This is a genomic window from Patulibacter sp., assembly GCF_030655195.1.
Taxonomy (GTDB): domain Bacteria; phylum Actinomycetota; class Thermoleophilia; order Solirubrobacterales; family Solirubrobacteraceae; genus Patulibacter.
In genome coordinates, this window is sequence record NZ_JAURWA010000136.1 from 56,113 (window position 1) to 108,920 (window position 52,808).

54 protein-coding genes and 1 pseudogene (1 of these 55 running past the window's edge) are annotated in these 52,808 nt (G+C 75.1%); 40 read left to right on the plus strand and 15 right to left on the minus strand.

Translation table 11 applies throughout. From position 1 onward, the window contains the following. From Q7T67_RS15325 to Q7T67_RS15345, 5 genes are all read left to right on the plus strand, one after another. Positions 1-1,475, plus strand: the 3' portion of a protein-coding gene (locus tag Q7T67_RS15325) for a carboxylesterase/lipase family protein (protein WP_304791443.1). Its footprint begins 79 nt before the window's first position; the window shows 1,475 of its 1,554 coding nt (coding positions 80-1,554); its start codon lies off the left edge, out of view; it ends in the stop codon at positions 1,473-1,475. Between the two features lie 46 nt (positions 1,476-1,521). After that, complete coding sequence (locus Q7T67_RS15330; protein WP_304791446.1) at positions 1,522-2,316, plus strand: hypothetical protein; 795 nt, start codon at positions 1,522-1,524, stop codon at positions 2,314-2,316. A 125-nt stretch (positions 2,317-2,441) separates the two neighbouring features. Further along, on the plus strand, positions 2,442-3,056 hold the full coding sequence (locus Q7T67_RS15335) for a hypothetical protein (protein ID WP_304791449.1): 615 nt from the start codon (positions 2,442-2,444) through the stop codon (positions 3,054-3,056). Between the two features lie 104 nt (positions 3,057-3,160). Continuing rightward, positions 3,161-3,502 (plus strand): hypothetical protein, encoded by a 342-nt coding sequence (locus tag Q7T67_RS15340; RefSeq protein ID WP_304791452.1) that lies wholly within the window; start codon positions 3,161-3,163, stop codon positions 3,500-3,502. A 50-nt stretch (positions 3,503-3,552) separates the two neighbouring features. After that, the gene (locus Q7T67_RS15345; RefSeq protein WP_304791456.1) at positions 3,553-5,259 is read left to right on the plus strand and encodes a glycerate kinase; all 1,707 of its coding nucleotides are present in this window, start codon (positions 3,553-3,555) and stop codon (positions 5,257-5,259) included. 16 nt (positions 5,260-5,275) lie between these two features. Here Q7T67_RS15345 and Q7T67_RS15350 read toward each other — a convergent pair whose 3' ends face one another. Then, positions 5,276-6,982, minus strand: coding sequence for an FAD-binding dehydrogenase (locus Q7T67_RS15350; RefSeq protein ID WP_304791459.1), 1,707 nt, complete (start codon positions 6,980-6,982; stop codon positions 5,276-5,278). 153 nt (positions 6,983-7,135) lie between these two features. On the opposite strand from Q7T67_RS15350, the gene Q7T67_RS15355 reads away from it, so the two are divergent. Next, positions 7,136-7,654: a GNAT family N-acetyltransferase gene (locus Q7T67_RS15355; protein WP_304791462.1), complete on the plus strand. Its 519-nt coding sequence runs from the start codon at positions 7,136-7,138 to the stop codon at positions 7,652-7,654. Here the strand turns inward: Q7T67_RS15355 and ilvB are convergent. Both ilvB and Q7T67_RS15365 read right to left on the minus strand, forming a co-directional pair. Next, positions 7,651-9,474 carry a biosynthetic-type acetolactate synthase large subunit gene (ilvB, locus tag Q7T67_RS15360; protein ID WP_304791465.1) on the minus strand — a complete coding sequence of 608 codons (1,824 nt, stop codon included), beginning with the start codon at positions 9,472-9,474 and terminating at the stop codon, positions 7,651-7,653. The two genes, Q7T67_RS15355 and ilvB, sit on opposite strands and share 4 nt — an antisense overlap. Further along, positions 9,471-9,701, minus strand: a complete 231-nt coding sequence (locus Q7T67_RS15365; RefSeq protein WP_304791468.1) for a hypothetical protein — start codon at positions 9,699-9,701, stop codon at positions 9,471-9,473. Before Q7T67_RS15365 ends, ilvB begins: the two co-directional genes overlap by 4 nt. A gap of 384 nt (positions 9,702-10,085) precedes the next feature. On the opposite strand from Q7T67_RS15365, the gene Q7T67_RS15370 reads away from it, so the two are divergent. After that, complete coding sequence (locus Q7T67_RS15370) at positions 10,086-10,958, plus strand: alpha/beta fold hydrolase (RefSeq protein WP_304791470.1); 873 nt, start codon at positions 10,086-10,088, stop codon at positions 10,956-10,958. An 11-nt stretch (positions 10,959-10,969) separates the two neighbouring features. On the opposite strand, the gene Q7T67_RS15375 is transcribed toward Q7T67_RS15370, so the two are convergent. Continuing rightward, positions 10,970-11,284, minus strand: coding sequence for a putative quinol monooxygenase (locus Q7T67_RS15375; RefSeq protein ID WP_304791472.1), 315 nt, complete (start codon positions 11,282-11,284; stop codon positions 10,970-10,972). A 104-nt stretch (positions 11,285-11,388) separates the two neighbouring features. Between Q7T67_RS15375 and Q7T67_RS15380 the strand changes: the two genes are divergently transcribed. The 5 genes from Q7T67_RS15380 to Q7T67_RS15400 all read left to right on the plus strand — a co-directional run bounded on the left by Q7T67_RS15380 (position 11,389) and on the right by Q7T67_RS15400 (position 15,543). Further along, entirely contained in the window at positions 11,389-11,619 is a 231-nt protein-coding gene (locus Q7T67_RS15380) for a hypothetical protein (RefSeq protein WP_304791475.1), read from the plus strand. A gap of 2 nt (positions 11,620-11,621) precedes the next feature. Next, complete coding sequence (locus tag Q7T67_RS15385; protein ID WP_304791478.1) at positions 11,622-12,092, plus strand: aminoacyl-tRNA deacylase; 471 nt, start codon at positions 11,622-11,624, stop codon at positions 12,090-12,092. A 232-nt stretch (positions 12,093-12,324) separates the two neighbouring features. Continuing rightward, a complete protein-coding gene (locus Q7T67_RS15390) occupies positions 12,325-12,951 on the plus strand; it encodes a TetR/AcrR family transcriptional regulator (protein ID WP_304791481.1) in 627 nt (208 codons plus the stop codon). 74 nt (positions 12,952-13,025) lie between these two features. After that, positions 13,026-13,874: an aldo/keto reductase gene (locus Q7T67_RS15395; RefSeq protein ID WP_304791483.1), complete on the plus strand. Its 849-nt coding sequence runs from the start codon at positions 13,026-13,028 to the stop codon at positions 13,872-13,874. Positions 13,875-14,037: 163 nt separating this feature from the next. Further along, positions 14,038-15,543 carry a hypothetical protein gene (locus Q7T67_RS15400; RefSeq protein WP_304791484.1) on the plus strand — a complete coding sequence of 502 codons (1,506 nt, stop codon included), beginning with the start codon at positions 14,038-14,040 and terminating at the stop codon, positions 15,541-15,543. 13 nt (positions 15,544-15,556) lie between these two features. Here the strand turns inward: Q7T67_RS15400 and Q7T67_RS15405 are convergent, their stop codons facing one another. After that, positions 15,557-16,462 (minus strand): NAD-dependent epimerase/dehydratase family protein, encoded by a 906-nt coding sequence (locus tag Q7T67_RS15405; protein ID WP_304791487.1) that lies wholly within the window; start codon positions 16,460-16,462, stop codon positions 15,557-15,559. 94 nt (positions 16,463-16,556) lie between these two features. On the opposite strand from Q7T67_RS15405, the gene Q7T67_RS15410 reads away from it, so the two are divergent. The 3 genes from Q7T67_RS15410 (at position 16,557) to Q7T67_RS15420 (ending at position 19,043) form a co-directional block, all read left to right on the plus strand. Further along, positions 16,557-17,135 (plus strand): TetR/AcrR family transcriptional regulator, encoded by a 579-nt coding sequence (locus Q7T67_RS15410; RefSeq protein WP_304791490.1) that lies wholly within the window; start codon positions 16,557-16,559, stop codon positions 17,133-17,135. A 388-nt stretch (positions 17,136-17,523) separates the two neighbouring features. After that, the gene (locus Q7T67_RS15415) at positions 17,524-18,357 is read left to right on the plus strand and encodes an NmrA family NAD(P)-binding protein (RefSeq protein ID WP_304791493.1); all 834 of its coding nucleotides are present in this window, start codon (positions 17,524-17,526) and stop codon (positions 18,355-18,357) included. Continuing rightward, complete coding sequence (locus Q7T67_RS15420; RefSeq protein WP_304791495.1) at positions 18,357-19,043, plus strand: YoaK family protein; 687 nt, start codon at positions 18,357-18,359, stop codon at positions 19,041-19,043. The genes Q7T67_RS15415 and Q7T67_RS15420 overlap by 1 nt, the downstream gene beginning before the upstream one ends. A gap of 53 nt (positions 19,044-19,096) precedes the next feature. Here Q7T67_RS15420 and Q7T67_RS15425 read toward each other — a convergent pair whose 3' ends face one another. After that, the gene (locus Q7T67_RS15425) at positions 19,097-19,762 is read right to left on the minus strand and encodes a hypothetical protein (protein ID WP_304791498.1); all 666 of its coding nucleotides are present in this window, start codon (positions 19,760-19,762) and stop codon (positions 19,097-19,099) included. A gap of 158 nt (positions 19,763-19,920) precedes the next feature. Here Q7T67_RS15425 and Q7T67_RS15430 point away from each other — a divergent pair, with 158 nt between their 5' ends. Further along, complete coding sequence (locus Q7T67_RS15430) at positions 19,921-20,952, plus strand: hypothetical protein (RefSeq protein WP_304791501.1); 1,032 nt, start codon at positions 19,921-19,923, stop codon at positions 20,950-20,952. 168 nt (positions 20,953-21,120) lie between these two features. On the opposite strand, the gene Q7T67_RS15435 is transcribed toward Q7T67_RS15430, so the two are convergent. Beyond that, on the minus strand, positions 21,121-23,640 hold the full coding sequence (locus Q7T67_RS15435; RefSeq protein ID WP_304791504.1) for a P-loop ATPase, Sll1717 family: 2,520 nt from the start codon (positions 23,638-23,640) through the stop codon (positions 21,121-21,123). Then, a complete protein-coding gene (locus tag Q7T67_RS15440) occupies positions 23,637-24,047 on the minus strand; it encodes a hypothetical protein (protein ID WP_304791507.1) in 411 nt (136 codons plus the stop codon). The genes Q7T67_RS15435 and Q7T67_RS15440 overlap by 4 nt, the downstream gene beginning before the upstream one ends. Positions 24,048-24,199: 152 nt before the next feature. On the opposite strand from Q7T67_RS15440, the gene Q7T67_RS15445 reads away from it, so the two are divergent. Further along, positions 24,200-26,581, plus strand: a complete 2,382-nt coding sequence (locus Q7T67_RS15445) for a molybdopterin-dependent oxidoreductase (RefSeq protein WP_304791510.1) — start codon at positions 24,200-24,202, stop codon at positions 26,579-26,581. A 63-nt stretch (positions 26,582-26,644) separates the two neighbouring features. Then, complete coding sequence (locus Q7T67_RS15450) at positions 26,645-27,244, plus strand: hypothetical protein (RefSeq protein ID WP_304791514.1); 600 nt, start codon at positions 26,645-26,647, stop codon at positions 27,242-27,244. Positions 27,245-27,252: 8 nt separating this feature from the next. Here the strand turns inward: Q7T67_RS15450 and Q7T67_RS15455 are convergent, their stop codons facing one another. Then, a complete protein-coding gene (locus Q7T67_RS15455; protein ID WP_304791517.1) occupies positions 27,253-28,302 on the minus strand; it encodes an NADP-dependent oxidoreductase in 1,050 nt (349 codons plus the stop codon). 96 nt (positions 28,303-28,398) lie between these two features. Here Q7T67_RS15455 and Q7T67_RS15460 point away from each other — a divergent pair, with 96 nt between their 5' ends. From Q7T67_RS15460 to Q7T67_RS15485, 6 genes are all read left to right on the plus strand, one after another. After that, positions 28,399-28,770, plus strand: coding sequence for a DoxX family protein (locus tag Q7T67_RS15460; RefSeq protein ID WP_304791520.1), 372 nt, complete (start codon positions 28,399-28,401; stop codon positions 28,768-28,770). Between the two features lie 159 nt (positions 28,771-28,929). Continuing rightward, entirely contained in the window at positions 28,930-29,499 is a 570-nt protein-coding gene (locus Q7T67_RS15465) for a TetR/AcrR family transcriptional regulator (RefSeq protein WP_304791523.1), read from the plus strand. Between the two features lie 119 nt (positions 29,500-29,618). After that, the gene (locus Q7T67_RS15470) at positions 29,619-29,945 is read left to right on the plus strand and encodes a hypothetical protein (RefSeq protein WP_304791527.1); all 327 of its coding nucleotides are present in this window, start codon (positions 29,619-29,621) and stop codon (positions 29,943-29,945) included. A gap of 80 nt (positions 29,946-30,025) precedes the next feature. Beyond that, positions 30,026-31,273 (plus strand): MFS transporter, encoded by a 1,248-nt coding sequence (locus Q7T67_RS15475; protein WP_304791530.1) that lies wholly within the window; start codon positions 30,026-30,028, stop codon positions 31,271-31,273. Between the two features lie 142 nt (positions 31,274-31,415). Next, a complete protein-coding gene (gene cbiQ, locus Q7T67_RS15480; protein ID WP_304791533.1) occupies positions 31,416-32,192 on the plus strand; it encodes a cobalt ECF transporter T component CbiQ in 777 nt (258 codons plus the stop codon). Between the two features lie 66 nt (positions 32,193-32,258). Further along, positions 32,259-32,870: a GNAT family N-acetyltransferase gene (locus Q7T67_RS15485; protein ID WP_304791536.1), complete on the plus strand. Its 612-nt coding sequence runs from the start codon at positions 32,259-32,261 to the stop codon at positions 32,868-32,870. Positions 32,871-32,893: 23 nt separating this feature from the next. Here Q7T67_RS15485 and Q7T67_RS15490 read toward each other — a convergent pair whose 3' ends face one another. Then, entirely contained in the window at positions 32,894-33,274 is a 381-nt protein-coding gene (locus tag Q7T67_RS15490) for a hypothetical protein (RefSeq protein ID WP_304791538.1), read from the minus strand. A gap of 205 nt (positions 33,275-33,479) precedes the next feature. On the opposite strand from Q7T67_RS15490, the gene Q7T67_RS15495 reads away from it, so the two are divergent. Further along, positions 33,480-34,679: a lipid-transfer protein gene (locus tag Q7T67_RS15495; RefSeq protein WP_304791541.1), complete on the plus strand. Its 1,200-nt coding sequence runs from the start codon at positions 33,480-33,482 to the stop codon at positions 34,677-34,679. Positions 34,680-34,741: 62 nt separating this feature from the next. Further along, the gene (locus tag Q7T67_RS15500) at positions 34,742-35,353 is read left to right on the plus strand and encodes a TetR/AcrR family transcriptional regulator (RefSeq protein WP_304791544.1); all 612 of its coding nucleotides are present in this window, start codon (positions 34,742-34,744) and stop codon (positions 35,351-35,353) included. 108 nt (positions 35,354-35,461) lie between these two features. Here Q7T67_RS15500 and Q7T67_RS15505 read toward each other — a convergent pair whose 3' ends face one another. Then, positions 35,462-36,292 (minus strand): metallophosphoesterase, encoded by an 831-nt coding sequence (locus tag Q7T67_RS15505; RefSeq protein WP_304791548.1) that lies wholly within the window; start codon positions 36,290-36,292, stop codon positions 35,462-35,464. Between the two features lie 320 nt (positions 36,293-36,612). Between Q7T67_RS15505 and rpiA the strand changes: the two genes are divergently transcribed. The 3 genes from rpiA (at position 36,613) to fdhD (ending at position 38,850) form a co-directional block, all read left to right on the plus strand. After that, entirely contained in the window at positions 36,613-37,260 is a 648-nt protein-coding gene (rpiA, locus tag Q7T67_RS15510) for a ribose 5-phosphate isomerase A (protein ID WP_304791551.1), read from the plus strand. Positions 37,261-37,294: 34 nt separating this feature from the next. Beyond that, a complete protein-coding gene (locus Q7T67_RS15515) occupies positions 37,295-37,900 on the plus strand; it encodes a dihydrofolate reductase family protein (RefSeq protein WP_304791554.1) in 606 nt (201 codons plus the stop codon). 110 nt (positions 37,901-38,010) lie between these two features. Beyond that, complete coding sequence (gene fdhD / locus Q7T67_RS15520) at positions 38,011-38,850, plus strand: formate dehydrogenase accessory sulfurtransferase FdhD (RefSeq protein WP_304791557.1); 840 nt, start codon at positions 38,011-38,013, stop codon at positions 38,848-38,850. Positions 38,851-38,953: 103 nt separating this feature from the next. On the opposite strand, the gene Q7T67_RS15525 is transcribed toward fdhD, so the two are convergent. After that, the gene (locus tag Q7T67_RS15525; RefSeq protein WP_304791560.1) at positions 38,954-39,553 is read right to left on the minus strand and encodes a hypothetical protein; all 600 of its coding nucleotides are present in this window, start codon (positions 39,551-39,553) and stop codon (positions 38,954-38,956) included. 55 nt (positions 39,554-39,608) lie between these two features. Between Q7T67_RS15525 and Q7T67_RS21255 the strand changes: the two are divergent. From Q7T67_RS21255 to Q7T67_RS15545, 5 genes and pseudogenes are all read left to right on the plus strand, one after another. Beyond that, positions 39,609-40,490 (plus strand): annotated as a pseudogene (locus Q7T67_RS21255) (sirohydrochlorin chelatase); the annotation flags it as partial. A gap of 318 nt (positions 40,491-40,808) precedes the next feature. Beyond that, a complete protein-coding gene (locus Q7T67_RS21260; RefSeq protein ID WP_370695408.1) occupies positions 40,809-41,528 on the plus strand; it encodes an energy-coupling factor ABC transporter ATP-binding protein in 720 nt (239 codons plus the stop codon). A 139-nt stretch (positions 41,529-41,667) separates the two neighbouring features. Further along, entirely contained in the window at positions 41,668-41,844 is a 177-nt protein-coding gene (locus tag Q7T67_RS15535; protein ID WP_304791567.1) for a hypothetical protein, read from the plus strand. A gap of 100 nt (positions 41,845-41,944) precedes the next feature. Beyond that, on the plus strand, positions 41,945-43,060 hold the full coding sequence (locus tag Q7T67_RS15540) for a radical SAM protein (RefSeq protein ID WP_304791570.1): 1,116 nt from the start codon (positions 41,945-41,947) through the stop codon (positions 43,058-43,060). A gap of 115 nt (positions 43,061-43,175) precedes the next feature. Then, positions 43,176-44,294 carry an NADH:flavin oxidoreductase/NADH oxidase gene (locus Q7T67_RS15545; RefSeq protein WP_304791574.1) on the plus strand — a complete coding sequence of 373 codons (1,119 nt, stop codon included), beginning with the start codon at positions 43,176-43,178 and terminating at the stop codon, positions 44,292-44,294. A 126-nt stretch (positions 44,295-44,420) separates the two neighbouring features. Here Q7T67_RS15545 and Q7T67_RS15550 read toward each other — a convergent pair whose 3' ends face one another. The 3 genes from Q7T67_RS15550 to Q7T67_RS15560 all read right to left on the minus strand — a co-directional run bounded on the left by Q7T67_RS15550 (position 44,421) and on the right by Q7T67_RS15560 (position 47,630). Beyond that, entirely contained in the window at positions 44,421-44,978 is a 558-nt protein-coding gene (locus Q7T67_RS15550; RefSeq protein WP_304791577.1) for a hypothetical protein, read from the minus strand. Positions 44,979-45,154: 176 nt separating this feature from the next. Beyond that, the gene (gene cobJ / locus Q7T67_RS15555) at positions 45,155-45,889 is read right to left on the minus strand and encodes a precorrin-3B C(17)-methyltransferase (RefSeq protein WP_304791580.1); all 735 of its coding nucleotides are present in this window, start codon (positions 45,887-45,889) and stop codon (positions 45,155-45,157) included. A 10-nt stretch (positions 45,890-45,899) separates the two neighbouring features. Continuing rightward, complete coding sequence (locus tag Q7T67_RS15560) at positions 45,900-47,630, minus strand: hypothetical protein (protein WP_304791583.1); 1,731 nt, start codon at positions 47,628-47,630, stop codon at positions 45,900-45,902. Positions 47,631-47,902: 272 nt separating this feature from the next. On the opposite strand from Q7T67_RS15560, the gene cobA reads away from it, so the two are divergent. The 6 genes from cobA to Q7T67_RS15590 all read left to right on the plus strand — a co-directional run. Further along, positions 47,903-48,757: a uroporphyrinogen-III C-methyltransferase gene (gene cobA / locus Q7T67_RS15565; RefSeq protein WP_304791586.1), complete on the plus strand. Its 855-nt coding sequence runs from the start codon at positions 47,903-47,905 to the stop codon at positions 48,755-48,757. Next, complete coding sequence (locus Q7T67_RS15570) at positions 48,744-49,664, plus strand: energy-coupling factor ABC transporter permease (protein WP_304791589.1); 921 nt, start codon at positions 48,744-48,746, stop codon at positions 49,662-49,664. The genes cobA and Q7T67_RS15570 overlap by 14 nt, the downstream gene beginning before the upstream one ends. Then, positions 49,661-50,383: a cob(I)yrinic acid a,c-diamide adenosyltransferase gene (gene cobO / locus Q7T67_RS15575; protein ID WP_304791592.1), complete on the plus strand. Its 723-nt coding sequence runs from the start codon at positions 49,661-49,663 to the stop codon at positions 50,381-50,383. Before Q7T67_RS15570 ends, cobO begins: the two co-directional genes overlap by 4 nt. 14 nt (positions 50,384-50,397) lie before the next feature. After that, a complete protein-coding gene (locus Q7T67_RS15580) occupies positions 50,398-51,408 on the plus strand; it encodes a hypothetical protein (protein ID WP_304791594.1) in 1,011 nt (336 codons plus the stop codon). A 133-nt stretch (positions 51,409-51,541) separates the two neighbouring features. Further along, a complete protein-coding gene (locus Q7T67_RS15585; RefSeq protein ID WP_304791597.1) occupies positions 51,542-52,000 on the plus strand; it encodes a hypothetical protein in 459 nt (152 codons plus the stop codon). 27 nt (positions 52,001-52,027) lie between these two features. Next, on the plus strand, positions 52,028-52,808 hold a 781-nt coding region (locus Q7T67_RS15590), incomplete at its 3' end, for a cobyrinate a,c-diamide synthase (RefSeq protein WP_304791600.1).

Genomic DNA, 52,808 nt, shown 5'->3' on the forward strand with positions numbered 1-52,808 from the left:
CGTCGTTCAAGGGGATCCCCTACGCCGCACCGCCGACGGGGCCCCTGCGGTTCGCCGAGCCCGCGCCCGTGCCCGCGTGGGACGGGGTCCGCGACGCCTCCGCGTACGGGCCGACGCCGCCCAAGCCCCGCTACCTCCCGCCGTTCGACACGATGCTCAGCGACCCGATCATCCCGGGCGAGGGCGTGCTGAACCTGAACGTCTGGACGCCCGCCCCGCGGGTCGCCGGCGGGTCGGACGGGGCGGGCGACGGGCCGCTCCCCGTCCTCGTCTGGATCCACGGCGGCGCGTTCCGCGGCGGGACCGGGGCGGTCGGCGTCTACGACGGGAGCGCGTTCGCCCGCGACGGCGTCGTCTGTGTGACGATCAACTACCGGCTCGGGATGGACGGCTTCGGTCTGCTGCCCGACGCGCCGCACAACCGCGGGCTGCTCGACCAGATCGCCGCCCTGCGGTGGGTGCGGGACGAGATCGCCGCGTTCGGGGGCGACCCCGGTCGCGTGACGATCGCCGGGGAGTCGGCCGGCGCGATGAGCGCGGTGACGCTGCTGGCGTCGCCCGAGGCCAGCGGCCTGTTCCACGGCGTCATCGCGCAGAGCGGCGCCGGGCACCACGTCCAGTCCGTGCAGAGCGCGACCCGGGTGGCCGAGGAGCTCGGCCGTCGCCTCGGCGTCGAGCCCACCGCCGCGGGCTTCGCGACCGTCCCGATCGACGACTTCATCGCCGCGCAGCTGCAGCTGGGGACCGAGGTCTCGACGACCGACCGCCTCGGCTGGGGCGAGGTCGGCCTCGACGGCATGGCGTACGAGCCGGTGGTCGACGGCCGGGTCGTCCCGCGTCGCCCGATCGACGCGCTCGCCGACGCGTCCGGCGAGGACGCCGTCACGGACGACCGCGTCCCCGCGGTCCCCGTCCTGATCGGCGCGAACTCCCAGGAGTACCGCTTCTGGCTGGCGCCGCTGGGGATGCTCGACCAGGTCACCGCGGACGCGCTGCCGTTCGCCGGGGACGCCTACCGGCTGCCCGCCGAGAGCGCCGCGGTCTACGCCGACGCGCCGACCCCCGGCGACGGGCTCGAGGCGCTGATCTCCGACTGGTTCTTCCGGATCCCCGCGATCCGCGTGGCCGAGGCCCGCTGGGGCGGTCCGGCGGCGACGCACGTCTACGAGTTCCGCTGGGGCTCGCCGCAGCTCGACGGGACCCTCGGCGCCGCGCACGCCGTCGAGATCGCCTTCGCGTTCGACACGACGCGGGTGGAGAGCGGCTGGGGCATGATCGGCCCGGACGCCCCGGAGGCCCTGGCCGCGGAGATGCACGCGGCGTGGGTCGCCTTCGCCCGCGACGGCGATCCGGGCTGGCCGGCGTACGAGCCGCGACGCCGTGCGGTGCGGGTCTTCGGCGGCCCGGAGGGCGAGGGCGCCGTCGAGGACGACCCGCACGGCCCCCGACGCGAGGTCTGGGACGGGCTGCGCTGACGCGTACGGTGCCCCCCGACGCCGCGCACGTCTCTACGCTGCAGCGATGCGTGTGCCTGCCGTCGTCCCCGGTGCCGCGGCGGCCTGCGCCGTCGCGCTCGCGGGATGCGGCGCCGACGAGGACGTCCGGACGGTCACGGTGACCGCCCCGAACGCCGCCTCGAGGCCCTCGTCCGTCCCCGAACCACCGACGTCCACCGCCGCGTCACGGCCGACGGCCACCACGACCCGCACGCGGTCGACCGTCGCCACGACCACCGCGCCGCCGACCCGCACGGTCAGCGTCCCGACGACGGTGACCACGAGCGCGCCTCGGCCGACGCCCCGCCGGCCGACGCCGCCGGCCGAGGAGGACGCCGACCTGGTCGGCGGCACGATGGTCGCCTCCGGTCGGATGACCGGCACGGGCTACACGGTGCGGGTGCCGACCGGCTGGAACGACGGGGCCCGGCGCTACGAGGGCAGCGGCGTCGCGTTCGACCTGACCTACGTGAAGGGCCGCGGCAGCGGGGTGGCGTCGAACATCCTCATCGTCCGGACCCCCGACCGCCTCGCGAGGCGCCGTGACGCGGTGCAGCTGCGCGACGTCCTGCGCCGTCGGCTCGAGGCCGAGGCGGGCGGCGCCGAGGTCGACGTCGGTCCCCGGCTGACGGTCGACGGCGAGGCCGCCGTCAGCTTCGCGGCCCTGCGCCGGATCGGCCCGACCACGGTGCTGCAGCGCCGCGTCGCGGTGGTGCGCGACGGCGCGGTGTTCACGATCGCCCTGAACGCCAAGCGCGCGACAGCCGACGAGGACGTCCGGGTCTTCGCTGCGTTCCTGCGCTCCTGGCGCTGGCGGTAGCGCGGGCGCGGCGGTGTCCTGCCCGGGGGCGGGACGCGCGATGGCGGGTGCCCATCGGCCAGCCCGGGGGCGATCGGACGCCCGACCCCCTGGCGCCCCGCCGGGTGTGGCCGTACCCTGACGCGATGCGCGTGCACCCTCTCGTCCCCGGGCTGGCCGTCGGCCTCGTCCTCGCCCTCGGCGGCTGCGGCTCCGACGACGAGGAGACCACCACCTCCGCGTCGACCGGGACGACGGCGGCGCAGAGCGCCAGCACGACGGCCTCCGGCGCGACGTCCGGCACGGAGATCACCGGCACCGGGTACCGCACGACGGTCCCCCAGGGCTGGCAGGACGCCTCGGCGCGCACCGCCGGCACCGCGATCCGGATCGACAAGACCTACGCCGAGCCCGGCACGAGCGCGAGCGAGTTCGCGGCCAACGTCGTGATCATCCGCGAGAACCCGGCGAGCCTGAAGGGCGTGAAGATCGAGCAGCTCGAGAAGCAGCTCCGCGAGCAGGCCGCCACCTCGCTGTCGGCCCCCGTCCCCGACGCCGAGGATCCGCTGAAGCTCGACGGCGACGACGCGGTGCGGTGGACGCTACGGCGCACGCAGGGCGACCAGGAGCTCGTGCAGCGCCAGATCGCGTCGATCCACGACGACGCGCTCTACACCGTGACCGTCTCGACCGCCGCGGACGACGACGCCGACGGCGAGCAGCACGCGCAGACCATCATCGACGGGTGGAAGTGGGAGTAGGACCGGGCCGCGAATGACGGCCCGATCCACGGGGTAATCGAGGGACGCCTCGCCGCGCGACGTCGCGCGGCGAGGGCATCACCCCCTCCATCGAGGAGTGCCCCATGCCGCCCAACGGCGTCAAGCCCGGCTCCAAGCGCGCCCGGCAGTTCGAGAAGATCAAGCAGTCGGTGCAGGAGCAGGGCAGGAGCGAGTCGGTGGCCGAGGAGATCGCGGCCCGCACCGTCAACAAGGAGCGCGCCCGCGCCGGCGAGTCCGACGAGGCGTCGAAGACCTCGCTCGACGACAAGAGCTCGGGGGAGCGCGGAGGCGAGCGCTCCGGCACCGACCGGCCCAAGGGCCGGACCCGCAAGCAGCTCTACGCCGAGGCCAAGCGGCTGGGCGTCGACGGCCGGTCGACCATGAGCAAGGCGCAGCTGCAGAAGGCCGTCGACGGCCGGAAGTAGGCGGCGGCCCCCGCGTCGATCGCCACGGTGGGCCGTGGCAGGATGACGCGATGGCGCCGTCCTTCGAACCCCCGGTGCTCGAGGACGTCCTCCCCGACGGCGCGCGCGTCCTCTTCTGCGGGACCGCCGCGGGTGCCGTCAGCGCCCGGGTCGGCGCACCGTACGCCGGCCCCGGCAACGCGTTCTGGCCGACGCTGCACGCGACCGGTCTGCTCCCGGACCCGCTCGCACCGACCGCCTTCCGGTCCGCCGCGGCGTTCGGCGTCGCGCTGAGCGACCTCGACAAGCACGCGTCCGGCTCGGACGCGGAGGTCGGTGCCGCCGGATTCGACCCCGAGGCGGTCGCGGCGAAGGTGCGCGCCTGCCGTGCGCGCGTCGTCGCCTACACGAGCAAGACCACCGGGTCGACGGCCCTCGGTCGCCCCGTGTCCCTCGGCCCGCAGCCCGAGTGCGTCGGGGGCGCCGAGGTCTGGGTGCTGCCGTCGCCGTCCGGACGCGCGCGCCGGTCCTGGGACGTGGCGCCCTGGCACGCGCTGGCCGACCGCGTGCGCGAGCTGGCCCCCGTCGTCCTCTGCGCGCCGGACAAGCTCCGCGGGGCCACCGACGCGACCGAGACCGCCCGGGCGCTGGCGGCCGGGGTCCGCGACGCGGGCGGCTGGCCGCTGGAGCTCCCCGTCGCCGACGGCGGCGAGGGCACCCTGCAGGCGTTCGTCGACGGCGGCCACGCCGATCCCGTCGCGGTCCGCGTCCGGGACGCGCACGGCCGACCGACCGAGGCGCGGATCGGGGTGCTGGGTCGAGAGCCTCGGGGCGAGGACGACGGACCGACGGTCCTCGTCGAGGCGGCCGAGGCGATCGCGCTGGCCGCCGTCCCGGAGGACGCACGGGACGTGGGTCGCGCGTCGTCGGCGGGCGTCGGCGACCTCGTCCGGGCCGCCCTGGACCTCGGGGCCGGTCGGATCCTCGTGTCCGTGGGCGGGAGCGCGAGCGTCGACGGCGGTGCGGGGTTCCTGCGCGCCCTCGGCGTCCGGGCGCCGGCCGACGGCGCGGCGCTCATCGCGGACCCCACCGCCGTGGACGCCACGCTCGCCGGGCTCGACCCGCGCCTGACCGGCGTCCACCTCGAGCTGCTGCACGACGTCGACGCCCCGCTGCGGGGCCCCGACGGCGCGGCCCGCCGGTTCGGTCCCCAGAAGGGCGCGACCCCGGACGAGGTCGAGGCCTACGACGCCGCCCTGGCGGTGTGGGCGGCCACCCTGCGCGACGGTGGGGGCGCCGACGGGGCGGGCGACGGCGCCCGCGACCGGGCGGCGAGCCGCGATCCCGACACCCCGGGGAGCGGGGCGGCGGGCGGCCTCGGGTACGCGCTGCTCGTCCTCGGTGCGGTCCCGCGGCCCGGCGGCGAGGCGGTGCTCGACCTCGTCGGGTTCGACGGGCTCGCCCGCTTCGCCGACCTCGTGATCACGGCGGAGGGCAGCGTCGACGCCTCGACGCTGCAGGGCAAGACGGTCGACGCGGTGGTCCGGCGCGCCGTCGTGATCGACACGCCGGTGGCGGTCCTCGGCGGCCGCGTGGATCCGTCGGCGGCGGCCGAGCTGGGCCGCCGCGGCGCCCGGTCGGTCCACGCGATCGGCCCGGCCGACCGCCCCCTCGCGACGGCTCTCGCCGCGGCCCCGGGGGAGCTCCGGGCGGCCGCGCTGCGGGCGACCGAGGAGCCGCGGGTGACCGCGGCGTCGCAGGACGTGGCCGGCCCCTGACCGCGGGCCGCGCCCCCTACCCCAGCGCCTTGGCTGCTGCGCGGCCGGCCGTACGACCCGAGAACAGGCAGCCGCCGAGGAAGGTGCCCTCCAGCGCGCGGTAGCCGTGCATCCCGCCGCCGCCGAAACCGGCGACCTCGCCCGCCGCGTACAGGCCCGGGACCGGCTCGCGGGCGCCCGCGCCGGCCTCGCCGTGCGGCGTCGGGACGAGGCCGTCGACCTTCCGCAGCACGCGACCGTCGAGGTCGGTGTGCAGGCCGCCCAGCGTCTTGCGGGTGAGGATGTGGAGCTTCACGGCGATCAGCGGACCCGCCTCGGGATCGAGCAGGCGGTGCGGCTTGACGACGCGGGTGATGCGGTCGACGAGGTACTTGCGCGCGCCGTGGATGGCCGTCAGCTGCAGGTCCTTCGTGTACGGGTTCTCGACCTCGCGGTCGCGCTCGACGATCGTCTTCCGCAGGCTCTCGAGGTCGATCAGCGGCGTGTCCGTCCTGCTGTTCATCCCGCGGACCAGGGTCTCGAGGTCCTTCTCGACGACGAAGTCGACGCCCTTGTCCATGAACGCCTGAACGGGCCCGGGAGGCCCGGAGGAGAGGCGGGTCTTCAGGGTCTCGAGGACGCTCTTGCCCGTGATGTCGGGGTTCTGCTCCGACCCGGAGAGCGCGAACTCCTTCTCGATGATCCGCTCCGTCAGGACGAACCAGGTGTGCTCGTGGCCCGTCTGCATGATGTGGTCGAGCGTGCCGAGGGTGTCGAAGCCCGGGAACAGCGGCACCGGCAGGCGCTTGCCCGTCGCGTCGAGCCAGAGCGACGAGGGCCCGGGGATGATGCGGATGCCGTGTTGGGACCAGATCGGGTCCCAGTTCTGGACCCCCTCGACGTAGTGCCACATGCGGTCGGGGTTGATCGTCTCGCCGCCGGCGTCCTGCGTGATCCTGATCATCCGGCCGTCGACGTGGTCGGGCACGCCCGAGATCATGTGCTTCGGCGCGGCGCCCAGGCGGGCGGGCCAGTTCTCGCGGACGAGGTCGTGGTTGCCGCCGATGCCGCCGGAGGTGACGATGGTCGCCTCGGCGCGCAGCTCGAAGTCGCCGGTCTCCTCGCGCGAGCTCTTCGCGCCCCGGACGGCGTCGCTGGGGACGAGGGTCCGGCCGCGCACGCCGACGACGGCGCCGCCCTCGACGATCAGCTCGTCGACGCGGTGGCGGAACCGGAAGCGGACGAGCCCGGCGACGACCGCCGCGCGGACCCGCGCCTCGAACGGCGCCATGACGCCGGGGCCCGTCCCCCACGTGAGGTGGAACCGCGGCACCGAGTTGCCGTGGCCGCCGGCGTCGTAGCCGCCGCGCTCGGCCCAGCTGACCTGCGGCATGAGCTTGATGCCCTGCTCGGTGATCCACTCGTGCTTCTCGCCCGCCGCCCAGTCGACGTAGGCCTCGGCCCAACGACGCGGCCACTCGTCCTCCGGCCGGTCGAACGCGGCGGTCCCGAGCCAGTCCTGCCACGCCAGGTCGCGGGAGTCCTTGATCCGCATGCGGCGCTGCTCGGGCGAGTCGACGAGGAACAGCCCGCCGAGCGACCAGAACGCCTGGCCGCCGAGCGACTGCTCCGGCTCCTGGTCGACGAGCAGGACCGTCCGCCCCGCGTCGGCGAGCTCGGCCGTGGCGACCAGCCCGGCGAGCCCTCCGCCAACGACGATGACGTCCGCCTGCTCCGTGCTCATGTCTGCATCTTCGCGGGTGGCGGCCCGGACGGGGAGAAGACCTACCGCCGGTAGGCCGCGACGCCGGTCGGCCGTCCGGGCCGTCGCGGCCGATCACCGGTCCCGCGCCGTGCGCCGAGGGCGTCCGGTGACCCCGCGACCTACGATGGGGCGATGGCCCGAACGCCCCCGCCGCAGCCCGGCCCCGGCGTGGTCTTCCGCGTGGAGCGCGCCGACGCCGAGCCCGGGGCGACGCTGCTCCGGGAGTTCCTCGCCGAGCTCGAGGAGCGCTACGGCCCCGCGCCCGCGGACGCACCCGCGGGCCCGACGGCCACCCCGGACGAGCTGGCGCCGCCGCACGGCACGTTCCTCGTCGGCCGGCTGGGCGACGAGCCGGTGGCCTGCGGCGGGTGCAAGCGCCTCTTCGGCGAGGACCATCCGAACGGGCCCACGGCCGAGGTCAAGCGGATGTACGTGCGGCCGTCGGGCCGGGGCCGCGGGGTCGCCCGGGCCCTGCTCGCGGAGCTCGAGCGGGCCGCCGTGCGCGCCGGGCACCGGCGGGTCCGCCTCGACACGGGTGCCGCGCAACCCGACGCGCGACACGTCTACCTGACGTCCGGGTACCGCGAGATCCCCGACTACAACGGCAATCCCCGCGCGGCGTTCTGGTTCGAGAAGGAGCTCCGCCGCTAGTCCTGCCGGACCGCCGCAGCGCCGGCCGCGAACGTCGGGTCGCAGCCCTGGTCGACCGGGATCCCGACGCGCAGGAGCGCCGGGCCGTCGGCGGCCAGGAGCTCCTCCAGGGCGTCGTCGAGGTCGGCCGGATCCTCCACCGAGCGCGCGGCGACGCCGAACCCGCGGCCGAGCGACTCCCAGTCCAGACCCGGCAGCGCGGACGCCGCACGGCGCCCCGCGTAGTGGGTGTCCTGCTGCTGGCGGACCATGCCCAGCGAGGCGTTGTCGAAGAGCAGGACCTTGACCGGCGCACCGGCGTCCGCCGCGGTGGCGAGCTCCTGCAGGTGCATGACGAGCGACCCGTCGCCGGTGACGCAGACCACCGGCGTGTCGGCGTCGACCGCGGTGCCGTCGCCGAGCGTCCCGGTCCCGCGGACCGCCTCCTGGACGGCGAGGGACGCGCCGATCGCGGCGGGCAGGCCGAAGCCCATCGTCCCCAGGCCGCCCGAGGTGATCCACCGCCGCGCGCCGGCGAAGCGCAGGCGCTGCGCGGCCCACATCTGGTGCTGGCCGACGTCGGTGGTGACGATCGCGCGACCGGCGGTGAGGGCCTGCAGGCGGTCGAGGGTCGCCTCGGCCGAGACCACGCCGTCCTCGTGGGCGGGGCGGCGGGCGGGGTGCGCGGCGCGCCAGGCGGCGATCCGCTCCCACCACGGGCGCAGGGCGGACGCGTCGGGGGCGTCGGCGAGCGCGTCCAGCGCCTCGGCTATGCCGGCCAGCGCGGCCCGCGCGTCGCCGACGACGGGCACGTGGGCGGCGACGTTCTTGCCGACCTCGGACGCGTCGGCGTCGACGTGGACGACCCGGGCGCGGGGCGCGAACGACGGCAGGCTGCCGGTGACCCGGTCGTCGAACCGCGCGCCGACGGCGACGATCAGGTCGGCGTCGTGCAGCGCGCGGTTGGCGGTCTCCGTCCCGTACATGCCGGGCATCCCGAGCCAGCGCACGTCGCCCTGGGGGTAGGCGCCCAGCGCCATCAGCGTCGTCACCACCGGCAGGTCCCGGCGGCGGGCCAGCGCGGTCAGCTCGCGCTCGGCACCCGCGTGGACGACGCCGCCGCCGGCGTAGAGGACGGGCCGACGGGCGGCCGCGATCGCCTCCGCGGCGCGTCGCAGCTGCCGGCCGTTCGGGGTGCTGCGCGGCCGGTAGCCGGGCAGCGACGGCTCGCCCTGCGGTCCCCGGGCCGGCGCCTTCAGCAGGTCGGAGGGCACGTCGACGACGACCGGTCCCGGACGGCCGGTGGCGGCGATCACGAAGGCCTCGTGGACCGCGGTGCCCACGTCGTCAGCGCGCTCGACGGCGATCCCGTGCTTGACCACCGGGGCGGTCATCCCGATGACGTCGCACTCCTGGAACGCGTTGGAGCCGCGCAGCGTCGTCGGCACCTGGGCGGTGATGAAGACGGTCGGCAGCGAGTCCGCGTAGGCGTCGGCGATCGCGGTGACGAGGTTCGTCGCGCCCGGACCACTGGTGACGATCGCGACCCCGACCCGGCCCGACGCCTTCGCGTAGCCCTCCGCGGCGTGGCCTGCGGCGGCCTCGTGGCGGACGAGCACGTGGCGGATCGGCGAGGCGTCCAGCGCGTCGTGCAGCGCCAGCGACGCGCCGCCGGGCAGCCCGAAGACGAGCTCGACGCCCTCGGCGACCAGCGCCTCGACCAGGCGGTCGGCGCCGGTGACGGCCGACCGCGTGGCGGGCTCCGCGTCGCCGGCGGAGGAGGCCGACGGGGCGGCCGAGGAGGACGGGGCGGTGGCCCGCGTGCGGTCCGTGGCGCTCATCGGGCCGCCTCCCGCCGTGCGTGGCCGGTCTCCTGCCGGGTGGCGTCGGCCCAGCGGACGCGGTCCTGGGCCGTGAACGCCCCCTCGCCCATCCCGACGGCGACCGCGACCTCGACGACGACGTCGCGGTCCGCCACGAGGGCGAGCTGCGGGGCGACGACGACGATCGACCCGAGGCCGGTGGCCGGAATCGAGGTGCGGTGCGGGCGGTGCGGTGTGGGGAGCATGGTCTTCGTGGTTCCGGGGGAACGCACGACGACGCTCCCCGTGTTCGGGGTGGAGCGGCGGACTCGGGAGGCTCGAGACGCGGGGACCGGCGGGAGCCGGTGGCGGGTCTCGGTGCCTAGCGGAGGCCGGCCGTGAGGCCGGCTACTACGAGCACGCCGCGGCGGACGCCAAGGGCGCCCGCGGGAAGAAGCTGCGTGCTGTGACGGAGGGTCACGCGAGCCATTGTGCAGGATGCGGCCGGTCGGCGCCACCCCGACCCGCGCACCCGGCCCGCATCGGTGCCCGCGGGCCCCGCCGCACGGCCCCGCCCGGAGGGGCCGGCGGTCACCCGGACCGCGCCCCCCGACCGGCACCCGCGCCCGCGCTCCTGCGACGCTCCGGCCGTGAGCACCGCGCGCCCGTCGATCGACCGCCTCGTGGACGCGGGGGACGTCGAGCTGGCGCTGGTCGAGCGCGGCGAGGGTCCGCTCGTCGTCGTCCTCCACGGGTTCCCCGACAGCGTCTGGAGCATGGTGCCGTTGTGCGAGACGCTCGCCGCCGCCGGGTTCCGGGCGGTCGCCCCGGCCATGCGCGGCTACGGCCCGTCGTCCCTGCCGCCCGGCCGCAGCACCACGCTGCTCGAGCTCGCCGGCGACGTCCTGGCGATCGCCGACGCGCTGGGCGAGGAGGAGCTCATGGTCGTCGGGCACGACTGGGGTGCCGGCACCGCACACACCGTCGCGACCCTCGCGCCGCACCGGGTGCGCCGGATCGTCATGGCCGGCCTGCCGCACGCCCACACCGTGCTGACGAAGCCGTCGGCCAAGCAGCTGTGGCGCTCCCGCTACATGCTCCAGTTCCAGGTGCCGGGGCTGCCCGAGCGGATCATCCGCCGCGACGGGCTGCGCTGGATCGACGACCTCGTGCGCCGCTGGTCCCCGGGCTGGGACCCGACCCCGGACCAGCTGGCGACGATCAGGTCGGGCCTCGAGGGCCAGGGCCGCCTGTCGGCCGCCCTGGGCTACTACCGCGGCATCCCCCGCACGATCGCCGACGCCGAGGCCCGCCGGATCGCCCTGGGCCGGGTGCCCGTCCCCACGCTGGTGGTCCGCGGCCTGGCGGACGCGTGCATGGGCGCCGAGAAGTTCGACGACCTCGAGGACCGCTTCCCGGGCGGGCTGCGGGTCGCCTCGCTGCCGGGCGTCGGCCACCACATGCACGTCGAGGCACCCGGTCCGTTCGCGGAACTGGTCCTCGAGCACCTCACCGCGGCCTGAGGGGCTCTGGGCTAGAGCGCGCCCTTGTCCCCACCGACGGGGATCGCGGAGTACGTGCGGATGTCGGGCGCGCCGTCGAGCAGCTCCTCCGCCCGCGCGAGCACGGCCTTCAGGTGGTCCGTCTCGAAGTGCGCGCCGATCGCCTCGGGGCTCGCCCACTGCTCGACCGTCGAGAAGTCCCGCGGGTCCTCGACGTTGCGGTGCAGGGCGTAGGCGATGCAGCCCTCCTCGTCGTGGCTGGCGAGGACGAGGGCGGAGAGCGCCTCCTCCACCGCGGCCTCCTGGCCCTCCTTGGCACGGATGTGGGCGATGACGACGAGGCTCATGCACCGACGCTACCCGCGCGGCCCGGCCGGCGGGGACGAACGGGGACCCACGGCGGCGGACGGCCGACGGGTCGGCGACCCACGCCGGCTGCGACCATCGACCGATGAGCGCTCGCGACCTCGTCCACGTGACGACCGCCCTCGGCCGGCTCGCCGGAGGGCGGGCGGGCGTGGGCGTGACGGTCGGCGCGATCGACGGGGAGATCGGCCGCGGGCACGGCGACATGCGCACCCCGCTGAACCTCGCCGACCTCGCCGCGCGCGGGCACGCCGAGGCGCTCCCGGACGGCACCTGGGCGCTGACCCCCGCGGGGGTCGCGCGACTCGGGGCCTGACCGTGGCAGGACGCGAGACCCCCGCGACGACCGCCGCGCGCCGGGCGGGGGTCGCGTTCGAGCTGCACGAGTACGCGCACGACCCGGCGGCCGACTCGTACTCGCTGGAGGCGGTCGAGGCGCTGGGCCTGGACCCCGGGCGCGTGCTGAAGACCCTCGTCGTCCGACGCGACGGGGCGCTCGCCGTCTGCGCGATCCCGGCCGGCGACACGCTCGACCTGCGGGCGCTGGGCAAGCGGACGGCGATGGCCGACCCCGCCGAGGCCGAGCGGGCGACCGGGTACGTGACCGGCGGCATCAGTCCGCTCGGCCAGCGGCGCCGGCTGCCGACCCTCGTCGAGGAGCGCGCGACGGCCTTTCCCACGGTCTTCGTCAGCGCCGGGCGCCGCGGCCTGGAGATCGAGCTCTCCCCCGCGGACCTCGTCGCGCTGACCCGGGCCGAGGTGCGGCCGCTGACCCGCCCGGTCACCTGATCCGGGACGGCGTCGGACCCGCGGCCCCGCCGGTCCGACGCCGGGGGTCGAGGTGCCGGCGGGCGACGTGGCCCGGGTCCGGTCGCCCGGGAGGCCCAGGTGGTGCGGGCCCGGCGGGCGGCGTGCCCCTCGACCCCGTGCACGATCGTCAACCCCGGGGCCGCGCGACCGCCGTCCCGCTCTACTATGCGGTGATGGTCACACGCCGCCCCGCGCCCGCCGACACCCGGCCGTGAGCCCCGAGCGCGGAGGACCGGCACGGCGCTCCCCGGTGCGCGAGCGGGACGGCAGCACGATCGACGCGATCGTGGCCGCCGCGGGCGAGGTCTTCGCCCGCCACGGCTACGAGGCGGGAACGCCCGAGCGGATCGCCGACCGGGCCGGCGTGTCGGTGGGCACCGTCTACGAGCAGTTCCCGGACAAGGACGCGATCCTCGTCGCGCTGGTCGAGCGCCACCTCGACGACGCCTCCGCCGCGCTGACGCCGCTCCTGACGGACATGGTCACCCAGGCGCCGCCGATCGAGGACGGGGTCTGCCGGATGCTCCACGCGCTCGTCGCCCTGCACCGCACCCACCCCGCGCTGCACCGCGTGCTGTTCGAGGAGGCACCGCGGCCCGAGGCCCTGCGCCGCCGGCTCGAGCGCACCGTCGAGGCCGCCGTCGAGGCGGTCCACGGCTACCTGTCGGCGCGTCCCGAGGTCCGGGTCCCCGACCGCGCGATCGCGGCGCAGCTCGTCGTCCAGGTCGCGGAGTCGGTCACCCACGGGCTCGTCCTGAACCCGCAGGAGGGCATCGATCCCGACGCCTACGTGCGCGAGACGGAGCGGATGCTCGTGCGGTACCTGACCGGGCGGTGAGCGACCCGGACCCGGGGCGGACGAGGCCCCGGAACCCCCGTGCCGCCCCCGTCGCCCGTGGGTACGTGCCGATCGTGAGCACGACCGGCACGACCCCCGCCCCCACGATCCCGCTGCAGAACGGCGCGCAGATCCCCCGGCTCGGGCTCGGCACGTGGCCGCTGGACGACCGCGGGGCCGAGGAGGCCGTCGCGCAGGCCATCGGCATCGGCTACCGCCTGATCGACACGGCGTTCAACTACGGCAACGAGACGGGCGTGGGCCGCGGGATCGCCGCGGGCGGCGTCCCGCGCGAGGAGCTCTTCGTCACGACGAAGCTCAACAAGGAGGACCACGGGATCGACGAGGTGCAGCACGCGTTCGAGCGCAGCGCCACGAAGCTCGACGTCGACTACATCGACCTGCTGCTGATCCACTGGCCCAACCCGGCGCAGGACCGCTACGTCGACGCCTACCGCGGCCTGGTCCGCCTGCTCGAGGACGGCCGCGTCTCGGCGATCGGCCTGTCGAACTTCAAGCCGGCGCACGTGGACCGCGTCATCGAGGCCACCGGCGTGGTGCCGGACGTCGACCAGATCGAGCTCGACCCGACCAGGCCCCGCGGCGAGGAGCGCGCGTACCTGCGCGGCAAGGACGTCGTCTGCCAGTCGTGGAGCCCGCTCGGCGGGCGGCACGCCGGTCTGCGCGAGCACCCCGTCGTCGCGGCGATCGCCGAGAAGCGCGGGCGGACGCCGGGGCAGATCGTGCTGCGCTGGCACCTCGAGCTCGGCTGCGTGCCGATCCCCAAGTCCGCGGACCCGGAGCGCCAGCGCCAGAACCTCGACGTCTTCGACTTCGCGCTGACCCAGGACGACCTCGCCCGCCTCGCGACGCTGGACCGCGGCGGCGAGGGCATCACGGACTCGGACGAGTTCGGGCACTGAGGGGATCGGCCGGCCGGCCGCGCGGCCCGCGACCGACGGGCCCCGTCCGCCGACGTCCGGACCGCCGCCCACAACTTCGGCGCTCCGGCGGGGTTCCTCCCCGTGAGCCCCGGTGACCGCCGCGGCGGTCGTCGTCCCCCGTCCCGTCCGCAGGAGTCCGGTCGTGCCCCCAGCCCACCGGCTCCGCCGGACCATCAGGACCACCGCGGTGCTGCTCTGCGGTGCCGCGCCGCTGCTCGCCTCCGGCGTGGCCGCCGCTCCCGCCCAGGCGTCCCGCTCCGTCGTCACGACGATGGCCGACGACGCGGTCCTCAACGGCACCCACGGCGACCCCGCGCCGATCGTCGCGCAGTGGCGGGACGCCGGGGTCCGCAACGTCCGGCTGTTCGCGCAGTGGTCGCACCTGGCCCCGGAGGTCGGCGCGACCCGGCCGCCCGCGGGCTTCGGGGGCACCGGCGACGTCCCGTACGAGCTGGCGGCGCTGGACCGCAAGATCGACCTCGTGCGGCGCAACGGCATGACGGTGACGCTCGTGGTCACCGGTCCCGGCCCCGTGTGGGGGTCGCTGGACCCGTCGCGGCGCAACGGCCGCTGGCGGCCGAGCCCCGCACGGTTCGGGGCGTTCGCGCGCGCGGTCGCCCGGCACGTCACCGGGCGGGTCGACGACTGGATCGTCTGGAACGAGCCGAACGTCGCGACCTGGCTGCAGCCGCAGAACACGTGCGTCCGAGGACGCTGCGCCCCGGCGTCGCCGCACGCCTACCGCAAGCTCGCGGCGGCCGGGTACGACGCGATCCGGGCGTCGGACCCGACGAGCCCGATCGCGATCGGGGCGACCTCGCCGAAGGGCGACCCGGTCCCGCGGAAGATCAACGGGACGACCCCGCCGCTGACGTTCCTCCGCGAGCTGTCGTGCGTCGACGACCGCTACCGCCGGCGGAGCACCGGGGAGTGCCGCGGGTTCCGGGCGCCGCGCGGCAACGCGCTGGCCTATCACCCGCACTCCAACGGCTTCACGCCCGGCTACCGCTCGCCGCGGCCGGCCGACGCACGGATGGGCGACCTGAGCCGTCTGACGAGCGTCGTCGACCGGCTGACCCGCACGGGCCGGCTGAAGGTCGTCGGGGCGAAGCGGTTCCCGCTCTGGCTGACCGAGTACGCGTACGAGACGAATCCGCCCGAGCGGGGGCGCGGCGTGTCGCTCGCGGCACAGGCGCTCTGGTCGCAGTGGGGCTGGTGGATCGCCTGGAACCACCCGCGCGTCCAGATGCTCGCGCAGTACGAGTGGATGGACGAGGGCGACGTGCGCAGGCCCGTCGACCCGCCCGGCTGGCAGTCGGGGCTGCACTTCTTCGACGGCCGCCCCAAGCCGATCGCCGCCGCGTTCCCGAACCCGATCTTCGGCTACCGGACCGCCCGCGCCGGCACGATCTGGGGCCAGGTCCGCACCGCGACCGGAGCGACGACGGTGCAGCTGCAGCGTCGTTCCGGCACCGGCTGGGTGCCGGTGCGGACCGTCGGCACCGACGCCCGCGGCGCGTTCCTCGTCCGCGTCCCGCGCCGGTCGAGGCTGACCTACCGCTACACGTACCTCTCGCCGGTCGACGGGACGACGCGCGCGAGCACCGCGACGAAGCTGCGGACCGTGCCGGCGCCGACGGGGCGCTGAACCGACCCTCGCCTCAGCCGACGCGGACCTCGGCCTCGCCGGGCTGCAGCAGCTCGAGGTCCGCGAGCAGCCCCGGGTGCGTGGGCTCCCAGCCGAGCGCCTCCCGGGTGTGCGTGCTCGAGGCCGGCTGGTCCATCGCGAAGACCGGCCCGAACGGCCCGAACGCCTCCTCCGGCACGGACTCGACGGGCAGTCCGAGGCGGCGTCCCACGACGGTGGCGATGTCCAGGGCCCGATCGCCCTCGTCGGCGACCGCGTGCCAGGCCGTCCCGGCGGGCGCCGACTCGAGGACCAGGCGGAACAGGACCGCGGCGTCGCGCGCGTGCACGGCCGGCCACCGCTGCTCACCGTCCCCCGGGTATCCGGCGACGCCCGTCCGGCGGGCCGCGTCGGCCAGGAGGCCCGCGAACCCGCCCAGGCCGTCCTCGTGCACCGTTCGCGGCAGGCGGATCGCCGTGCTGCGGACGCCGCGGTCGGCCAGGCCCAGGTGGGCCGCGACGGTGCGGGCGCGGCCACCGACCGGACCGTCGGTCGGCAACGGGTCCGCCTCGGTCGAGACCCGGCCCGGGATCCAGGGGGTGCCGGACACCGCCACCAGCGGCCGGTCCGTGCCGACGAGGGCCTCCCCGAGCGCGGCGAGTGCGGCTCCTTCCTCGGCGATGCTCTGCGCCAGGGCCTCGGCGGTTCCGTAGTCCCGGCCGAACGCGAGCGAGACCACGCCGTCGGTCCGGGCCGCGCCCTCCCGCAGGACGTCGAGATCGGCGATCGAGCCGCGGAGGACCTCGGCTCCCGCGCGCTCCAGGGTCTCCGCGGAGGACGCGGAGCGGGCGATGGCGAGGACGGTGTGGCCGTGGGCCAGGAGCTCGGAGACGACCGGCGTGCCGATGGTGCCGGTGCCGCCGGTGACGAAGACGTGCATGGTGATCCTTCGAGTGATGGGACTCTTATCCCGTCGACCGTAGCACCTGACGGGACACATGTCCCATCACCGACCCCCGCCTATCATCGACCGCATGGCCCGCTGGCGACCCGGAGCACGTGAGCGACTCGTCGTCGCGGCCGTCGACCTCTTCGTGGAGCAGGGATACGACGCGACGACGGTGACCGAGATCGCGGAGCGCGCCGGCGTCACGAAGAGCACCTTCTTCCGGCACTTCCCGGACAAGCGCGAGCTGCTCGTCGCGGGCCAGGACACCCTGAGCCGCCTGCTCGCCGACGGGATCGCGGAGGCCCCGCCCGGGGCGAGACCGCTGGAGGCCGTCGCAGCGGGCCTGGAGCGGGCGTCGAGCACCATGGGGCCGGCCAACCGCGAGCTCGGCCCCCGGATCCGGGCCGCCGTCGCGGCCAGCACGGAGCTGCAGGAGCGCGACGCGCTGAAGAGCGTCGGCCTCGCCGCCGCGATGACGGAGGCCCTCGTCGCACGGGGCGTCCCCGACCCGACGGCGCACCTGGCGGCCGAGCTCGGGGTGCTGGCCTTCAAGCGGGGCTACGCCGCGTGGGCCGAGGGCGAGCGGGACGCGGACGACGACCTCGCGCCGCACGCGCTTCGTGCCCTGGAGGAGCTGCGGGCGGCGAGCGCCACGCTCGGCTGACCGGGGGCGCGCCGCTCGGCGGCCCGGGGGCGACGCAGGTTCGTGCCGTAGGGCGGCACGCTCCTGCGTCGGCCGACGGTGGGTCCCGAGTGACGCACGTTCGTGCCGTTGGGCGGCACGTCTCTGCGTCGGCAGACGGTGGGTCTCGAGTGACGCAGGTTCGTGCCGTAGGGCGGCACGTCTCCGCGTCGGTCGGCGGCCCGTGTCGAGCGACGCACGTTCGTGCCGCCAGGCGGCACGTTGCCGCTTCGGTCGATGCCGCATGCCCGCCGTTGTAGTTGCGCATGCAACCATCTCGGCGTATGGTGGGGACCCCGACCCGGAGCACCCCCATGCCGCTGCACCCGCACACCGTCCCCACCACCACCGACCGCCGCGCGGCGACGTCGTGAGCGCCGCGGGGACCGTGCTGGTCACCGGTGCCACCGGCACCCAGGGCGGCGCCGTCCTGCGGGGCGTCCTCGACCGCGGGGACCGGCCCGTGGCGGCGCTCGTCCGCGACCCCGCCGCGCCGAAGGCGACCGCGCTGGCCGAGCTCGGCGTCGAGCTGCGCCGCGGCGACCTGTCCGACCCCGCGTCGCTGGCCGCGGCCTTCGCCGGCGTCGACGCGGTCTACGCCGTGACCACGCCGTTCGGCGACGGCCCGGAGGCCGAGGTCGCCCAGGGCGAGGCGATCGTCGCCGCCGCCGAGCAGGCCGGCCTGCCGTGGCTCGTGCTCGCGTCCGTCGCCGCGGCGGACCGCGCGGACGTCCCGCACTTCGTCAGCAAGGCGAGGATCGAGCGACGGCTGGCCGCGTCGAGCGTGCCGTGGACCGTCGTCGCCCCGAGCTACTTCTACGAGAACGTCGCCGGGGCCGCGCGTGCCGCCGCGGAGTCCGGCCGGCTCGCGATGCCGCTGCCCGCCGACGTCCCGCTGCACCAGGTCGCGCTGGCGGACCTGGCCGCGGTCGTCGCGGCCGTCCTGGCCCGGCGCGACGAGCACCTCGGCGTCCGCGTCGAGGTCGCGGGCGACGCACCCACCCCGGCGCAGATGGCCGCCGCGCTGCACGCGTCCTACGAGGAGCAGCCGCTCGCCGAGGTGCGGGCCCGGAGCGCCGACCTCGGCGCGATGTACGCGTTCCTCGCCGGCGAGGGCTACGGCATCGACGTCGCCGCGGTCCGGGCGCGCTACCCCGAGGTGCCCTGGCGGACGTTCGCCTCCTGGGCCGCCGAGCGCGTCTGATGCGCAGGCCGCCCGGCGAGCCCCTGGTGCCGGTGCTCGTGGCCCTGACCGTCGCGACCGGCATGGTCGACGCGGTCAGCTTCCTCGGCCTCGGGCACGTCTTCACGGCGAACATGACCGGCAACGTCGTGTTCCTCGGCTTCGGGCTCTCCGGCGGCCAGGGACTCTCCGTGGCCGGCGCCGCGGTCGCGCTGGCCGCGTTCGCCGCCGGCGCCGTGCTCGGCGGCCGCCTCCACGTCCGGTCCGGGGACGATCCCCGTCGCCGCCTGCACGGCGCCATGTCCGTCGAGGCGGTGCTGATCGCCGTCGCGGCCGCCCTCGCGGTCGGCCTGTCGGTCGGGACGATCGACGGGCGGGGCTACGCGGTCGTCGCCGTCCTGTCGCTCGCGATGGGGGTGCGCAACGCCGTGGTGCGCAAGCTCGGCGTCGCCGACATGACGACGACCGTCCTGACGATGACGGTCACCGGGCTGGGCGCGGACTCCGCGGCGGCCGGCGGCCGTCCGGTCCGGACGGCGCGGCGGCTCCTGTCCGTCGCCGCGATGTTCGCCGGCGCGCTGCTGGGCGGGCTGCTCGTCCTGGGTCCGGGGATGGCCACGGCGCTCGCGGCGGCCGCGGTCCTGGTGACCGCGACGCTGGCGTGGTCCGTGCTGGACCGCCCCGCCCCCGCGCCGGCGGCGGCCTGACGTCGCGACCGACCGGGTCCGGGTTCCCGCGCGGGCCCACCCACCGGCGCCGGTCAGCCCCGCGGCACGTAGGCCGACCAGCCGCGGTCGCCGGGGTCCGGCTCCGGCACCGCGGGCAGGTGGTCCTCCGAGAAGACGACCTGGGCCCGCCGCGCGGCGTCGCGGAGCACGTCGCCGTCGACGTCCAGGCGGGTGACCGGAATGCCGTGCGCCGGCCACTCGCAGACGATCGTCAGCGGGCCCTCGTCGGGGACCGGCCAGACCCAGAGCTCCTGGGCGTAGCGCCCCTCGTTGCCGCCGCCGCCCGCCCCGCGCAGGACGATGCCCGAGGCGGGAGGATCGCCCGGGCCCCGCTCCGTCTCGAGGTTCGTCGCCCGTCGCCCGTCGGCGAACGCCACCCCGATCCGCAGCACCTCGTCGGGCACCGCACCGGGGACGTGCCGGTGGTGGAAGAGCATCGGATCGAGCCCGGAGTCGGGACGGTGCTCGGCCTGCGGACGTGCGAAGGCGACGATCTCGAACCGGAGCCCCTCGGGGTACACCTCCACGGACGGGACGGCGACGGCGACCTCGTCCGTGCGGGCGAGCACCCGCTCGACGGCGACGATCGCGGGGACCACCGCGGGCGGCGGGCCGTGCCACGGCTTCGACCGGTACCGGGGGTGCGGAGGAGGCGCCTGCTCGGGCTCGGCGGGCGGCAGGTCGAAGAACGAGCTCATGGCGGACCCTCGAACGGTCGATGACGGACGTGACGGACCGGTCGACGGTACCCCCACCCCGGTGGGGCGATCGGTCCTCGATCGCCACATGACGCGCGGCGACCCGCCAAGATGATCCGCGCCCGCCAGACCCGACGCCCGCCCGCAGGAGACCCTCGATGACCGACACCACGCCCCGCCGCCGATCACGCCGCCTGCTGCTCGCCGGCGCGACGGCCGCCCTGGCCACCGCCACGCTCGCCGCACCCGCCGGTGCGACGACGTGGGGCATCGCGGACCAGAAGCCCACGACGTTCACCAACCCCGCCTTCACGCAGCTGAAGGACGCCGGGATGAGGACCGCGCGGTACACGATGCGGTTCGACGCGCTCAAGTACCGGAACGACGCCTCGCGGAAGTTCTACGCCGAGCAGGTCGACGCGTGGATGACGGCCGCCCGGGCCGCCGGCGTCCGCCCGCTCGTCACGTTCTGGGTCACCGCCTCGAACTCCTCGGCGCTCAAGCGGTCGATCTCGTCGTCGGCCTACCGCACCGAGTTCAAGCGCTTCCGCGCGGCCTACCCGTTCGTCAAGGACTTCTCGCTCTTCAACGAGCCGAACCTCACCGGGCCGTTCAAGAGCAGGCCCGAGGCGCTCGGCAAGCTCTACAAGGCCGTGAAGAAGGACCTGCGGAGCTGCTCGGGCTGCAACCTGCTCGCCGGCGACCTGCACCTGGAGAACGGCGCGACGACCGCCGCCTACGCCGCGCGCGTGGCCAAGGGCGCGGGCACGAAGGTCGGCCTCTGGGGCATCAACAACTACCACGACGTCAACGACCGGACGACGACCGAGACGGCACGGTTCCTGCGCTCGCCGGCCGTCCGCGGCTCGAAGGTCTGGATCACGGAGTCCGGGGGCGTCTACAGCCGCAAGGCGTCGTCCGAGAAGGGCAGCCCGTTCCTCGCCCAGCGCAAGAAGGCGACGAGCGACGGCGCCCGCGAGAAGTACCAGTACGACGCCACCCGCTACCTGCGCACCATCGCCACGAAGTACCGGTCGCAGATCCAGCGCGGCTACGTCTACCAGCTGCAGTCCGAGCCGCACGCGAACTGGGTCCCCGGCACGCGCAACGGCTCGTGGGACTCCGGTCTGATCGACCCGCGCGGCGTGAAGCGGCGCAGCTTCGACTACGTCCTGAACACGTTCCTGTAAGGGCGGCCGCGTCCGAACCCCGGCACCTCGCGGGCCCAACCACCTTTCGGCCTCGAGTAATTAAAGAAGGATGGGACGTAGAAGGGGCGACCGGGGCCGCTCAAAGAGGAAGTTCCGGGACCGAACGGGGCAGAGCAGATGGAGGGGACGCCTTGACCTGCCCCTCGGCTAAGCAGGGCCTTTCCGACTGACCTTCAGGGCATAGCGGTATAGCTCCGGGACGACCAGCCTTTCCCGGTCTCGAGGATGTGCGGCAACCAACCCCATGAGCTGGGCGACTTCGAGCTGCCCAGGATCACCGTCGGCCGCCAGCCACTCGTCGCGGGTGAACGGCGATTGCTCAAGGGCCCGGAAGACCGGCATGACCTGGTCGACCTCGCTGGCGAACTCGTCACGTACCGCTGTAAGCGCTTCTTGCGAGACAACCTCGCTGAGCACGTCCGCGAAGTCCCGGGCACGCAACGGCGCGGCGTCGTCCGCCGGACGAGACCGAGCACGGTCCGCCAAGACCCGAAAGAGCTGAGCGAGATGCCTCGGCGAGTGATCACCATTGCCGTCCGCGAGCCTGGACCAGACCCACCGGTCAGTGAAGGCGGTCTGCTTACCGCGGACTCGGACACCTACGAGTGCATACCAGAGCACCAAAGTCGCGTCGCCCGACAGCGTGTCGACATCCTCAGGCTTAGTCCCCGTGCTCTTGGCGAAGACACTCGACGTCTGAAGAGCTTGCTTCAGGACGGTCTTGAGGTACTCGTCTTTCTCCCAACTGAGAGTGAGTCGACGCCCGAAGAGGTGCGACTGGTTGACGAAGGAGATCGACCTGACAATGTCGGTCCGAAGGAAAACCGTGAACGTTGCGCGCTGCAGACTGGCCTCGCGGTCCATGAGCAACGGTAGGAGCGAACCGATGGCACGATCGCGCAGCTTTCGATCGCTCGGCCCGTACCCGAACGCAGTGTCGAGGCCGTCGAAGATCAGACGCCGATCAACTGGAAGCGCGTCAAGCGTTTCCGCCATGATCGCCAATGCCCGTAGAGACGGTTCCGGCTCAGACGCGAAATGCCGAACGGCGTCTACGAAACCCGGGACACCGCCGGCCTGCACCTCGCGCAGCACGTTTTCCACGTCGCCGAAACCGACGCCGCCCTGATCGTTCTCGTGCTCCACCGCTCGGAGAGCGATCAACAACGGCCATGACACCTTGAAATCGGGGTCGAACTCGGCCAGGCTCGCCCAGGCCTCACGGGCCGGCCACCACGACTGAGTTCGCAAGCTCTCGGGGGCCGTCACCGCCACGGCGCCCCGCTCATCAAGTAGCCACCGGAAAAGCGTCGTCTTTCCCGTTCCTTTCCTTCCCTCCACGAGCAGCAACCGCGAATCGAGGACCTTCTCGGCATCGTCAGTGCGGACAAACAGGTTGCCGACGTCTTCCTCGACCACGTCGCTGTTGCCCGCCGTGAACCTCAACTTCTTCCGGATGGCGACGACGTCACCAACTGAGCCCGGGACTGAGTCGACTGGATCCAGCCAATCCGCAATGTCCACGTACGGCGCCAAGACCGCGGCGTCCTCGCTGATTTGGTCAGCTTGCGCCACGGCTTCCGAGTAGGAAACAGAACCGAAATCGATGTCAGAGACATCGCCCTCGTCCTGCGAGACCCACTCCGTCGCCCAGCTCTTTGCCCGTTCGACCAGGGCGGCGTTCTCGGTCACCCCAGGCCCGGAGGGCATCGGCGAAGCCACAAAGTGGAGTCTCATCGGTCCACCACGCCTCGCTGTCGCGGTCGCCAGCGTCTCTGAGACCAGCCGGGTCCCCGCGCGTGATTGATCTGAAGGGAAGAACACGATCACAACGTGATCGCTGGCCCCAAGGACAAACGGTGCGTTCGTGTCGGTGTAACCCGTCCTCGAATCAATTATCACCACGTCTGGATCCAGCTGCGATCCAAGAACGTGATCCACAACCATCCGGACCGGATTCCTGTCGCTCAGGGTCCAGCTGTGGACGTTCAGCTCATCGAGCTTGGATAGGTATTCTGCATCAGGCTCTCCGGCGGGTAGAACGTAGAGGTTCTCGAATTGCGGGACCGCCACGACGTAGTCCCGCACGTCCCTTTCGTTTAGCCCTCCCCCGCGCTGCACGTGAGCGAGCAGCTCGACCAGCGGCTTCGAACTTGTCTCGGTGGAGCCTGCAACGCCGAAGGCGTGGTGAATGCCCGGGGCTTCGAGATCGGCGTCCAAAACAACAACTCGGCGTCCCCGCGCCGCCAGAACAGCCGCCGTGTGGGCCAATGCGGTGCTCCGCCCCACTCCCCCTCGGAATGAGTAGAACGTGACGACAACTGGACCCCCCGCGTCGGTACCCGGTTCCTCGGCCACCTCGCGATGTGGACCATTCACCCGCGAAAGCCAGTCCGGGCGCGCCTGGATGGCGTCCCCAAGACGCGCGCCCCACCTTGCGGCGTCGGCAGGGTCGTCGAAGACCTGAACGCTGTCCAAATAGTCCTCGAGTTGCCCCGGAGACGAGGCCAGGACCTCGTCGAAGACTTCCGAGGCGTTCGGGGCCACGATCCAAACGTTCAGCTTTGTCCCGCGCCTCGACGGTGTGATCTCAATCTCCGCGTCACCGCCGAGCAGCTCGGACAGCCGCTTCTCAAATTCGCGAACAAGGAATACGTTGGGCTTCATGTCAAGCGGTATCCAATCTGCTTCGCAATTGACTCCGCCTGAGCGAGACGAAGCTCCGCAGTAGGCCTTGGAACTGGCCTGGTTGAGTACCGCAGCGAGACTTTCCACATCTTCGAGAAGTCCTTTATTTCATCAGCGAGCTGATCGGGATACGCCAGAGCGGCTGCGATCACTACAAGATCGTGAATCCACATGGCTTCGAACAAAGTGCTGTCGGTGTGTTTCTTCCAGCCGCCGATCGCGGCCAGTTCTTGGGCCAATTCGGCTTTCAACATGCATTCGATGCCGTACCCGGACAGATACACCGTCCCAGCCCAGCGCTTCTCGCTGCAGAGTTTCGCGGCATCCATCAAACGGTGTGTCGCGGCGACCTTGTATTGCCATTGCGACAGAACCTTTCTCCCCATCCAACGAATCTAGTGGCTGGCCCGCCTCTGATGGCTCGAACCACTGTCGTCTTCTGCCGCGCCGTCCACGGCCGTGGACGACCGCGGGACCCGGGAGTAGGCTGGCGCCCGCCGGGCGCCCGCCCTCCCTCCCGCGGCGCCCCGGCCCCCTCATGACCCAGCGCACCGCGTACCGGACCTGCCCGCTCTGCGAGGCCACCTGTGGCCTCGAGCTGACCGTCGAGGACGGGAGGGCGACGAAGGTCCGCGGCGACCGGCGCGACGTCTTCTCCCACGGGTTCCTCTGCCCGAAGGGCGTCGCGGTCACCGAGCTGCACGACGATCCCGACCGGCTGCGCCAGCCGTTGATCCGCCGCGGCGACCGGCTCGTGGAGTGCACCTGGGACGAGGCCTTCGCCGAGGTCGACCGGCTGCTCACGCCGCTGCTCGAGGAGCACGGCCGCGACGCCTGCGGCATCTACCTCGGCAACCCCGTCGCCCACGCGCCGGGCGCCACGATCTACGCCCCGGTGCTGGCCAAGGCGCTGCGCTCGAAGAACGTCTTCAGCGCCTCGACGCTGGACCAGATGCCCAAGCACGTCTCGGTCGGCGCCATGTTCGGGACGGCGCTCTCGATCCCGATCCCCGACCTGGACCGCACCGAGCACCTGCTGATCCTCGGGGCCAACCCGCTGGCGTCCAACGGCAGCCTGATGACCGCGCCCAACGCCCGCGGCCGGCTGCGGGCGATCCGGGCCCGCGGGGGACGGGTCGTCGTGGTGGACCCGCGGCGCACCCGCACCGCCGAGGAGGCCGACGAGCACGTCCGGATCCGCCCCGGGGGCGACGCGCTGCTCCTGATCGCGATGGTCCACGTGCTCTTCGACGAGGGGTTGACGCGCCCGGGTCGGCTGGCCGCCTTCACCGACGGGATCGCCGAGGTGGAGGACGCCGCACGCCCGTTCGCGCCCGAGCGCGTCGCCGAGCACTGCGGCGTGCCGGCCGCCGACATCCGGCGCCTGGCGCGCGACCTGGCCACCGCCCCGACGGCCGCGGTCTACGGGCGCATCGGCACCTGCACCGTCCCGTTCGGCACCGTCACCTCGTGGCTGGTCGACGTCCTGAACGTGCTGACCGGCAACCTCGACCGACCCGGCGGCGCGCTCCTGACCACGCCCGCCACCGGCGCGGCGCACACGCGCGGCGAGCCCGGCCGCGGGAGCGGCATGCGCACCGGACGCTGGCACAGCCGCGTCCGGTCGCTGCCCGAGGCGATGGGCGAGCTGCCGACCTCGACGATGACCGACGAGATCGAGACCCCGGGCGAGGGCCAGATCCGGGCGCTGATCACCGTCGCGGGCAACCCCGCGCGCTCGGCCCCGGACTCCGACCGGCTCGACGCCGCGCTGGCCGGGCTCGACGCGCTGATCTGCGTCGACATCTACCGCAACGAGACGACCCGCCACGCCCACGTCGTGCTGCCGCCCCCGTCGGTGCTGCAGCGCGCGCACTACGACGTCGTCTTCACGCGCCTGGCGGTCCGCAACGTCGCCAACTGGTCGCCGCCGGTGCTGCCGATGGACGACGGCGCGCTCGACGAGTGGGAGATCCTCCTGCGCCTCGTCGGCGTCGTCACGGGCCAGGGCCCGCGGGCGGACGTCGCCGCGGTCGACCGCTTCATCGCGCTGGAGGCCGCGCGCCGCGAGGCCTCCGTCGCCACCTCGCCCGTCGCCGGCCGCGAGCCCGAGGAGATCGTCGACGCGCTCGTGGACGCCGCCGGGACGCCCCGCGTCGGACCGGCCCGGCTGATCGACCTCATGCTCCGCACGGGGCCGTACGGGCACGGTCTGGCCGACGGCTACGTGCCGTCGCCCGAGCCGGCCGGGGTCGACCCCTCCCCGGAGGCCGTCCCGGCCGCCGCGGAGCGCCACGACGTCGACACGACGCTCGCGGCGATCCGCGATCACGGCCTGACCCTCGCCGCGCTGGAGGCCGCCCCGCACGGGGTCGACCTCGGCGCCCTGCGGCCGTCGCTGCCCGATGCGCTGCGCACGCCCAGCGGCTCGATCGAGCTGGCGCCCGAGGCGTTCCTCGACGACCTGCCGCGCCTCCTGGCGACCCTCGACGAGCCCGTCGACCACGACGCGCTCGTCCTCGTCGGCCGCCGTCACCTGCGCTCGAACAACTCGTGGATGCACAACCTGCCGCTGCTGACCGGCGGCCCCGAGCCGTGCACCCTGCAGCTGCACCCCGACGACGCGGCACGGCTGGGGATCGTCGACGGCGCGACGGTGACGATCGCCTCCCGGGCCGGCGAGGTGCAGGCGCCCGCCGAGCTGACCGACGCGATCCGCCCCGGCGTCGTCTCGCTCCCGCACGGCTGGGGTCACGACGCCGACGGCGCCCGGCTCGCCGTCGCGGGGCTGCGTCCCGGCACGAACTCCAACGTGCTGACGGACGACTCCCAGGTCGACCCGCTCTCGGGGACCGCGGTCCTCAACGGCATCCCGGTCACCGTCCGGGCGGCCACGCGCGAGCCGGTCCCGGCCGACTGACGCCGGCCACGCGCGATCGCCCGCTCCCATCCGGGCGACGCGCGGCGGTCGTACCCTCGGACGATGGGCTTCTTCCCGACCGAGCCGCCCGAGCCGCGCACCGAGGAGCACGACGAGGCGTGGCAGGCCTACGCGCGCTTCGAGGGCCACACGGTGCCCGGGGCCGTCCCCGAGCCGATCGTCGTCGCCGCCACGCCGCTGGTCACCGTGATCGCCACGCTGACCGTGAGCGAGGACGCGCTCGGGGTCACGTGGCACACGATCGCGCGCCGCGTCCCGACCGGTCCGGCGGCCGACCAGCTCGCGCTGCGCGAGGTCGCCCGCGACGGACCGCTGCCCGACGAGTTCCTGCGCCTGGGCGTCGCCTACGCGGACGGCCGCTCGGCCACGAACCTGCCGTGGGAGGACGACGACGAGGTCGACGACGACGAGCGGGACCCCGACCGCCTGAGCTGGCGGATGCGGGGCGGCAGCGGCACCCCGACCGTGTCGACGTCCGCCGTCGTCGTCTCCCCCGGTCCCGACGACGGACCGGTCACCCTCGTCTGCGAGTGGCCGGCCCTCGGCGTCGGGGAGCACCGCGCGACGGTCCCGCCCGACGTCCTCGACCGCGCCCGGCTGCTGGCGATCTCGGTCGAGCCGATCGAGGACGACGAGGGGTAGCTCGTCGCCTACGGGACGAGGACGATCTTGCCGCGGCGGCCGGGCTCCTCGACCGTGCGGTGGGCCTCCGCGGCGTCCGACAGCGGCAGCGTGTGGCTGACGCGCGTCAGCAGCCCACCGGTGGCGACGCCCTCGATCAGCCGCTCGAGGTTGGCGGTGTCCTCCTCGATCAGCATCGGCCGCTGGGCGATCTCGCGCCCCGGCTCGGCCTTGATCGGGCGGGTCGTGACGATCGTGCCGCCGTCGGCGACGGCCGGGAAGACCGCCTCGCCGAGCGGCACCAGGTCGAGCACCCAGGTGAACGTGCCCACGGACGCCAGGTCGGCGTCGCGCGGCAGGACGCGGGCGGCGCCGAGCTCGCGGACCCAGTCCTCGTCGTCCGTGCCGGCCTGGGCCACGACGCGCAGGCCCTGGGCGACGGCGAGCTGCACCGCGAAGGACCCGACCGCGCCCGACGCGCCGGTGATCAGGACCTCGGAGCCCTCCGGCGCACCGAGGTGACCGATGCACTGCTCGGCCGTCAGGGCGTTGAGCGGGACCGTCGACGCGTCGACCGCCGAGAGCGTCTCCGGGCGGCGCACGAGCCAGCGCGCCTCGAGCAGCACGAGCTCCTGGTAGGCGCCGTACTGCGCGCCGGCGGCGTACCACGGGATCATGCCGACGACCTCGTCACCGGGGCCGAACGCCGGCGTGCCCGGGTCGGCGTCGGCGGCCAGCGCGGCCGGCTCGGGGTCGCCGTCCGCCGGCGTGGTCGTCAGGTCCTCGTCGTCCTGGGCCAGGGGCGACGTGGCGCCGGTCGCGCCCGCGGCCGGCCCGTCGGCGACGCCCTCGCCCACCGCGACGACCGTGCCGGCCAGGTCCCAGCCCAGCACGTACGGCGGGCCCTCGATGCCGAAGCCGGGCGGGTAGAGCCCCTGCCGCGCACCCAGGTCGGTCGGGTTGACGTTCGCGGCGGCCAGCCGCACGACGACCTGGCCGGGTCCCGGCACGGGATCCGGGCGGTCCTCCGCCTTGAGCACCTCGGGGCCGCCGGGCTCGTGGACGACGATCGCCTTCATGGGGGGTTCCTCCTCGTGTGGTTCCCTCCGAACGTACCCGTCCCGCCGCGCGGCCCCGAAGGACACGGATCCCGGCGCACCCGTCACAGTGGACCGATGCGCTCCCTCGTCGTGCTCGCCCGGCCCCTCCTCGCCTACGGCTTCGTCACCGGCGGCGTGCAGGCCCTGAAGAGCCCGGCGGGCCTGGTCGGCATGTCCGAGCGGGTCGGGGTGCCCCAGGCCGGCCGGGTCGTCCCCGTCACCTCGGCGACGATGATCGCCGCCGGCACCGCGATGGCGGTCGGCGTCCGGCCGCGCACGAGCGCCCTGACGCTGGCCGGCTGTCTCGTCGGCTTCACCTACACGCTGCACGGCTTCTGGCGCGAGACCGAGGAGAAGCCGCGCCGCGCCAAGCGCCAGGCCTTCGTCACCAACGCCGGCACGCTGGGCGGGCTGCTCGCCGTCGCTGCGGCCTCGTCGCGGGACTGAACGACCTCGGGGACCGGCCCCCGGGCGCGCACCCCGCGGCCCGACCTCCGGCGGTGCGGCGGGCGGGCCGCCGCGGACGCCGGACCGGCCGTCGGGGGATATCCCCCGTATCCGCGCCCGCCTTCCCGGAGGCGCGCCGGTCTGTCGTAGGCTCTCCCCGTGTCCGCCGTCCTCAGCGACCGTCACGAGGAGCTCGCCGACCAGCTCGTCGCGCTGTTCCTGGCCGAGGGCTTCCGGCGCTTCACCCTCGGCGACCTGACCCAGCGGCTGCACTGCTCGAAGAGCACGCTCTACGCCCTGGGCGAGAGCAAGGAGCAGCTCGTCGGCAACGCCGTCGTCCGCTTCTTCCGCGCCGCGACGAGCGAGGTCGAGCGCGCGACCGCCGACGCCGAAGGCTCCGAGGCGAAGGTCGCCGCCTACCTGTCCGCCGTCGCCGACGCCCTGCGGCCCGCGTCGGCCGCCTTCATCGCCGACGTCGCCGCGCACCCCACCGCACGCCGGGCCTACGCCCGCAACACGAAGATCGCCGCCGGCCGGGTCCACGAGCTGATCGACGAGGGCGTCGCCTCGGGCGACTTCCGCGAGGTCCACGCCGCGTTCGTCGCCGACACCGTCGCGAACACCATGCAGCGGATCCAGTCCGGCGACGTGCAGCGCACGACCGGGCTGCGCGACGCGGAGGCCTACGAGGAGCTCGCGCGCCTCGTCCTCCGCGGCGTGCGCTCCTGACCCGCGGCCCGGTCGGCGCCCGACCTCGGGGCGGCCCGTCGAAGAACTTCCCGCAACGTGCGGGAACCGCGTCCGGCGACCCCTGGTTTCCGCCGCGACGCATGCGAACGTGTGTTCGCATGAGACCGGCCGGCAACCGCACCCCCGACCCCGGTCAGGATCGGCTGATGATGGCGCTGCGCGCCCGCAACCCCGACCGCGCGCTCGAGGCCGCGCGGATGATGGGCGACGTCCCGCTGAGCGCCGCGGCGCAGATCACGTCGCTGCTCGCCGAGCGCGACGACCCGCGCTACGACGTGGCCGCCGCCCGCCTCGCCGCCCGCCTGACGCTCGAGCGGCGCCTGGGCCTGGAGGACGCCGACACCGTGCTGACCAGCGTGGCGCGCCTGCCCGACGAGGAGGCGCTGTCGCAGCTCCTGGGCTACTGCCGGCGGGCGGTGCCGTAGGGGGGCGACGGGTCGACGGCTCCACGTGACGCACGCCGCCCGCCACGGAGCCCCCGCCAAAAAGGTTGTACGATCAAACAGTGTCGCCCGCCGTCCCTCCATCCGCCGACGAGGACCTGCGGCTGCGCCGGGGGACCGTCGGCTACCGGCGGCTGTCGATCGCGATGTTCGCGGCGGGCCTGGCGACGTTCGCGCTGCTCTACACGACGCAGCCGCTGCTGCCGCTGCTGTCGCGCGAGCTCGGCGTCAGCCCGGCCACGTCGAGCCTGACGCTCGCCGCGACCAGCCTGGGCATCGTGGTCGCGCTGCTCCCCGCCGGCTGGCTGTCGGACGTCTGGGGCCGGACCCGCGTGATGAAGCTGTCGCTCGTCGGGTCGGCGGGCCTGATCATCGTCGCGGCGGCGGCCCCGAGCTTCGAGACCCTCGTCGCGCTCCGCTTCCTGCAGGGCGTCGCGCTGGCGGGCCTGCCCGCGGTGGCGATGGCCTACCTCGTCGAGGAGGTCCACCCGCAGTCGCTCGGCGCCTCGATCGGGCTGTACATCGGCGGCAACGCGATCGGCGGGATGGCCGGACGTCTCGTCGGCGGGGCGTTCGCGGACGTCGGCGGTTGGCGCGTCTCGCTGCTCGGCGTCGGGCTGATCAGCCTGGCGTGCACCGCGGTCTTCCTGCGCCTGGTCCCCCGCTCCCGGCACTTCGCGCCGCACCCGTTCGCGATGCGGGCCACGCTCACGAGCCTCCGGGCGCACCTGCGCGACCGCGGTCAGCTGCGCCTCGACGCGATGGCCGCGCTGCTGATGGGCACGTTCGTCGCGGTCTTCAACGGCCTGAGCTTCCGCCTGGAGGACGCGCCCTACGGCCTGGGCGAGACCGCGATCGCCGCCGTCTTCCTCGTCTACCCGCTCGGCTCGCTGAGCTCCGCCGTCGCCGGGCGCCTCGCCGACCGGATCGGCCGCCGCGCGGTCCTGCCCGTCGGCGTGCTGATCGCCGGCGCCGGGCTGGCGATCACCCTGCTGCGCCCGCTGCCGCTGATCATCCTCGGCATCGCGATCCTGACCATCGGCTTCTTCGCCGCCCACTCCGTGGCGTCGAGCTGGGTCGGGCGCCGGGCGGCCCACGCACCTGCCCAGGCGTCGGCGCTCTACCTGCTGGCGTACTACCTGGGCGCGTCGATCGCGGGTCCGCTGGGCGGCAACGCCTGGGACGCCGGCGGCTGGAACGAGGTCGTCCTGGTGGGCGCGGTCCTGCTCGGCCTCGCCTTCGTCGTCTCGCTCCGCCTGCGGGGCACCCCGCCGCTGCGGCCGACGGTCGAGCACCCCGTCGTCGTCTGAGGACGGGTCGGCCCGTCCGACCGGCGGGCGGTCCGGCCCGACGCCGCGTCCCGCCGTCCGGCGACACGCCCCGCCCGACGAGCGGGTCCCACGGGGTGCTCCGCTACCGTCCTGCACCGATGCCCGTCGACCCCGACCAGCCGTGAGCGGCGCCGCGCACGGCGGCAACGAGGAGCTGCTCGGCCTCGACACGCCGCTGCACCGCCTGCCGCCGCAGACGAAGGTCGCCGCGCTCGGCGGCTTCGCCCTGGCGGTCGCGCTGACGCCGACCCACGCGGTCTGGGCGTTCGCGCTGCACCTCGCCCTGATCATGGCCGCGTCGACCGTCGCGCAGATCCCGCCGGGCGACCTGCTGCGGCGCCTGGTGATCGAGGTGCCGTTCGTGCTCTTCGTCGTGGTGCTGCCGTTCGTCGCGACCGGCGAGCAGGTCCACGTGCTCGGGGTGCCGCTGGCGATCGACGGCCTGTGGCTCGCGTTCGGGATCGTCGCGAAGGCCTCGCTCGTCCTGCTCGGCACGGCCGTCCTGGCCGCGTGCACCCCGCCGGCGGCGATCCTCGCCGGGGCCGAGCGCCTGCACGCCCCGCGGGTGATGACCGCCATCGCCGGCTTCGCGATCCGCTACGTCGAGGTGATCCTCGCCGAGCTGCAGCGCATGCGGACCGCCCGGATCGCCCGCGGCGACGACCCGCGGTTCATCTGGCAGGCCCGCGCCGTGATCCGCTCGGCCGGCACGCTGCTGGTGCGCTGCTTCGAGCGTGGCGAGCGCGTCCAGCTGGCGATGGTCAGCCGCGGCTGGGACGGCGGCATCCCCGCCGGCCTCCTGACCGCCCCCGCGACGCGCCTCCAGTGGGCCGGCGCACTGGCGCTCCCGGTGCTCGCGGCGACCACGGTGGTCGCCGCGCGGGTGCTCGTCGGCTGAAGGCCGTGGCCGCCGACGGCGTGCACGGGTGTGCACGCCGCGGGTCCTCGGGGCATGATGCAGGGCATGAGCCTCGTCGCCCGTCTCTCCGACCGGATCCGCTCGACCGTCGACGGACGCCGCGGCGCCGCGCTGCCGGTCCCGCCCGTGGGCTTCACCGACGGCACGATCGCGCTGCGGCAGTGGCGGCCGTCCGACGGCCTGCACCTGGCGACCCTCTGCGACGACGACGAGATCCGCCGGTGGACGTCGGTGCCCCACGACTACCGGACCCACCAGGCCGCGGGCCGGGCGGCGTTCGCCGAGGCCGAGCGGCTCGCGGGCCGGGGCGTCCACCTCGCCGTCACCGACGCCCACGACGCGGTCCTGCTCGGTGCCGTGGACCTCGTCGTCCCGGGCCAGGGGCGCGAGCGTGGCCGGGTGTCGTTCCTGCTCGGCCCCGCCTCCCGCGGCCAGGGCCACGCGACCCGCGCCGTGCGGCTGCTCGACGGCTGGGCGTTCGGCGCGGTCGGCACGTCCGTGCTCGAGATCCGTCCGCAGGCCGACAACGCCGCCGCCGTCGCGGTCGCCGAACGCGCGGGGTTCGCCGCCGAGACGAGCGCCGGCCCGGGGGCCGACGGCCGCCTCACGTTCGTCCGCCACGCCGGGGACCCGACCCCGGCGGCGCCCCAGGGCTGACCGGGCGGCGGCCGCGCCGCCCCTCAGGCCTGCAGCCCGGCGACCGCCGCCCCGACGGTCGCGATGCTCATCGCCGAGAACGACAGCACCGTGACCACGCGGTAGGCGAGGGTGTCGGCGATCGACTCGCGCCACGCCAGCGGGAGGAACAGGGCCGGGTTGACGATCGTGCCGACGATCAGCAGGACGCGGTTCCAGGTGGCCAGATCCGGCAGCGCCGTGCCGACGGCGATCAGGATGACGCCCATCACGATGAAGTCGATGTGGGCCTGCAGGAGCCGGCGTGGGCTCTGCACGCCGGCCCGGCGCAGGACGTCCGGGAAGGCGACCTTGAGCATCACGGCCCAGCCGGAGAGCGCCCCGACGGCGAGGAGCACGAGACCGACCTGGACGACGACGTTCATCGACGGATCATCACCCACCGCCGCGCTCGCCGCCCGCCCGGTCCGTCCCTCACCGGCAGCCCAGCACCTCCGCCCCGCCCTTGCAGCCCATCCCGCTCGCCCCGGCCGCACCCGGCGCTGGGAGGCCCGCCCCACCAGAATACAATCAGCACCGCAGATTGTTTAGTCGGTACGCTCGTCCCGCACCCGAGAGGAAGACCCCGCGATGAGCAGCGACCGCACGTACGTGATCGGCGTCGGCATGACGACGTTCGACAAGCCCGGGACCAAGGAGGGCGGCTACCCCGAGTGGGCGAAGGAGGCCGGCGAGAAGGCCCTCGCCGACGCCGGGGTCGCCTACGACGCGGTCCAGCAGGCGTTCGTCGGCTACGTCTACGGCGACTCGACCTCGGGGCAGCGCGCGATCTACACCCTCGGGCTGACCGGCATCCCGGTCGTCAACGTCAACAACAACTGCTCGACGGGCTCCTCAGCGCTGTTCCTCGCCCGTCAGGCGGTCAAGCACGGGGTGGTCGACTGCGCCATGGCGCTGGGCTTCGAGCAGATGGAGCGCGGTTCGCTCTCGATGAAGTTCCCCGACCACGCCAACCCGATGGCACCGCACATGGAGGCCATGGCGGCCCTCCGCGCGCCCGAGCAGTCCCCGTTCGCGCCGCAGATGTTCGGCAACGCCGGGCGCGACCACATGGAGCGCTACGGGTCGAAGGCCGAGCACTTCGCGTGGATCGGCTGGAAGAACCACAAGCACTCGGTGAACAACCCCTACGCGCAATTCCAGCAGGAGTACTCGCTGGAGCAGATCAAGGACGCGCGGATGATCCACGAGCCGCTGACGAAGCTCCAGTGCTCCCCGACCTCCGACGGCGCGGCCTGCGCGATCGTCGCCTCGGAGCGCTTCGTCGACGAGCACGACCTGTGGTCGCACGCGGTCGAGATCGCCGGGCAGTCGATGACCACCGACTACGCGTCGTCCTTCGGGGACGAGACGGACTGCATGCGGATCGTCGGCTTCGACATGAGTCAGGAGGCCGCGAGGCAGGCCTACGCCGAGGCCGGCGTCTCCGCCGCCGACGTCGACGTCTGCGAGCTGCACGACTGCTTCTCCGCCAACGAGCTCCTGACCTACGAGGCGCTCGGCTTCGCCGAGGTCGGCCACGGCCATGAGCTCGTCGACGCGCAGGCGACGACCTACGGCGGCTCCGGCCCGCTGGTCAACCCGTCGGGCGGCCTGATCTCGAAGGGCCACCCGCTCGGCGCCACCGGCCTGGCCCAGTGCTCCGAGCTCTGCTGGCAGATCCGCGGGCAGGCGGACGCCCGGCAGCTCGACGGCGCGAAGGTCGGCCTGCAGCACAACATCGGCCTCGGCGGCGCGGCCGTCGTGACCGTGTACCGGCCCGCGGCCTAGGGTTGGCCGCCGTCCGGGCGCCCGGGCCACCCGCGTCGGCGAGGACCGCCGGCGGTACCCCGATGACGACGGACGACCCCCACAAGCCCAAGCAGGAGCGGAGCCTCCGCACCCGCGCCGCACTGCTGGACGCCGCCGTCGAGGAGCTCCTGGCCCGCGGGTACGGGGCGCTCTCGACGGCGTCGGTCGCCCGGCGCGCCGGCGTCTCCCGCGGCGCGCAGCAGCACCACTTCGCCTCGAAGGACGAGCTGCTGATCGAGGCGGTCAGCGAGCTCGCCGCGCGCCGGATGACCGAGCTGCGCGAGGGGATCGCCGCCGACGCCCCGGTCGCCGAGCGGATCGCGCGGACCCTCGACCTGGCGCTCGAGCAGTACGCCGGGCCGCTCTACGCGGCCACGCTCGAGCTCGCCCTGGCCGCCCGGTCCAGCGACGCGCTGCGCGCCGCGATCGCCGACGGCGAGCGCACCGTCGGCCCGCAGATCCAGGCGATGGGCCGCGAGCTCCTGGGCGGCACGGCCCTGGACGACGCCACGATCGACGCCCGGTGGACGACGGCCGTCTCGACCGCCCGCGGATACGCGTCGCTGATCCTCCTGGGCCACCCCGCCGACCGCGTCCGGGCGCAGTGGCGCGCCTCCCGGGACGACGTCGTCGGTCTGCTGCTGCGCCGCTGAGGCGCCCCTCCACCGGGCCGCGGCCGCAGCGCGCCGCGTCGCGTCGCGCCCCGTTGGAGACCGGGGCCGTGGCACCCGGTGCCACGGCCGAGGCCGCGGCACCCGCCGTCAGCCGCGGTCGCCGGCCTCCAGGTCGTCCAGCCACCCGGTCCGCTGGGCGATCGGGTCGTCGTAGACCGCGGTCGGCGCCGAGGAGAGCGGGACGAGCGTCGCGACGACGTCGTCCGAGAAGAGGTCGATGCGCGTGAGCCCGCCGATGTCGTCCCAGGCGCGCATCCTGCCCTCCTCCGGGAGCGGGTCGCTCGTGACGCCCAGCGCCGGCGCCGACCACACCGGGATCCCGGCGAGCATGCCCGCGGCGACGGCGTGGGCGTGCCCGCAGACCATGATCCGCACGTCGGTCCCCTTCACGACGCGGGCGAGGCGGTCGGGATCGCGCAGCCCGATGCGCCCGAGGAGCGGGTGGGCCGTCGGCACCGGCGGGTGGTGGAGCGCCAGCACGGTGCCGTGCTCGGCGGGCTTCGCGAGGACGTCGTCGAGCCACTCGAGCTGCCCCGCCCCGAGCTCGCCGTGCGGCCGACCGGGGACGGTGGTGTCCAGCCCGACGATCCGGACCCCGTCGACCTCGACCGCGCGGTGCAGCGGCTCCCCGTCCAGGATCCCCTCGCGGAACGCGTCGCCCAGGTCGTGGTTGCCGGGGATCGCGATGACGGGCGCCCCGAGCCCCTCCGCGACCGGGTCCACGGCGGCGCGCAGGCGGGCGTAGGACGCCGGGCTGCCGTCGTCGCTGAGGTCGCCCGTCAGCAGCAGCGCGAGCGGGCGCACGCCCGAGATCCGGACGGTGTCCAGGGCCAACGCGAGCCGGACGTCGGCGCCGCTCTCCTCGGCGACCAGGTGGGGATCGGACAGCTGGATGACCGTGCGTTCCGGCGTGCGCATGCGGCGGACGGTAGAGGGCCGGGCGTCGCGACGACTCCCGGACGAACGTCCATCCCGGTGACGCTGTTCACCGCAGACGGATATCGTCGCCGGCGTGGGGTCCCAGATCGGGGGATTCGGCGGCTCCACGTGACGCGCGACCTCCGGCGTCGGTCCATGAGGCACCTTCGGGTGGGACCGACGACGAGAGGGCGCCGACGCCGGGTGAGGCCCGGTCGGAACAGTGCCGGTGGCTCTCCTGGGTCGCCGGCACCGCGTCGTTCCCGGGTCGACGGGGCCGTCCGCACCGGCCCGTGCCGCGCCGGTCTATCGTCCGCGCGATGAGCGACCAGCGGGACCGTCGGGAGAAGGAGGCCGTCGCCCGTTCGGCCGCGGGCCTCGTGACGGACGACCAGCTCGTCGCGCTGGGGTCCGGGTCGACCGTCGCACTCGTCGCGGCGGCGCTCGGGGAGCGCGGGTCGCGGGCCCGCTTCGCCGCGGCCTCCCCCGCCACGGCGCTCGCCGCGACCTCGGCCGGCCTGACGCTCGTCGACGACACCACCACGGCCCGCTACGACCTGGCGATCGACGGGGCCGACGAGGTCGCGGCCGACGGCTGGGCGGTCAAGGGCGGCGGCGGCGCCCACACCCGGGAGCGGATCCTGATCAGCGCGGCGGACCGCTTCGTGTGCGTGGTCGGCGCATCGAAGCTCGTCGACCGCCTGACGTGGCCCGTTCCGCTGGAGCTGCAGCCCTTCGCGCTGGCCTCGACCGTCGAGCGGCTCCCCGGAGTGGTCCTGCGCGACGCCCCGCCGACCGCGGACGGCGGGGTGCTCGCCGACCTCGCCGTCCCCCTCGACGACCCGGCCGCGGTCGCCGCCCGTCTCGACGCGACGCCCGGGATCGTCGACCACGGCCTGTTCGCGCCCGACGTCGTCCGGGAGCTGCTGATCGCCCACGGCGACCACGTGGAGCACCGCCGGCGGTAGCGTGCGCCCACCGACCACGCGCGAAGGGCCACCGATGACGGACACCACCTGCCACATGTCGATCTCGCTCGACGGCTTCGTCGCCGGGCCGGACCAGAGCGTCGAGGACCCGCTCGGCAGACGGGGCAAGGAGATCCACGGCTGGCACATGGGCGACCCGCGCGCCACCGAGGCGAACGAGACCGCGACCGCCCGGCTGATGCGGCCCCGCGGGGCCTACGTGATGGGCCGCAACATGTTCGGGCCGGTCCGCGGTCCGTGGGACGAGGACTGGCAGGGGTGGTGGGGACCGGAGCCGCCGTACCACGCACCGGTCTTCGTCCTGACCCACCACGCCCGCGAGCCGCTGGAGCTGGAGGGCGGGACGACCTTCCACTTCGTCACCGACGGCTTCGACGCCGCCTACGCCCTGGCGCGCGAGACCGCGGGCGACCGCGGCGTGGACATCGCGGGCGGTGCCGCCACGGTCCGCCAGGCGCTGATCGCGGGGGTCGTCGACGAGCTCACCCTCGACGTCGCCCCGGTCCTGCTGGGCGCGGGCGAGCGGATCTTCGACGGCGTCGGGAGCTTCGGGTTCGAGCCGGTCGAGGCGCTGCACTCGCCGTTGGCCACGCACATCACGTACCGCCGGGCGGGCTGAGGGGCCGGCCGGGTCCGCCGCCCCGCGGACCACGTGCGTCGGTCGGCACCGGGGACGGGCTCCCGCCCCGACCCGCGGGGGCGACCGCGTCTCCCGGGTAGCGTGACCGCATGGCCCCGTCGACCTCGACCCGCCGCCGGGTCGCCCGGACGTCCGCCGTGCGGCTGAGCGCGGCCGGTCGCCGGGAGGCGACGGAGCGGCTGATCGGCGAGGAGCCGCTCGAGATCCGCGTCGCCGGACCGGACGGCGTCGTCGGGGCGACCACCGCCACGATGCGGACGCCCGGCCACGACTTCGAGCTGGCCGCCGGCCTGCTGCGTGCCGAGGGCGTGATCGCCGGACCGGGCGACCTGGCCGAGATCCGGTACTGCACCGACGTCGACGTCCAGCAGTACAACGTCGTCACCGTCCACCTGCGCCGACCGCCGCGCCGCGAGCTGGCCGCGCGCAGCCTGATGGCGACCGCGAGCTGCGGCGTCTGCGGGACCGCCTCGATCGACGAGCTCTGCGACCGGGTCCCGGTCGTCGGCGGCACCACCTCGATCGACGCCGCGGTCCTCGCGGGCCTGCCCGACCTGCTGCGGGAGGAGCAGTCGCTCTTCGCGGAGACCGGGGGCAACCACGGGGCCGGGGTCTTCCGCGCCGACGGCTCCCCGCTCGTCGTCCGCGAGGACGTCGGGCGGCACAACGCGCTCGACAAGGCCCTCGGGGCGCGACTGCTCGCCGGGACCGACCCGGGCGAGGACGACGTCGTCGTGCTCTCGGGCCGCGTGTCGTTCGAGCTCGTCCAGAAGACCGCTGCGGCCGGCGTACCGATCCTCGTCGCGGTCTCGGCCCCGTCGAGCCTGGCGGTCGAGACGGCGCAGCGCCTCGGCGTCACGCTCGCGGCGTTCGTGCGCGAGGGCCGGGCGACGCTCTACGCCCACCCCGAGCGGGTCGTCGGGCGGTAGCGCGGAGACCCCCGGGGCGGGCCGGCGGGGCGGGCGGGGCGGGCCCACAGGGCGGGCGGACCCGCGGCGCGGACGACGCCCCGGAGGGGCGGGACCCGTCGCCTCAGGCCCCGCGCACCTCCCACGTCGCGCCGTGCTCCTCTAGGCCCTCCATGATCGCCCGGCGGATCGCGGCCAGCGACTTCATCGGCTTGAGGTTGAGGCTGGCGCTCGAGAAGTGCTCCTGCGACGGCCCGATCGCCGTGACGTCCCGGTCGGCCGCACGGGACTCGAGCTCCTGCAGGAACGTGGCCCGCGTGCCCTTCCCGATGATCGCCTGGTTTGTGGTCGGGTTGATCGACGCGCTCCCCCCGTCCCAGCGCAGGAGGACGTTGCCCATGCGGGTCTTCCGGATCGTCATGCCCTCGGCGGGGACCTCGACGACCGTGGCGCCGTCGCGGTCGAGGATCCGGACGACCCCCTCGTCGACGGTCATCGTCCGGACGCCGCCGAACGGCAGGTTGGGGTTCGCGCGGTAGCCGACGAGCGCGACGACCGCGGTGGGGGTCCACTCCGCGGCGTCCGCCGGGGCCGGGCGGGTCGTCGACGAGGGCTCGGTCGTCGCGGAGGAGCGGCCGTCGGGCGCGTCGACGGCGGCGGGGTCGTGGCGGATCGCGATGACGGCGGCGTCGGCGGTGGTGGAGGCGGTCGGTGTCTTCTTCATGGACCGCAATCTAGGTGCGCCCCGAGCCCGCACCCAGGACCCCAAGGGTGGGGCCATGACCCCCTCGACGCGACCGTGCCGCAGGTCGCCCCGGGACGACCGCACGCCCGCGGCGGGTTCGGCGAGCGCCGCGCCGCGCCCGGTCACGACGTCCGTCCGGTGCCGTGCCGTCTACCCTGGGGTGGTGGCCCTCCGACCGACCGACGCCCGCGCCGGCACGGCCGGGACGCCCTCCCCCGAGCGCCCGTCGCTCGTCCTCGTGGGCCACGGCTCCCGCGACGCCGACCACGTCGAGGAGTTCTGGGACCTCGTCGCCCACGTCGGCGAGATCGACCCGGGTCTGCACCACGCCGGCGGCTTCATCGAGCTGGCCGAGCCCTCCGCCGACCAGGCGATCGACAAGCTCGTCGCCGACGGCGCCACCGACATCGTCTCGGTGCCGATCGTCCTCCTCGCCGCCGGCCACCTGAAGAACGACGGGCCCGCGACGCTGGCCCGCGCGCGCATCCGGCACCCGCACGTCCGCTTCCGCTTCGGCCGCGACCTCTCGATCGACCCGCGGGTCCTCGAGGTCGCCGAGGAGCGCGTCTCCGCCACCCTCGCCGACGCGCCCGTCGAGAGCTCGGGCGTCGTCATCGTCGGCCGCGGCTCCAGCGACCCCGACGCCTCGGGCGACCTGGCCAAGCTCTGCCGGCTGCTGTCGGACCGTCGCGGCCTCCCGATCGTGGAGCCCGCGTGGATCTCGGTCGCCGAGCCCCGCGTGCCCGACGCACTGGAGCGCTGCCGCCGCCTCGGCGCGACGACGATCGCGGTCGTCCCGTTCTTCCTCTTCACGGGCGTCCTGCTCGGCCGGATCTACGAGCAGGCTGCGGCGTGGGCGCAGCAGCACCCCGAGATGACGGTCCGCGGCGGCCCGCACCTCGGCGCCGACCGCCGGCTGGCCCGCGTGGCCCTGGACCGCTACCGGGAGGGCTACGAGGGCGACGTCCGGATGAACTGCGACCTCTGCGTCTACCGCGTGACGCTGCCGGGCTACGAGGAGAAGGTCGGCCTGCCGATCTCGCTGACCCCGCACGGCGACGGACCGGCCGGCGGGAAGCGCCGCAACCGCCGGACGACGCGCGCCCCGCAGAAGGCGCCCGAGCTCGTCCTCGCCCAGGCCGACGAGGGCCGCGGCGGCACCCGCTCGCGCGTGCGGACCGGCGCGGTCGGCGGACCGGGCGGCGTCGCGGAGGACGCCCCGGTCGCCGTCGGGATCGACGACCTGCACTTCGCCTACCCCGACGGCTCCGAGGCGCTGGGCGGCGTCCACCTGACCATCCGCGAGGGCGAGCGCGTCGCGCTGCTGGGCCCCAACGGCGCGGGCAAGACGACGCTGCTGCTGCACCTCAACGGCGTGCTGCAGCCGCAGCAGGGCTCCGTGCGGATCGGCGGCGTCGAGCTGACGAAGAAGACCGCGCGCGACCTGCGCCGGCGGGTCGGCGTGGTCTTCCAGGACCCCGACGACCAGCTGTTCATGCCGTCGATCGGGACCGACGTCGCGTTCGGCCCGGCCAACCTGGGCCTCAAGGGCGACGAGCTCGAGGAGCGGGTGCTGGCGTCGCTGCGGACCTTCGGCCTGGAGGAGCTGCGCGACATCGCCCCGCACCAGCTGTCGCTGGGGCAGCGCCGACGCGCCGCGGTCGCGGGCGTCCTGGCGATGGAGCCCGAGCTCATGGTCCTCGACGAGCCGTCGTCGAACCTCGACCCCGCCGCCCGGCGCGAGCTCGCCGACGTCATCCGGCGCCTTCCGACGACCACGATCCTCGTCACCCACGACCTGCCCTACGCGCTCGAGCTCTGCCCGCGCGCCGTCGTCATCGACCAGGGCCAGGTCGTCGCGGACGGCCCGACGCGGCAGATCCTCGCCGACGAGGGCTTCATGCGCGCCCACCGGCTCGAGCTGCCGGCGGGGTTCAACCCGCTGGCGGCCTAGCCGGACCGGGGTCGCGTCCCCGGCCGGGGACGCGACGCCGCGGAGCGGGCGCCCCGGAATGGCCGCCGCGTCGTACTCCCCCGGTCCGGAGGGCCCGCCCCGGTCCCCCGTGGCGCACCCGGCCTGCGAAGGTCCTCCGATGGAGAGCTACACGTTCACCGTCACGGAGTACGAACCCGGCAAGCCGTGGATCTCCCGGGGGACGTCGACGAAGACGATCGACGCCGCCTCCCCCGCGGCGTTCTGGAAGGAGGCCGAGAAGCGGTTCCCGAAGGAGCGCTTCGAGGTCACGCCGATGATCGGGCAGGGGTTCTGAGCCCGGCGCGGGCGACGCCCGCACGAGAAGTGCCTGCGTAGGACCGCGACGCCTGGGCGGTGTCGTCGTCCGTCCCCTGGCCATGCGAACATCTGTTCGCATGCGGTGGGACCACCTGACCCGAGACCCGGACGCCGAGACGGCCAACCTCCCCGGCATGTCCGACCCGGCGGTGATCCGGCGCTTCAACGCCCCGGAGGCGCTCGAGACCCGGTTCTACGAGGTCGAGGCCAAGACGGTCCTCAACAAGGTCCCGGCCGGCACGGACCTGCCGTTCGGCTGGACGGTCAACCCGTACAGGGGTTGCTCGCATGCCTGCACATACTGCTTTGCTCGCCCCACCCACGAGTACCTGAACTTCAACCCCGGCCGCGACTTCGAGAAGGAGATCGTGGTCAAGGTCAACGCCCCCGAGCGCCTGCGGGTCGACCTCGCCAAGCGGGCGCGCACGCCGGCCTACGGCGACACCGTGGCGTTGGGGACGAACACCGACCCGTACCAGTGGGTCGAGTCGAAGTACCGCCTGATGCCGGGGATCTGGGAGGCCATCCGGGACGCGCGGGTCCCCGGGTCGGTGCTGACGAAGTCGCCGCTGCTGCTGCGCGACCAGGCGCTGATGCTCGAGATCCAGGCCAACGCCGGGTTCGAGGCCGCGCTCTCGGTGGCGAGCCTCGACACGAAGGCGTGGCGCACCACGGAGCCGCACACGCCCCACCCCCGCGCCCGACTGGCGGCGGTCGCCGAGCTCAACCGGATCGGTATCCCGACGGCGGTCCTCGCCGCGCCGATCATGCCCGGGATCAACGACTCGCCGGCGCAGATCGAGGCGCTGCTGACGGCGTGCTCCGAGGCCGGCGCGATCGGCGTGCGCGGCATGGGGCTGCACCTGCGCGGCAGCACCCGCGAGGTGTTCCTCGAGTGGCTCGCCGACGCGCGCCCGGACCTCGTCGAGCTGTACGCCGAGCTCTACCGCCACGGCCCGCACCTGCCGCGCGCCGAGGCCGAGCGGCTGGCACAGCTCGTCCAGGTCGGTGAGCGCTGGGGCGACCGCGTCGTCCGCACCGAGCGCCCGGCCCGGCCGAGTCGCTTCGCCCCGGGCTCCCGGGCGCTGTCGGGCGGCCCGGCCGAGTCGCCGATCCGTGCTGCCGACCGCCGGCCCGGCACCCGCGCCGGCGCGGCGAAGCTGCCCCCGGAGGACCAGCTCTCGCTGTTCTGAGCGGCGGTGGGTGGCGGGCGGCGACGCGGGCCGCCCGCCGTTCCCGCAGCACCACGGGGTGCGGCGACGGCTCCCCTAGCGTCGGTGGCCCGCCCCTCCGACCCGGAAGCCCCGCATGCCCGACCGCCCCGCCGCCGACACCACCGACCCGCCGCACCTCTTCAGCCCGCTGACGATCCGCGGCCTGACGCTGCGCAACCGGATCGCCGTCTCGCCGATGTGCCAGTACTCCGCCGACGACGGGGTCGCGGACGACTGGCACCTCGTCCACCTCGGCGCCCGGGCGGTCGGCGGCGCCGGACTCGTCATCACCGAGGCCGCAGCCGTCAGCCCCGAGGGCCGGATCTCGCCGCAGGACCTGGGCCTGTGGGACGACGGGCAGATGGCGCCGCTGCGCCGGATCACCGACTTCCTGCACGCGCACGGGGCGGCCGCGGGGATCCAGCTGGCGCACGCCGGCCGCAAGGGGTCGACGCTGCGGCCGTGGGAGCAGCAGGTCGAGGGCGAGCACGCCCGGCCCGCCGCGGTGGCCGAGGCGGACGGCGGCTGGACCCCGGTGTCGCCGACGGCACGGCCGTTCGCGGACGACTTCCCCACGCCCACGGTCCTCGACGCCGACGGCATCGCGCAGGTCGTCGCCGACTTCGTGGCCGCCACGCGACGCACGATCGAGGCGGGCTTCGACTGGATCGAGGTGCACGCCGCGCACGGCTACCTGCTCCACGAGTTCCTCTCGCCGCTGTCCAACGACCGCACGGACGGGTACGGCGGCGACCTGGCCGGCCGCGCCCGCCTGCTCCTGGAGATCGTCGACGCGGTCCGCGAGGTCTGGGGTCCGGACCGACCGCTGACGGTCCGCGTCTCCGCCACGGACTGGACCGACGGCGGCCTGACGATCGACGACACCGTGCAGGTCGCCCGGTGGCTGAAGGAGCACGACGTCGACCTGGTCGACGTCAGCTCGGGCGGCAACGTCCCGTCGGCGCCGATCCCCGTCGGCGCCGGGTACCAGACGCCGTTGGCCGCGGCGATCCGTGCGGGTGCGGACGTCGCGACCGGCGCGGTCGGCCTGATCACCGCGCCGGAGCAGGCGGACACGATCGTCCGGACGGGTCAGGCGGACCTCGTCCTGCTGGCCCGCGAGCTGCTGCGCGATCCGCACTGGCCGCTGCACGCGGCCAAGGCGCTGCACCGTCCGGCGCCGGTGCCGGACCAGTACGCGCGGGCGTTCTGAGGGGCGGACGCCCGCATTCCCGGGCGGGCGTCCACCCGCCCGGCAATGCGGGGCGCGCCGGCGGCCGACCGCCGGCGATGAGCGGCCGGAACCGGCCGGGCCGGGCCGAGGCCCGGCCCTCGGCCGCTACGCCGTCGGGTCGGTGGGGGTCGGCGCGGGGTCGACCGGGCCGTCGTCGGCGAACGCCTCGCCGATCGCGGTGATGACCTTGCCGATCGCCTTGTCGAGCACGAGCTTGGCCGACACGACCTTCGTCACGACCGACTTGGAGACCTTGCGCTTCTTCACCGCGGAGACGAGCTGCGTGTCGAGCTTCTTCGCGGCCAGCGCCATCGACGTCAGCTCGGGCAGGACGGCGTCCCGGGCCTGCACGCCCTTGTCCGTCGACCCGTCGTCGTCGCGGATCTCGTTGCGGAACGCCTCGGTCGTGCGGAAGATCGCGCCGGAGTCCTTCTGCGCCGCCTTCGCCCGCGACAGGCTGGGCGAGCGCTGGAGCGTCTTCAACGTCTTCGCCAGCGCCTTCTCGCGCTTGTCGAGCTGCTGCGCGCGCTCGGTGATCGTCTTGGCGAGGCTCGCATCGTTCGCGGCGGCCAGGCCCGCGGAGGGTCCGAGGAGCAGCGCGGTCGCGCACGCGCCCGTCACGACGAGCCGCCCGAGTGGTGTCCGGTTCTTGGGGGAGAACATCGGCGACACCATACGCGCGACCCGAACGCCGATGCGCCAGACCGGTGGCGGATCGAGGGCGGCGAGGCCGGGGCTCCCTTCGACCCGCGGGTGGCCGGCGGCGGCAGGCGATCGCGGCTGCGGGCGCGGCCGCGGCGGGCGGTCAGCGACCGTGGGCGGCCGGCCGCGGCGGGCGGTCAACGACCGCGGGCGGCCACGAGCCAGGGGCCGACGAGCTCGGCCGTCGGCCCCGCGACGAGGACGACGGTGCGCATCGCGACCGCCTCGGCGTCGAACGTCGCCAGCGTCGAGAGCACGACCTGCTGGTCGGGCCGGCCGACGTCGGTGGCCAGGGCGACCGGGGTGGCCGGGTCGCGGTGGGCCAGCAGCAGCTCGCGGACCCGGTCCAGCTGCCACGTCCGGGTGCGTGATCGCGGGTTGTAGAGCGTCAGCGCCAGATCGGTGGCGGCGAGCGCGGACAGCCGGCCCTCGACCTGCTCCCACGGGACCAGGACGTCCGACAGCGAGACGGTCGCGAAGTCCCCGAGCGGCGCGCCCAGGAGCGCCGCCGCCGCCGTCCCGGCCGTGACGCCGGGCACGACCTCGACCTGGGGGCGGTCGGCCTCGGGGACGGCCGCCGCCGCACGGAGCGCCAGCGCGGCCATGCCGAAGATCCCGGTGTCGCCCGACGAGACGAGCGCGACGCGGCGGCCCTCCAGCGCGAGCGCGACCGCGCGATCGGCGCGATCCTCCTCGCGGCCCATCGTGCCGCGCTCGACGAGCTGGGCGTCCGAGAGCAGGTCGGCGCACTGGTCGACGTAGGGGCCGTAGCCGACGACGGCGTCGGCCTCGCGGACGGCGGTCGTCGCACGACCGGTCCGCCCGTCCGCTCCCCCGGGACCGAGACCGACGATCCACAGGGCTCCGGGCACCCGGCGGATCCTAGGGCGCGTCCGGCGCCGGCGCGTCCGCGGTGGACGGGGTCGCGTCGTCCGGTCGCGTCGCGTCGGACGGCGTCGTCGTGTCGGACGGCGGTGTGGTGTCGGACGGCGTCGTCGCGTCGGACGGCCGTGTCATGTCGGACGGCGGTGTCGTGTCGGACGGCGTCGTCGCCCCGTCCGGCGTCGTGTCGGACGGCGAAGTCGTGTCGGAGGGCGGCGTCGCATCCGACCCCGACGCGTCGGGGTCGGCCGGGACCGGGTCCGCCACCGGCGGCGGGACGACGGCCAGGTCCTCGGGGAGACCGCCGATCGGCTCGTCCGCGGCGGGCAGGTGGACGACGACGGCGGCGTCGGCGGTGGTCGGGGCGTCCGGGTCGGTCGGCGTCGACGGGTCGGCGGGGATCGGCAGGCCGACGCTCGCGCCGTCGTCCGGGGTCGTCGACGCGTCGCCCGTCGGGAGCGCCACGAGGACCTCGACCGGGTCGGCAGGCACCTCCGCCGTCGGCTCGGCGGTGCCGGGGACGGTGGGATCGCCCGTCGTCGGGGCCCCGGGTCCCGTCGATCCGCCGTCGCCGGGGGTGGTCGACGCGTCGCCGGGGTCGCCGGGGGTGGTCGGTCCGTCACCCGGGACCGGTCCCCCGTCGGAGCCGGGAGTCCCGGTGTCGGGCGCCCCGGTGCCGGGCGCCCCGGCGCCGTCACCCTCGGGCGCCGTGGGACCGATCGGTGCCGTGACGGAGACGACGTTGCTCGCGCCGTCGACGGTCCGGTCCCCGTCCGTGACCACCGCCCGGGTCTTCTCGGCCGGCGTCAGCTGCATGCGGACGCGCACGGAGAACGCCCCGGCCGACCCGTCCCGCGGCCCGACGAGGTCGACGAGCGCCCGCAGCGCCTTCGGACCCGTCGACCCCTTCACCGTCGCCGCGAGCGCCGCGATCGACTCGTCGTCCAGGCGGATCCGCACGTCGAGGCGGTCGGGCAGCGGGGCGGTGCCGCCGGGGTCCGCGGCGGCCCGGGCCGTGTCGCCGGCCTCTGCGGCCGTGGCCGTGGCCGACGTGGAGGCCGCGGTCGACGACTGCTTCGCGACGGCGCGGGGCGTGGCCGCGCGGGGCGTGGCGGCGGACGAGGTGATCGTCTCGCGCTCCGTGCTCATCCGGACGCGGACCTCGCTGCCCGACCGCAGGGTGCCGGAGTCCGTGCCCGTGACGCTGAGGTCGGTGACGCGCAGGCGGACCGCCGCGGTGATCAGGCGGCCGTCGTCGCCGACGTCCCCGGGATCGGCGGGGACGGACGGGACGGTGGGGTCGACGCCGCCGGGTGCGGGCGTCGACGGGTCGGTCGAGCCACCGCCGGAGGGTGCACCGGGCGCCGGGACGGCCGCGCCGGAGCGCTCGCCGTCGCCGCGGAAGTCGTCGGAGCGTCCGCCGCCGGCCCCCTCGCGACCGGACCGGCCGGGGCGGTCCGTCGCCCCGGCGGACGACGCCGTCCCGCCCGGGTCACCGGCGGGCGCCGTGGGGCCGGACCGCGCCCGCAGGCCGTCGAGCGACGGCGCCGATCGCGAGCGCGCGCGGTCCCCGGCCAGGCGGATCGCCGCGCCGTCGCCGCCGCCGACCCCGCCGCCCATCGCCTCGCCGCCGCCCGGACCGAACACGTGGCCGACCGCGAGCGTCGCGACGACGAGCGCCCCGCCGATCGCGGAGGCCACCCCCATGTCGCGTCGCGTGCTGCGGTCCATGTGCGTGCGATCGGCGGCCCACCCCGATTCCTTGACCGTCGGACGCCCGCGTTGCACCAATCGGCCCGATCCGTGAGCTTCTGCCCCCGATCCCTGGCCGGACGTACGAGGGACGAGCCCATCGTCGCCCGGAACGGCCGTGCCGGATCGGTCGACCGTCCACCGGGCAGCGCGCCGCGCACCGCCGGACCGACGCGTCTTCCTCGGCCGGGCGGTCCGGGGCCGTGCCCGCGGGCCTCGTCGGCCGGGGGCTCTCCGGTACCGTGGCGCCGGTGACGGTCCACCTCATCGGGGCGGGACCGGGCGACCCGGACCTCCTCACCGTCCGTGCCGCCGAGCTCCTGCGCACCGCGGACGTCGTGGTGAGCGACCGCCCGTCCTCCGACCCCGTGGTCGCCCTGGCGCCCGAGCGCGCCGAGCGGGTGCTCGTCGGCAAGGTGCCCGCCGACGGCGACGTGCCCGCCCGCCGGGCCCTGCCCCAGGACGACGTCTGCCGCCTGCTGGTCGAGCTCGGCGGGACCGGCCGCGAGATCGTCCGCCTGAAGAGCGGCGACCCCTTCGTCGCCGCCCGCGGCGGCGAGGAGGCCCTCGCGCTGCAGGCCGCGGGCGTGCCCTTCACCGTCGTCCCGGGGATCAGCGCCGGGTTCGCGGCTCCGGCCTTCGCCGGCATCCCGGTCCACGTCCGGCAGCTCTCCCGCGTGGTCACGGTGCTCGCCGGCAACAGCGACCCCGAGTACCCGGGCGAGATCGACTTCGACGCGCTCGCGCGCCTCGACGGCACGATCGTCGTGCTGACCGGCCGGTCGCGGATCCGTCGCATCGCCGGCTCGCTGATCGCCGCGGGCATGGCGGAGGACACGCCCGTCGCCGCCATCAGCGCGGCCGGTCGCGCGGGCGCCCAGGCCACGATCCGCGGGACGCTCGCCGCCCTGCCGCCGCGCCTGCCCGCCCCCGTGACCTTCGTGATCGGCGCCGTCGCCGCCCTCGACCTGGCGTGGTTCGTCGGCGGGACGGCTTCGACGGTCTCGCCCGACGACGCGCTGACCCCGGTGCCGCCCGCCGGCACCACGCCGTCCGCGGACCACCCGACGCCCACCGCCGAAGGAGCCAGGCGTGCACATCCCTGAGGGGTTCCTGACCGGACCGGCCACGGCCGTCGGCGCGGTCGTCGCCGGCGCCGGCCTCGCGGTGGCCATCCGCAAGGCCGACATGCACGCGGACAACGGCAAGCTGCCGCTGGCCGGTCTGGCGGGCGCGTTCTTCCTCGTCGGCGACACGCCGTTCATCCCGGTCGGCATCGGCACGCAGGGCCACCTGCTGGGCGGGACGCTCGCGATCGCGCTGCTCGGCCCGTGGCTGGGGATGATCACGATCGCGGTGGTCACCGTCGTGCAGGCGCTCGTCCAGGGCGACGGCGGCATCACCGTGCTGGGCCTGAACATCGTCAACGCGGCCCTGGTGCCGGCGTTCATCGGCTGGCCGGTGCTGCGCGGGGTGCAGGCGGTGATCCGCAGATGGCAGGGCCGCAGCACCGCGGGAGGCCTGGCGCTGGCGTGCGCGGTGGCGGCCTACGTCAACGTGCTGCTCGCGGCCGTGCTCTTCGTCGTGGAGTTCCACCTCGGCCACAAGGGGTCGGTGCGGATCGAGCCGGTGATCGGCGGCACCGTCGGCACGTACGCGCTGATCGGGATCCTCGAGGCGCTCGTCACCGCGGGCATCGTCAAGGCGCTGCTGGCCCGCCGCCCGGACCTCGTGCTGATCGCCCCGCCGGAGCTGCAGCGCAGCCTGCGCCGCCCCGCCCGCCGGCGCCCCGCGCCCGCGGGCCCGTACGTCCCGCCGCCGGCCGGCACGGAGCCGCAGCGCGGGCCGACCGTCGGCGATCCGCCGGCGGGGACCGAGCCGCGGCGTGGGATCGAACGAGCGGGCGGGCCCGCCGCTCCCCCGCCCCCCGGCACCGAGCCGCAGCCGAGACCGACCGCCGAGCCGTCGCACACCCCGACCGTCCCCCGTCCCCCCGAGGAAGACCCCGCATGACCGACGAGACGCCCACGCCGCAGACGCCGACCCCCGGCAACGCGAGCCCCGACGACGGCGCGACCGCCGCCTCCCCGGACGTCGCCCCGGGCCTCGAGGCCGCCGCCCGCCACAAGGACGCCGACCTGCCGCACACGCCGGAGGACAAGGGCTCGGAGGAGACCGTCCGCCGCAAGAAGCGCGACCTGCCGTTGGTGGCCGTCGTGACGGGCACCGGCAAGGGCAAGTCCACGTCCTCGTTCGGGATGCTCCAGCGGTCGTGGGCCCGCGGCTACCGCTGCGGCGTCTTCCAGTTCGTCAAGGGCGGCAAGTGGAAGGTCGGCGAGCGCAAGGCCGCCGAGGCGCTCTCCGCGTCGGGCGCGGGCGGCACGATCGAGTGGGAGATCCAGGGCAAGGGCTGGACCTGGATCCAGAAGGACATGACGGAGTCCGAGGACATCGCGAAGGCCGGTTGGGACGAGGTCAAGCGCCGCATCGCGGAGGAGCGCTACGAGTTCCTCCTGCTGGACGAGATCACCTATCCGATCTCCTGGGGCTGGATCGACGTCGAGGACGTCGTCGCGACCCTCGCCGCCCGCCCCGGCTTCCAGCACGTGGTCCTCACGGGCCGCAACGCGCACGAGCGCCTGATCGAGACCGCGGACCTCGTGTCGGAGGTCGTCAACGTGAAGCACCCGATGGCGGCCGGCATCCGGGCGCAGCAGGGGATCGACTGGTAGATAGCCTCCGCCGGGTGCAGCGCATCCTCGTCATCCCCGACGGCCTGGCCGAGACGCCCGGCGGCGCCGGCACCACGCTGTCGTCGTTCACCCCGATGGCGCTGAACGCGATCGCGCGTCGCGGGGCGGTCCGGCGGGTCGCCACCACGCCCCCGGGCCTGCTGCCGGGCAGCGAGACGGGCCTGCCCCTGCTCCTGGGCTGGACGCCGACCGGTCCCGTCTCGCGCGGAAGGATCGACGCCGCCGCGCACGGGCTGACCGAGCCCGCCGGGGCCGTCGTCCACCGGGTCGACGTCCGGCACGACGACGGTCGCCCGTGGCCCGAGCTGGCCGAGACCGCGCTGTCCCTGCTGCACGGTCTGGACGAGGCGCTCCACGTGCAGCACCTCTCGGGGCACCGCCTGCTGATCTGGGGGCACCGCGACCCCACCCTGCCGCGGCGCCTGGACCTCGACGACCTGGGGGCCGCCAACGGCGTCGAGGGCACGCACGACCCCGACGACCTGCCGCGGTTCCAGCTCTGGCCCGACGGCGAGGTGCCCGGGCCGATCCTGGACGAGGACACCGTCGTCGTCTGCGCGCCCCGGTCGACCATGGCCGGCGTCGCGCGGCTCATGGGTGCCGCCGTCGTCCACCCGACGGGGGCGACCGGTCGGCCCGGCACCGACGTCGCCGCGAAGGCCCGGGCCGCGACGAGCCTGCTGCGCGACGGGATCCACACCGTCGTCGTCCACGTCGGCAGCCCCGACGAGGCCTCGCACGCCCGCGACCCGCAGGCCAAGCGCCTCGAGGCCCAGAAGATCGACCGCGACCTGCTCGCCCCGCTCGCCGCCCTGGTCCTCGACCTCGGCGCCACGCTCGCGGTCTGCCCCGACCACGGCACCGACCCGCGGACCGGCGAGCACCTCGGTGACCCGGTCCCCGCCGTCGTCTGGGGTCCGGGCGTCCGCGGGGGCGGCCCGAACGTGATGACGGAGGAGTCCGTCGCCCACGAGCCGGTCGTGCACTCGCCCTGGGAGGCGTAGGCACCCCTCCGGGGCCCGGCTCCGGCGCCGGATCGGGCGGGTCCCCGCTCGCCCGGTATCGGGACTCCGACGGGTCCGTATCGGCCCGGTCTCAACGTCCGGGGACGCATCCGCAGCGCGCTACGGTGCGTTCATGGCCGCGACCGTCCTGCCCTCCGGCTCCGAGCGCTCGATCACCGCGATCCGCGCGTCCCGCCTGGCCCGCGACGTCCACGAGGGCCAGACCGACCGCTACGACGAGCCGGTCATCGAGCACGTCGCCCGGGTCGCCTCCCGCGTCAGCACCGACGCCCGGCCGCTCGCCCTGGTCCACGACGTCTGCGAGCGCTCCGCCCTCTCCCCCGTCGACGTCGCCTTCCGCGTCGGCCTGAGCGACGCCGAGCGCGTCGCCCTCGCGCTGATGACCCGCCTGCCGGGCGAGGACGTCGTCGCCCACACCCGCCGGGTGCTCGACGCCGCCCCGGGCCGCGGCCGCGAGCTGGCGATCGAGGTCAAGCGCGCCGACGTCTGCGACCACACGGACCGCACGCCGTTCTGGACCTCGTCGCCGCACGCGCGTGCCGCCCTCGCGCTGGACGCCGCCGACGCCTGAGCCCGGGCGCCGGGTACCGTCCGCCCGGTGACCGCCCGCATCGTCATCGCCGGCACGACCTCCGGGGCGGGCAAGACCACCGTCGCCTCCGGGCTGATGGCCGCGTTCTCCGCCCGCGGGCTGACCGTGCAGGGGGCCAAGGTCGGGCCGGACTTCATCGATCCCAGCTACCACGCGCTGGCGACCGGGCGCCCCGCGCGCAACCTCGACGCGTTCCTCTCCGGTCCCGAGCTGATCGCGCCGCTGCTGGCGCACGCGACCGCCCGCGCGTCGGGGACCGGCCCGGCGTCCAGACCCGCCGACCTCGCCGTGATCGAGGGCGTCATGGGCCTCTACGACGGCGCCACCGGCCGGGGCGAGCTCGCCTCGACCGCCCACGTCGCCAAGCTCACGCGCTCCCCGGTGATCCTCGTCGTCGACGCCGCGTCGATGGCCCGGTCGGTCGCCGCGCTCGTCCTGGGCTACCGCAACTTCGACCTCGGCGTGAACGTCGCGGGGGTCATCCTCAACAAGGTCGGCTCGCCGATCCACGCCGAGCTGCTGCGCGAGGCGCTCGAGCCGATCGGCGTGCCCGTCCTCGGCGCCCTCCCCCGCGACGAGCGGGTCGAGGCGCCCTCCCGGCACCTGGGCCTCGTCCCCGTCGGCGAGCGCGACGACCGCGCCCGCGCCGCCCAGGCGGTCCTCGCCGAGCGGGTCGCGGAGGCCTGCGACCTCGAGGCGATCGAGCGGCTCGCCCGCCTGGCCCCGCCGCTGGGCGCGATCGCCTGGAACCCCGCCGCCGCGTTGGCCGGCGCCGCGCGGCTGGCCG

Excerpts from the sequence above, each read along its gene's own strand:
- Q7T67_RS15355 (WP_304791462.1), top strand. The coding sequence starts at position 7,136 with ATGGCCCGAACGCCCCCGCCGCAGCCCGGCCCCGGCGTGGTCTTCCGC.
- Q7T67_RS15335 (WP_304791449.1), top strand. The coding sequence starts at position 2,442 with ATGCGCGTGCACCCTCTCGTCCCCGGGCTGGCCGTCGGCCTCGTCCTC.
- Q7T67_RS15440 (WP_304791507.1), bottom strand. The coding sequence starts at position 24,047 with ATGGGGAGAAAGGTTCTGTCGCAATGGCAATACAAGGTCGCCGCGACA.
- Q7T67_RS15540 (WP_304791570.1), top strand. The coding sequence starts at position 41,945 with ATGCGGTGGGACCACCTGACCCGAGACCCGGACGCCGAGACGGCCAAC.
- Q7T67_RS15375 (WP_304791472.1), bottom strand. The coding sequence starts at position 11,284 with ATGAGCCTCGTCGTCATCGCCCACATCCGTGCCAAGGAGGGCCAGGAG.
- Q7T67_RS15365 (WP_304791468.1), bottom strand. The coding sequence starts at position 9,701 with ATGCTCCCCACACCGCACCGCCCGCACCGCACCTCGATTCCGGCCACC.
- Q7T67_RS15535 (WP_304791567.1), top strand. The coding sequence starts at position 41,668 with ATGGAGAGCTACACGTTCACCGTCACGGAGTACGAACCCGGCAAGCCG.
- Q7T67_RS15505 (WP_304791548.1), bottom strand. The coding sequence starts at position 36,292 with ATGCGCACGCCGGAACGCACGGTCATCCAGCTGTCCGATCCCCACCTG.
- rpiA (WP_304791551.1), top strand. The coding sequence starts at position 36,613 with ATGAGCGACCAGCGGGACCGTCGGGAGAAGGAGGCCGTCGCCCGTTCG.
- Q7T67_RS15470 (WP_304791527.1), top strand. The coding sequence starts at position 29,619 with ATGAGACCGGCCGGCAACCGCACCCCCGACCCCGGTCAGGATCGGCTG.
- Q7T67_RS15435 (WP_304791504.1), bottom strand. The coding sequence starts at position 23,640 with ATGAAGCCCAACGTATTCCTTGTTCGCGAATTTGAGAAGCGGCTGTCC.
- Q7T67_RS15490 (WP_304791538.1), bottom strand. The coding sequence starts at position 33,274 with ATGAACGTCGTCGTCCAGGTCGGTCTCGTGCTCCTCGCCGTCGGGGCG.
- Q7T67_RS15345 (WP_304791456.1), top strand. The coding sequence starts at position 3,553 with ATGGCGCCGTCCTTCGAACCCCCGGTGCTCGAGGACGTCCTCCCCGAC.
- Q7T67_RS15460 (WP_304791520.1), top strand. The coding sequence starts at position 28,399 with ATGCGCTCCCTCGTCGTGCTCGCCCGGCCCCTCCTCGCCTACGGCTTC.
- Q7T67_RS15545 (WP_304791574.1), top strand. The coding sequence starts at position 43,176 with ATGCCCGACCGCCCCGCCGCCGACACCACCGACCCGCCGCACCTCTTC.
- Q7T67_RS15420 (WP_304791495.1), top strand. The coding sequence starts at position 18,357 with ATGCGCAGGCCGCCCGGCGAGCCCCTGGTGCCGGTGCTCGTGGCCCTG.
- fdhD (WP_304791557.1), top strand. The coding sequence starts at position 38,011 with ATGGCCCCGTCGACCTCGACCCGCCGCCGGGTCGCCCGGACGTCCGCC.
- Q7T67_RS15560 (WP_304791583.1), bottom strand. The coding sequence starts at position 47,630 with ATGGACCGCAGCACGCGACGCGACATGGGGGTGGCCTCCGCGATCGGC.
- Q7T67_RS15450 (WP_304791514.1), top strand. The coding sequence starts at position 26,645 with ATGGGCTTCTTCCCGACCGAGCCGCCCGAGCCGCGCACCGAGGAGCAC.
- Q7T67_RS15430 (WP_304791501.1), top strand. The coding sequence starts at position 19,921 with ATGACCGACACCACGCCCCGCCGCCGATCACGCCGCCTGCTGCTCGCC.
- Q7T67_RS15380 (WP_304791475.1), top strand. The coding sequence starts at position 11,389 with ATGAGCGCTCGCGACCTCGTCCACGTGACGACCGCCCTCGGCCGGCTC.
- Q7T67_RS15585 (WP_304791597.1), top strand. The coding sequence starts at position 51,542 with ATGGCCGCGACCGTCCTGCCCTCCGGCTCCGAGCGCTCGATCACCGCG.
- Q7T67_RS15515 (WP_304791554.1), top strand. The coding sequence starts at position 37,295 with ATGACGGACACCACCTGCCACATGTCGATCTCGCTCGACGGCTTCGTC.
- Q7T67_RS15425 (WP_304791498.1), bottom strand. The coding sequence starts at position 19,762 with ATGAGCTCGTTCTTCGACCTGCCGCCCGCCGAGCCCGAGCAGGCGCCT.
- Q7T67_RS15455 (WP_304791517.1), bottom strand. The coding sequence starts at position 28,302 with ATGAAGGCGATCGTCGTCCACGAGCCCGGCGGCCCCGAGGTGCTCAAG.
- Q7T67_RS15330 (WP_304791446.1), top strand. The coding sequence starts at position 1,522 with ATGCGTGTGCCTGCCGTCGTCCCCGGTGCCGCGGCGGCCTGCGCCGTC.
- Q7T67_RS15405 (WP_304791487.1), bottom strand. The coding sequence starts at position 16,462 with ATGCACGTCTTCGTCACCGGCGGCACCGGCACCATCGGCACGCCGGTC.
- Q7T67_RS15445 (WP_304791510.1), top strand. The coding sequence starts at position 24,200 with ATGACCCAGCGCACCGCGTACCGGACCTGCCCGCTCTGCGAGGCCACC.
- Q7T67_RS15550 (WP_304791577.1), bottom strand. The coding sequence starts at position 44,978 with ATGTTCTCCCCCAAGAACCGGACACCACTCGGGCGGCTCGTCGTGACG.
- cobO (WP_304791592.1), top strand. The coding sequence starts at position 49,661 with ATGACCGACGAGACGCCCACGCCGCAGACGCCGACCCCCGGCAACGCG.
- Q7T67_RS15495 (WP_304791541.1), top strand. The coding sequence starts at position 33,480 with ATGAGCAGCGACCGCACGTACGTGATCGGCGTCGGCATGACGACGTTC.
- Q7T67_RS15525 (WP_304791560.1), bottom strand. The coding sequence starts at position 39,553 with ATGAAGAAGACACCGACCGCCTCCACCACCGCCGACGCCGCCGTCATC.
- Q7T67_RS15350 (WP_304791459.1), bottom strand. The coding sequence starts at position 6,982 with ATGAGCACGGAGCAGGCGGACGTCATCGTCGTTGGCGGAGGGCTCGCC.
- ilvB (WP_304791465.1), bottom strand. The coding sequence starts at position 9,474 with ATGAGCGCCACGGACCGCACGCGGGCCACCGCCCCGTCCTCCTCGGCC.
- Q7T67_RS15500 (WP_304791544.1), top strand. The coding sequence starts at position 34,742 with ATGACGACGGACGACCCCCACAAGCCCAAGCAGGAGCGGAGCCTCCGC.
- Q7T67_RS15410 (WP_304791490.1), top strand. The coding sequence starts at position 16,557 with ATGGCCCGCTGGCGACCCGGAGCACGTGAGCGACTCGTCGTCGCGGCC.
- Q7T67_RS15485 (WP_304791536.1), top strand. The coding sequence starts at position 32,259 with ATGAGCCTCGTCGCCCGTCTCTCCGACCGGATCCGCTCGACCGTCGAC.
- Q7T67_RS15340 (WP_304791452.1), top strand. The coding sequence starts at position 3,161 with ATGCCGCCCAACGGCGTCAAGCCCGGCTCCAAGCGCGCCCGGCAGTTC.